Annotated in this window: 62 protein-coding genes (2 of these 62 running past the window's edge); 29 read left to right on the top strand and 33 right to left on the bottom strand. The window is 69.7% G+C overall.

Going from position 1 to position 55,768, the window contains the following annotated elements; all coding sequences use genetic code 11:
* From CQ034_RS14925 to CQ034_RS14885, 9 genes are all read left to right on the top strand, one after another.
* Positions 1-788, top strand: the final stretch of a protein-coding gene (locus CQ034_RS14925; RefSeq protein WP_105711652.1) for a fibronectin type III domain-containing protein. The gene continues 1,312 nt to the left of window position 1, outside the view; the window shows 788 of its 2,100 coding nt (coding positions 1,313-2,100); the start codon falls outside the window, past its left edge; it ends in the stop codon at positions 786-788.
* An 85-nt stretch (positions 789-873) separates the two neighbouring features.
* Positions 874-1,827, top strand: a complete 954-nt coding sequence (coaA, locus tag CQ034_RS14920; protein WP_091035079.1) for a type I pantothenate kinase — start codon at positions 874-876, stop codon at positions 1,825-1,827.
* 63 nt (positions 1,828-1,890) lie between these two features.
* A complete protein-coding gene (gene glmS, locus CQ034_RS14915) occupies positions 1,891-3,738 on the top strand; it encodes a glutamine--fructose-6-phosphate transaminase (isomerizing) (protein ID WP_029261111.1) in 1,848 nt (615 codons plus the stop codon).
* Positions 3,739-3,831: 93 nt separating this feature from the next.
* Entirely contained in the window at positions 3,832-4,191 is a 360-nt protein-coding gene (locus tag CQ034_RS14910; RefSeq protein WP_029261110.1) for a holo-ACP synthase, read from the top strand.
* Entirely contained in the window at positions 4,188-5,294 is a 1,107-nt protein-coding gene (gene alr, locus CQ034_RS14905) for an alanine racemase (protein WP_105711651.1), read from the top strand. Before CQ034_RS14910 ends, alr begins: the two co-directional genes overlap by 4 nt.
* Positions 5,291-5,788: a tRNA (adenosine(37)-N6)-threonylcarbamoyltransferase complex ATPase subunit type 1 TsaE gene (tsaE, locus tag CQ034_RS14900; protein ID WP_029261108.1), complete on the top strand. Its 498-nt coding sequence runs from the start codon at positions 5,291-5,293 to the stop codon at positions 5,786-5,788. The genes alr and tsaE overlap by 4 nt, the downstream gene beginning before the upstream one ends.
* Entirely contained in the window at positions 5,785-6,588 is an 804-nt protein-coding gene (locus CQ034_RS14895) for a response regulator transcription factor (RefSeq protein ID WP_105711650.1), read from the top strand. The genes tsaE and CQ034_RS14895 overlap by 4 nt, the downstream gene beginning before the upstream one ends.
* 206 nt (positions 6,589-6,794) lie before the next feature.
* Positions 6,795-8,390 carry a cell wall metabolism sensor histidine kinase WalK gene (locus CQ034_RS14890; protein ID WP_105711649.1) on the top strand — a complete coding sequence of 532 codons (1,596 nt, stop codon included), beginning with the start codon at positions 6,795-6,797 and terminating at the stop codon, positions 8,388-8,390.
* Entirely contained in the window at positions 8,387-9,526 is a 1,140-nt protein-coding gene (locus CQ034_RS14885; RefSeq protein WP_105711648.1) for a hypothetical protein, read from the top strand. Before CQ034_RS14890 ends, CQ034_RS14885 begins: the two co-directional genes overlap by 4 nt.
* Positions 9,527-9,575: 49 nt before the next feature.
* On the opposite strand, the gene csrA is transcribed toward CQ034_RS14885, so the two are convergent.
* Genes csrA through CQ034_RS14825 form a run of 12 tightly spaced genes read right to left on the bottom strand, consistent with a single transcriptional unit; the run spans position 9,576 to position 18,822 of the window.
* The gene (gene csrA, locus CQ034_RS14880) at positions 9,576-9,827 is read right to left on the bottom strand and encodes a carbon storage regulator CsrA (protein ID WP_105711647.1); all 252 of its coding nucleotides are present in this window, start codon (positions 9,825-9,827) and stop codon (positions 9,576-9,578) included.
* 4 nt (positions 9,828-9,831) lie between these two features.
* Positions 9,832-11,892, bottom strand: a complete 2,061-nt coding sequence (locus CQ034_RS14875; protein WP_105711646.1) for a flagellar biosynthesis protein FlhA — start codon at positions 11,890-11,892, stop codon at positions 9,832-9,834.
* The gene (locus tag CQ034_RS14870; RefSeq protein WP_105711645.1) at positions 11,889-12,980 is read right to left on the bottom strand and encodes a flagellar biosynthesis protein FlhB; all 1,092 of its coding nucleotides are present in this window, start codon (positions 12,978-12,980) and stop codon (positions 11,889-11,891) included. Before CQ034_RS14870 ends, CQ034_RS14875 begins: the two co-directional genes overlap by 4 nt.
* Positions 12,977-13,738: a flagellar biosynthetic protein FliR gene (locus CQ034_RS14865; RefSeq protein ID WP_105711644.1), complete on the bottom strand. Its 762-nt coding sequence runs from the start codon at positions 13,736-13,738 to the stop codon at positions 12,977-12,979. The genes CQ034_RS14870 and CQ034_RS14865 overlap by 4 nt, the downstream gene beginning before the upstream one ends.
* A 4-nt stretch (positions 13,739-13,742) precedes the next feature.
* Positions 13,743-14,015, bottom strand: coding sequence for a flagellar biosynthesis protein FliQ (fliQ, locus tag CQ034_RS14860; protein WP_029261100.1), 273 nt, complete (start codon positions 14,013-14,015; stop codon positions 13,743-13,745).
* Positions 14,012-14,827: a flagellar type III secretion system pore protein FliP gene (fliP, locus tag CQ034_RS14855; RefSeq protein ID WP_105711643.1), complete on the bottom strand. Its 816-nt coding sequence runs from the start codon at positions 14,825-14,827 to the stop codon at positions 14,012-14,014. Before fliP ends, fliQ begins: the two co-directional genes overlap by 4 nt.
* Positions 14,824-15,282 carry a flagellar biosynthetic protein FliO gene (locus tag CQ034_RS14850; RefSeq protein WP_105711642.1) on the bottom strand — a complete coding sequence of 153 codons (459 nt, stop codon included), beginning with the start codon at positions 15,280-15,282 and terminating at the stop codon, positions 14,824-14,826. Before CQ034_RS14850 ends, fliP begins: the two co-directional genes overlap by 4 nt.
* A 32-nt stretch (positions 15,283-15,314) precedes the next feature.
* Positions 15,315-15,974: a flagellar motor switch protein FliN gene (fliN, locus tag CQ034_RS14845; RefSeq protein WP_105711641.1), complete on the bottom strand. Its 660-nt coding sequence runs from the start codon at positions 15,972-15,974 to the stop codon at positions 15,315-15,317.
* Entirely contained in the window at positions 15,971-16,897 is a 927-nt protein-coding gene (locus tag CQ034_RS14840; protein WP_258134228.1) for a flagellar motor switch protein FliM, read from the bottom strand. Before CQ034_RS14840 ends, fliN begins: the two co-directional genes overlap by 4 nt.
* A 52-nt stretch (positions 16,898-16,949) precedes the next feature.
* Positions 16,950-17,759, bottom strand: coding sequence for a flagellar motor protein MotB (locus CQ034_RS14835; protein WP_105711639.1), 810 nt, complete (start codon positions 17,757-17,759; stop codon positions 16,950-16,952).
* Complete coding sequence (locus tag CQ034_RS14830; protein WP_105711638.1) at positions 17,756-18,571, bottom strand: motility protein A; 816 nt, start codon at positions 18,569-18,571, stop codon at positions 17,756-17,758. The genes CQ034_RS14835 and CQ034_RS14830 overlap by 4 nt, the downstream gene beginning before the upstream one ends.
* Positions 18,571-18,822, bottom strand: a complete 252-nt coding sequence (locus CQ034_RS14825; RefSeq protein WP_105711637.1) for a flagellar FlbD family protein — start codon at positions 18,820-18,822, stop codon at positions 18,571-18,573. The genes CQ034_RS14830 and CQ034_RS14825 overlap by 1 nt, the downstream gene beginning before the upstream one ends.
* 356 nt (positions 18,823-19,178) lie before the next feature.
* Here CQ034_RS14825 and CQ034_RS14820 point away from each other — a divergent pair, with 356 nt between their 5' ends.
* Positions 19,179-20,258, top strand: a complete 1,080-nt coding sequence (locus CQ034_RS14820; protein WP_258134225.1) for a Fic family protein — start codon at positions 19,179-19,181, stop codon at positions 20,256-20,258.
* A 68-nt stretch (positions 20,259-20,326) separates the two neighbouring features.
* On the opposite strand, the gene CQ034_RS14815 is transcribed toward CQ034_RS14820, so the two are convergent.
* The 16 genes from CQ034_RS14815 to CQ034_RS14740 form a co-directional block, all read right to left on the bottom strand.
* Positions 20,327-21,487 carry a flagellar hook protein FlgE gene (locus CQ034_RS14815; protein ID WP_029261090.1) on the bottom strand — a complete coding sequence of 387 codons (1,161 nt, stop codon included), beginning with the start codon at positions 21,485-21,487 and terminating at the stop codon, positions 20,327-20,329.
* Positions 21,488-21,515: 28 nt separating this feature from the next.
* Positions 21,516-21,953: a flagellar hook assembly protein FlgD gene (locus tag CQ034_RS14810; RefSeq protein ID WP_105711635.1), complete on the bottom strand. Its 438-nt coding sequence runs from the start codon at positions 21,951-21,953 to the stop codon at positions 21,516-21,518.
* Between the two features lie 15 nt (positions 21,954-21,968).
* Positions 21,969-23,423: a flagellar hook-length control protein FliK gene (locus CQ034_RS14805; protein ID WP_105711634.1), complete on the bottom strand. Its 1,455-nt coding sequence runs from the start codon at positions 23,421-23,423 to the stop codon at positions 21,969-21,971.
* Entirely contained in the window at positions 23,420-23,842 is a 423-nt protein-coding gene (locus tag CQ034_RS14800; protein ID WP_105711633.1) for a hypothetical protein, read from the bottom strand. The genes CQ034_RS14805 and CQ034_RS14800 overlap by 4 nt, the downstream gene beginning before the upstream one ends.
* Complete coding sequence (locus tag CQ034_RS14795) at positions 23,839-25,134, bottom strand: FliI/YscN family ATPase (protein ID WP_105711632.1); 1,296 nt, start codon at positions 25,132-25,134, stop codon at positions 23,839-23,841. Before CQ034_RS14795 ends, CQ034_RS14800 begins: the two co-directional genes overlap by 4 nt.
* Positions 25,131-25,736: a FliH/SctL family protein gene (locus tag CQ034_RS14790; protein WP_105711631.1), complete on the bottom strand. Its 606-nt coding sequence runs from the start codon at positions 25,734-25,736 to the stop codon at positions 25,131-25,133. Before CQ034_RS14790 ends, CQ034_RS14795 begins: the two co-directional genes overlap by 4 nt.
* On the bottom strand, positions 25,726-26,730 hold the full coding sequence (gene fliG / locus CQ034_RS14785; RefSeq protein WP_029262220.1) for a flagellar motor switch protein FliG: 1,005 nt from the start codon (positions 26,728-26,730) through the stop codon (positions 25,726-25,728). The genes CQ034_RS14790 and fliG overlap by 11 nt, the downstream gene beginning before the upstream one ends.
* Positions 26,727-28,355, bottom strand: coding sequence for a flagellar basal-body MS-ring/collar protein FliF (fliF, locus tag CQ034_RS14780; protein ID WP_105711630.1), 1,629 nt, complete (start codon positions 28,353-28,355; stop codon positions 26,727-26,729). Before fliF ends, fliG begins: the two co-directional genes overlap by 4 nt.
* Positions 28,355-28,657, bottom strand: coding sequence for a flagellar hook-basal body complex protein FliE (gene fliE / locus CQ034_RS14775; RefSeq protein ID WP_029262222.1), 303 nt, complete (start codon positions 28,655-28,657; stop codon positions 28,355-28,357). The genes fliF and fliE overlap by 1 nt, the downstream gene beginning before the upstream one ends.
* Positions 28,657-29,049, bottom strand: coding sequence for a flagellar basal body rod protein FlgC (locus tag CQ034_RS14770; protein WP_105711629.1), 393 nt, complete (start codon positions 29,047-29,049; stop codon positions 28,657-28,659). Before CQ034_RS14770 ends, fliE begins: the two co-directional genes overlap by 1 nt.
* Positions 29,046-29,387 (bottom strand): flagellar basal body protein, encoded by a 342-nt coding sequence (locus tag CQ034_RS14765; RefSeq protein ID WP_029262224.1) that lies wholly within the window; start codon positions 29,385-29,387, stop codon positions 29,046-29,048. The genes CQ034_RS14770 and CQ034_RS14765 overlap by 4 nt, the downstream gene beginning before the upstream one ends.
* Positions 29,388-29,496: 109 nt before the next feature.
* Entirely contained in the window at positions 29,497-29,805 is a 309-nt protein-coding gene (locus CQ034_RS14760; RefSeq protein ID WP_258134224.1) for a hypothetical protein, read from the bottom strand.
* Positions 29,802-30,188, bottom strand: a complete 387-nt coding sequence (gene fliS, locus CQ034_RS14755) for a flagellar export chaperone FliS (protein ID WP_029262226.1) — start codon at positions 30,186-30,188, stop codon at positions 29,802-29,804. The genes CQ034_RS14760 and fliS overlap by 4 nt, the downstream gene beginning before the upstream one ends.
* 2 nt (positions 30,189-30,190) lie before the next feature.
* Positions 30,191-31,573: a flagellar filament capping protein FliD gene (gene fliD / locus CQ034_RS14750; protein WP_105711628.1), complete on the bottom strand. Its 1,383-nt coding sequence runs from the start codon at positions 31,571-31,573 to the stop codon at positions 30,191-30,193.
* A gap of 75 nt (positions 31,574-31,648) precedes the next feature.
* On the bottom strand, positions 31,649-32,479 hold the full coding sequence (locus tag CQ034_RS14745) for a flagellin (RefSeq protein ID WP_105711627.1): 831 nt from the start codon (positions 32,477-32,479) through the stop codon (positions 31,649-31,651).
* Positions 32,480-32,590: 111 nt separating this feature from the next.
* On the bottom strand, positions 32,591-33,391 hold the full coding sequence (locus tag CQ034_RS14740; protein WP_105711626.1) for a sigma-70 family RNA polymerase sigma factor: 801 nt from the start codon (positions 33,389-33,391) through the stop codon (positions 32,591-32,593).
* 196 nt (positions 33,392-33,587) lie between these two features.
* Here CQ034_RS14740 and flgN point away from each other — a divergent pair, with 196 nt between their 5' ends.
* Genes flgN through CQ034_RS14690 form a run of 10 tightly spaced genes read left to right on the top strand, consistent with a single transcriptional unit; the run spans position 33,588 to position 41,800 of the window.
* Complete coding sequence (gene flgN, locus CQ034_RS14735; RefSeq protein ID WP_029262230.1) at positions 33,588-34,070, top strand: flagellar export chaperone FlgN; 483 nt, start codon at positions 33,588-33,590, stop codon at positions 34,068-34,070.
* A gap of 13 nt (positions 34,071-34,083) precedes the next feature.
* Positions 34,084-35,493, top strand: coding sequence for a flagellar hook-associated protein FlgK (flgK, locus tag CQ034_RS14730; protein WP_105711625.1), 1,410 nt, complete (start codon positions 34,084-34,086; stop codon positions 35,491-35,493).
* A gap of 12 nt (positions 35,494-35,505) precedes the next feature.
* Positions 35,506-36,387, top strand: coding sequence for a flagellar hook-associated protein FlgL (gene flgL / locus CQ034_RS14725; protein WP_029262232.1), 882 nt, complete (start codon positions 35,506-35,508; stop codon positions 36,385-36,387).
* On the top strand, positions 36,384-36,755 hold the full coding sequence (locus CQ034_RS14720; protein WP_029262233.1) for a flagellar assembly protein FliW: 372 nt from the start codon (positions 36,384-36,386) through the stop codon (positions 36,753-36,755). Before flgL ends, CQ034_RS14720 begins: the two co-directional genes overlap by 4 nt.
* Before the next feature lie 60 nt (positions 36,756-36,815).
* Positions 36,816-37,433, top strand: a complete 618-nt coding sequence (gene tsaB, locus CQ034_RS14715; RefSeq protein ID WP_105711624.1) for a tRNA (adenosine(37)-N6)-threonylcarbamoyltransferase complex dimerization subunit type 1 TsaB — start codon at positions 36,816-36,818, stop codon at positions 37,431-37,433.
* A complete protein-coding gene (gene rimI / locus CQ034_RS14710; protein WP_105711623.1) occupies positions 37,430-37,918 on the top strand; it encodes a ribosomal protein S18-alanine N-acetyltransferase in 489 nt (162 codons plus the stop codon). Before tsaB ends, rimI begins: the two co-directional genes overlap by 4 nt.
* Complete coding sequence (tsaD, locus tag CQ034_RS14705; RefSeq protein ID WP_105711622.1) at positions 37,915-38,982, top strand: tRNA (adenosine(37)-N6)-threonylcarbamoyltransferase complex transferase subunit TsaD; 1,068 nt, start codon at positions 37,915-37,917, stop codon at positions 38,980-38,982. The genes rimI and tsaD overlap by 4 nt, the downstream gene beginning before the upstream one ends.
* Positions 38,979-39,467 carry a hypothetical protein gene (locus CQ034_RS14700; protein ID WP_105711621.1) on the top strand — a complete coding sequence of 163 codons (489 nt, stop codon included), beginning with the start codon at positions 38,979-38,981 and terminating at the stop codon, positions 39,465-39,467. Before tsaD ends, CQ034_RS14700 begins: the two co-directional genes overlap by 4 nt.
* A 4-nt stretch (positions 39,468-39,471) precedes the next feature.
* The gene (locus tag CQ034_RS14695; protein ID WP_105711620.1) at positions 39,472-40,587 is read left to right on the top strand and encodes a hypothetical protein; all 1,116 of its coding nucleotides are present in this window, start codon (positions 39,472-39,474) and stop codon (positions 40,585-40,587) included.
* Positions 40,571-41,800 (top strand): hypothetical protein, encoded by a 1,230-nt coding sequence (locus CQ034_RS14690; protein WP_105711619.1) that lies wholly within the window; start codon positions 40,571-40,573, stop codon positions 41,798-41,800. The genes CQ034_RS14695 and CQ034_RS14690 overlap by 17 nt, the downstream gene beginning before the upstream one ends.
* A gap of 21 nt (positions 41,801-41,821) precedes the next feature.
* Here the strand turns inward: CQ034_RS14690 and CQ034_RS14685 are convergent, their stop codons facing one another.
* Positions 41,822-43,027, bottom strand: a complete 1,206-nt coding sequence (locus CQ034_RS14685; protein WP_374956819.1) for an SAM-dependent methyltransferase — start codon at positions 43,025-43,027, stop codon at positions 41,822-41,824.
* A 163-nt stretch (positions 43,028-43,190) separates the two neighbouring features.
* On the opposite strand from CQ034_RS14685, the gene groES reads away from it, so the two are divergent.
* From groES to CQ034_RS14670, 3 genes are all read left to right on the top strand, one after another.
* A complete protein-coding gene (gene groES / locus CQ034_RS14680) occupies positions 43,191-43,487 on the top strand; it encodes a co-chaperone GroES (RefSeq protein WP_028502311.1) in 297 nt (98 codons plus the stop codon).
* Between the two features lie 182 nt (positions 43,488-43,669).
* Positions 43,670-44,602 (top strand): EamA family transporter RarD, encoded by a 933-nt coding sequence (gene rarD, locus CQ034_RS14675; protein ID WP_105711617.1) that lies wholly within the window; start codon positions 43,670-43,672, stop codon positions 44,600-44,602.
* Between the two features lie 144 nt (positions 44,603-44,746).
* Complete coding sequence (locus CQ034_RS14670) at positions 44,747-46,000, top strand: ABC transporter substrate-binding protein (protein WP_029262242.1); 1,254 nt, start codon at positions 44,747-44,749, stop codon at positions 45,998-46,000.
* Between the two features lie 228 nt (positions 46,001-46,228).
* Here the strand turns inward: CQ034_RS14670 and CQ034_RS14665 are convergent, their stop codons facing one another.
* Genes CQ034_RS14665 through CQ034_RS14650 form a run of 4 tightly spaced genes read right to left on the bottom strand, consistent with a single transcriptional unit; the run spans position 46,229 to position 50,335 of the window.
* Positions 46,229-47,020, bottom strand: coding sequence for an ABC transporter ATP-binding protein (locus tag CQ034_RS14665; RefSeq protein ID WP_258134223.1), 792 nt, complete (start codon positions 47,018-47,020; stop codon positions 46,229-46,231).
* A complete protein-coding gene (locus tag CQ034_RS14660) occupies positions 47,017-48,012 on the bottom strand; it encodes an ABC transporter ATP-binding protein (protein ID WP_181156332.1) in 996 nt (331 codons plus the stop codon). Before CQ034_RS14660 ends, CQ034_RS14665 begins: the two co-directional genes overlap by 4 nt.
* Positions 48,002-48,979 carry a branched-chain amino acid ABC transporter permease gene (locus tag CQ034_RS14655; protein WP_029262245.1) on the bottom strand — a complete coding sequence of 326 codons (978 nt, stop codon included), beginning with the start codon at positions 48,977-48,979 and terminating at the stop codon, positions 48,002-48,004. The genes CQ034_RS14660 and CQ034_RS14655 overlap by 11 nt, the downstream gene beginning before the upstream one ends.
* A gap of 3 nt (positions 48,980-48,982) precedes the next feature.
* Positions 48,983-50,335, bottom strand: coding sequence for a branched-chain amino acid ABC transporter permease (locus CQ034_RS14650; protein ID WP_029262246.1), 1,353 nt, complete (start codon positions 50,333-50,335; stop codon positions 48,983-48,985).
* 250 nt (positions 50,336-50,585) lie between these two features.
* Between CQ034_RS14650 and guaB the strand changes: the two genes are divergently transcribed.
* The 6 genes from guaB to CQ034_RS14620 form a co-directional block, all read left to right on the top strand.
* Positions 50,586-52,088, top strand: coding sequence for an IMP dehydrogenase (gene guaB, locus CQ034_RS14645; RefSeq protein WP_029262247.1), 1,503 nt, complete (start codon positions 50,586-50,588; stop codon positions 52,086-52,088).
* A 92-nt stretch (positions 52,089-52,180) separates the two neighbouring features.
* Positions 52,181-52,495: a DUF2277 domain-containing protein gene (locus CQ034_RS14640; RefSeq protein WP_105711662.1), complete on the top strand. Its 315-nt coding sequence runs from the start codon at positions 52,181-52,183 to the stop codon at positions 52,493-52,495.
* A gap of 144 nt (positions 52,496-52,639) precedes the next feature.
* Positions 52,640-53,683, top strand: coding sequence for a response regulator (locus CQ034_RS14635; RefSeq protein ID WP_105711615.1), 1,044 nt, complete (start codon positions 52,640-52,642; stop codon positions 53,681-53,683).
* Positions 53,683-54,672 carry an ATP-grasp domain-containing protein gene (locus CQ034_RS14630; RefSeq protein ID WP_105711614.1) on the top strand — a complete coding sequence of 330 codons (990 nt, stop codon included), beginning with the start codon at positions 53,683-53,685 and terminating at the stop codon, positions 54,670-54,672. Before CQ034_RS14635 ends, CQ034_RS14630 begins: the two co-directional genes overlap by 1 nt.
* On the top strand, positions 54,669-55,382 hold the full coding sequence (locus tag CQ034_RS14625; protein ID WP_105711613.1) for a PHP domain-containing protein: 714 nt from the start codon (positions 54,669-54,671) through the stop codon (positions 55,380-55,382). The genes CQ034_RS14630 and CQ034_RS14625 overlap by 4 nt, the downstream gene beginning before the upstream one ends.
* Positions 55,382-55,768 carry the 5' end (the start) of a glycosyltransferase gene (locus tag CQ034_RS14620; RefSeq protein WP_105711612.1) on the top strand. It continues 1,101 nt past the right edge of the window, so 387 of the gene's 1,488 nt are visible here — the first part of the coding sequence; the start codon lies at positions 55,382-55,384; its stop codon lies off the right edge, out of view. The genes CQ034_RS14625 and CQ034_RS14620 overlap by 1 nt, the downstream gene beginning before the upstream one ends.

Genomic DNA, 55,768 nt, shown 5'->3' with positions numbered 1-55,768 from the left:
GCCTCGCGAACCTCGCGTTCGCCGATGAGGCGCTCGCGAAGCTCGATCAGTTCTTCGGACTCGGGGTCGAGCCCGTGGTGACCGCTCCCGCGGCGCCGTCGGCTCCGACGGTGACCGCTGTGGGCGATGCCGTCACGGTCAGCTGGGCCGCCCCGGCATCCGACGGCGGATCGCCGCTCACCGGATACTCCGTCACGCTCGGTGCCACCACCGTCGAGATCGCGGCGGGCGTCGCCAGCCACACCTTCACCGGGGTCCCGGTCGGCACCCACACGGCGTCGGTGACGGCGCGGAACGAGATCGGGAGCTCGCTGGCTTCCGCCACCGCCTCCGTCACCGTGGGCGGCGACCAGCCCGGCGGCGGTGAGCCGGGCAGCGGCGAGGGGGAGCTTCCCGCAACGGGTGACGCCTCGGTCACCGTGACGGGCGATCTGCGCCCCGGCGGCGAGATCAGGGTGCAAGGAGAAGGGGTCGACCCCGACTCCGACGCCGTGCGCATCGAGCTGCACTCCACGCCCACGGTGCTCGGCAGCACGACCGCCGCGGCCGACGGCACGTTCGCGCTGAACGCCACGATCCCGGCATCCGTCCCGGCTGGTGGCCACGCGGTCGTCGTGTTCGTCGACGGCGTCGAGGTGGCTCGCACCTCCGTGACGCTGGGCGCATCGGGGCTGGCCAACACGGGAGCTGATGCCGGGCTGCTGATCGCCGGCGGCGTGACCGCCCTGGTCCTGCTCGGTGCCGGCGGTCTGCTGGTGGCTCGCCGTCGAGCGGCGTCGGCATCCTGACGCACGCACGACGCATCCGGACGCCCCTTCCCTCCCGCGGGGGAAGGGGCGTCCGGCGCATCCCGCGGTCGAGCGCGCGGATACGATGTACTCCGTGACCACCGTCGACCCCACGCTGCCGCTGTCGCCCTATCGGGAGATCGGCCGCGCGGAATGGGCCCGGCTCGCAGCCGGACTCGAGCAGCCCCTCACCGAGACCGAGGTCGTGGAGCTGCGCGGCATCGGTGACCGGCTCTCCCTCACCGAGGTGCGCGAGGTCTACCTGCCGCTGAGCCGCCTGCTCAGCCTCTACGCGACCGCCACCAAGCGTCTGGGGGCGGCCACGTCGTCGTTCCTCCAGGAGGACGACACGACCACCCCGTTCGTCGTCGGCGTCGCCGGATCGGTCGCGGTCGGCAAGTCGACCATCGCGCGCCTGCTGCGCGAGCTCATGAGCCGTTGGCCCGGCACTCCGCGCGTCGAGCTGGTGACCACCGACGGCTTCCTTTACCCGAACGCCGAACTCGAGCGCCGCGGGATCATGGACCGCAAGGGCTTCCCGGAGTCGTACGACCGCCGCGCGCTGATCGAGTTCCTCACGAACGTGAAGAGCGGCGCGACCGAGGTGCGCGCTCCCTTCTATTCGCACATGCGCTACGACATCGTGCCCGACGCCAACGTCGTCGTCCGTCGTCCCGATGTGGTCATCGTCGAGGGCCTCAATGTCCTGCAGCCGCCGCCCGCGCCGAACGACGTCGCCGTGAGTGACCTCTTCGACTTCTCGATCTTCGTCGACGCGGACACCTCGCACATCGAGAAGTGGTACGTCGACCGCTTCCTCGCCCTCCGCCAGGCCGCGTTCGCCAACCCGTCGTCCTACTTCAACGTGTTCGCGCACCTCACGGACGAGGAGGCGATCACCACGGCACTCGGATATTGGAATGAGATCAACATGCCCAACCTCGTCGAGAACGTGATGCCGACGCGGCACCGTGCGCGACTGGTGCTGCGCAAGGGCGCGGATCACGACGTGGAGACCGTGCTGCTGCGCAAACTCTGAGCGCCGTTCGGGGCGGGAGAATGTACGGACGACTCGCAAAAAACCCGCCTTACTCTTGATCCCATGTGTGGAATCGTCGGATACGTGGGCCCGCGCCCCAGCCAGGACATCCTTCTCGCCGGTCTTGCCCGCCTCGAGTACCGCGGCTATGACTCCGCGGGCGTCGCCGTGATCGACGGGGACGGTTCGCTCGGCATGCGCAAGAAGGCGGGCAAGCTCGCCATGCTGCGCGACTCGCTCGCCGACGCGCCGCTGCCCGACGGGTCGACCGGCATCGGTCACACCCGCTGGGCGACGCACGGTGGACCGACCGACGTCAACGCGCACCCGCACCTGGCCGACGACGACAAGCTCGCCGTGATCCACAACGGCATCATCGAGAACTTCTCGGCCCTGCGGGAGGAGCTGCTCGCCGATGGCGTGGTGTTCCGCAGCGAGACCGACACCGAGGTCGCGGCGGCCCTGCTCGGGCGTGAGTACGCGGGCAACGGCGGCAACCTGCAGCTGGCCTTCCGCAGCGTCGTGAACCGTCTCGAGGGCGCGTTCACCCTGCTGGCGATGCACCAGGACCACCCCGGTCTCGTGGTCGGCGCCCGCCGCAACTCCCCGCTCGTGATCGGACTCGGCGAGGGTGAGAACTTCCTCGGCTCCGATGTCGCCGCCTTCATCGAATACACCCGCAAGGCGCTGTCGATCGGACAGGACCAGATCGTCTCGATCACGCCGGAGGCCGTCACGGTCACCGACTTCGCCGGCACGCCCGTCGAGGCCGAGCCGTTCGACGTATCGTGGGATGCCGCCGCCGCCGAGAAGGGCGGATGGTCGAGCTTCATGGCCAAGGAGGTCTCGGAGCAGCCCGAGGCCGTCGCGAACACGATCCGCGGACGCATCCAGGACGGCCAGGTCGTCATCCCCGAGCTCGACGGACTCGACGAGCTGTTCGTCGGCATCAACCGTGTCATCATCACCGCCTGCGGCACGGCGTCGTATGCGGCGCTCGTCGGCAAGTACGCGATCGAGCAGTGGGCACGCGTCGCGGTCGACGTGGAGCTCGCGCACGAGTTCCGCTACCGCGACCCGGTGATCGGCGCCGACACTCTCGTCGTCTCGATCAGCCAGTCCGGCGAGACCATGGACACGCTGATGGCCGTGAAGTACGCCCGCGAGCGCGGCGCACGCACGCTGTCGGTCTGCAACACGCAGGGCGCCACGATTCCCCGCGAGTCGGATGCCGTCGTCTACACCCACGCCGGCCCCGAGGTCGCCGTCGCGTCGACCAAGGCGTTCTCGGCGCAGATCACCGCGCTGCTGCTGCTCGGCCTGCACATGGGCCGTGTGCGCGGAGCGATCGCCGACGCGTCGACCGACGTCGCCGAGCTCGCAGCTCTCCCGGAGAAGATCGCGAAGGTCCTCGAGAGCGAGCAGGAGCACGTGACGCAGCTCGCCGGCTGGATGGCCGACACCCGCTCGGTGCTGTTCCTCGGTCGCCACGTGGGCTACCCGATCGCGCTCGAGGGCGCGCTCAAGCTCAAGGAGATCTCGTACATCCACGCCGAGGGCTTCGCCGCCGGCGAGCTCAAGCACGGGCCGATCGCGCTCATCGAGCCGGGACAGCCGGTGTTCGTGCTGGTGCCGTCGCCGCGTCACTCCGCGCTCGTGCACTCGAAGGTCGTCTCGAACATCCAGGAGATCCGCGCCCGCGGTGCCCGGGTGATCGTGATCGCCGAAGAGGGCGACGCGGCCGTGCTGCCGTTCGCCGACGAGGTCATCCACATCCCGCTGGCCGGTGCGATGTTCGAGCCGCTGCTCGCCGTCGTCCCGCTGCAGATCTTCGCGATGGCACTCGCCACCGCCAAGGGACTCGACGTCGACCAGCCCCGCAACCTCGCGAAGTCGGTCACGGTCGAGTAGTCCCGTCTTCACGTCGCACGAATGGCCTTGTTTCCACGGAGACGAGGCCATTCGCACGATTCCGATGCGACGCATGCTCGCTAGGCTGAACGGGTGATCATCGGCACCGGCATCGACCTCGTGGACATCCCGCGATTCGAACGGACGATGACCCGAACGCCCCGCCTCAGGGAGCGGCTCTTCGCCCCCTCCGAGCGCACGCTGCGCCTTCCCTCGCTCGCCGCGAGATACGCCGCCAAAGAGGCGCTCATCAAGGCGCTGGGCGGTTCAGACGGCGTGCACTGGACCGAGATCGAGATCGCCTCCGAGCCGTCGGGACGCCCGCACTTCGTCCTCACCGGTTCGACCGCCGCGGTCGTCGAGGAGCGCGGCATCCGTACTCTGCATCTGACCCTCACCCATGACGCCGGCCTGGCCGCGGCGTTCGTCGTCGCCGAAGGAGCCCCGCTGTGACCGTCCCCTTCCGCGAGGCGTCCATCGATCTCGACGCGATCGCCGACAACGTGCGGCACCTCCGCCGACTCACCGGCGTCGAGGTCATCGCCGTCGTCAAGGCCAACGCCTACGGGCACGGCGCCGCAGCCACCGCTGTAGCCGCGCTCTCGGCTGGCGCCACGCGCCTCGGCGTCGCCGAGATCCCCGAGGCGCTCGAACTGCGCAGGCAGGGCGTGCACGCGCCCCTCATGGCGTGGCTGCACGCGCCGGGGGAGAGGTTCGAGCACGCGGCCGCGCAGGACATCGAGCTCGGCATCTCCTCGTTCGACCAGCTCGAAGCGGCTGCCGCGGCGGCCACGGTCGACCGCCCGGTGGGCGTGCACCTGAAGTTCGAGACCGGGCTGTCACGCAACGGCATCGCCCCGGCCGACTGGGGGCGTGTGCTCGCCGAGGCCGCGCGCCTCGAACGCATCGGACGGCTGCGCATCGTCGGGCTGTTCAGCCACCTCTCGAACACCTCGGCAGACGACGACAGGGCCGCGCTCGCGAAGTTCGAGGAAGGTGTCGCCGCGGCCGCATCCTTCGGCATCCACCCGGAGATCCGCCACATCGCCGCCACGGCCGCCGCCATCGACCTGCCCGAGATGCGACTCGACGCCGTGCGCATCGGGGTCGGCCTGTTCGGCCTGTCCCCCTTCGACGACCGCAGTTCCGCCGAACTCGGGCTGCGACCCGCCATGACCCTCCGCGGAGCGATCGCCGCCGTGCGCAGAGTGCCGGCGGGCACGGGCGTCTCGTACGGCTACGACCACCGCACCGACCGGGACACGACGCTGGTCCTCGTGCCGCTCGGATACGCCGACGGTGTGCCGCGGAATGCCTCGGGGCGACTCCCCGTCTCGATCGCCGGACGCCGCTTCGTGAACGTCGGGCGGATCGCGATGGATCAGTTCGTCGTCGACGTCGGCGACACCCCGGTCTCGATCGGCGACGAGGTCGTGCTCTTCGGCGACCCCACGCTCGGGGTACCCTCCGCCGCCGATTGGGCTGCGGCGGCCGACACCATCAACTACGAGATCGTCACGCGCATCGGTCCCCGCGTCCCCCGGCGGGCATCATGAGCGTCGACCCGGCCTTCCTCGGCCGGCGGGAGATCGCGACGACCGAGGCGATGGAGCAGCTGGGCCTCCGCATCGGCGAGCAGCTGGAGGCGGGCGACCTGCTCATCCTCACCGGCCCTCTCGGCGCCGGGAAGACCACCTTCACCCGCGGCCTCGCCGAGGGGCTCGGGGTGCGCGGACCCGTGCAGAGTCCGACCTTCGTGATCGCGCGCACGCATCCGTCGCTCACCGGCCGGGCTCCGCTCGTGCACGTCGACGCCTACCGCCTGGGCTCCGCTGCGGAGCTCGACGACCTCGACCTGGACCTGGAGCATTCGGTGGTCGTGATCGAGTGGGGACGCGGCATGGCCGAAGAGCTCGCCGATTCGTGGTGGGACATCGAGCTCGAGCGGCCGGTCGGCGCCTCCGACCTCGACCCCGCAGAGCTCGACCCCGCAGAGCTCGACGCCGACGCTCCGCGGATCGTCACGATCGTGCGCGAGGGCATCACGTGACGGCGGCTGTGCGCCCGCCGCTCGTCGCCGTCATCATCGAAGACGACCCGGGTGTGCGCTCGCTCCTGGACGAGGTGTTCCTCGCCGCCGGTTTCGAGACCCACCTCGCCGGTTCCGGGCCGGAGGGCATCGCCGCGATCGAGGAACACCAGCCGGTGATCACGACCCTCGACATCAACCTCCCCGGCATCGACGGGTTCGAGGTCGCTCGACGCATCCGTCGGGTGAGCGACACGTTCATCATCATGCTGTCCGCGCTCTCCGACGAGTCGGACGTGGTCCTCGGGCTCACCTCCGGTGCGGACGAGTACCTCGTGAAGCCGTTCCGGCCCCGAGAGCTGCGCGCGCGGATCGAGGCGCTCCTCCGACGCCCCCGGATCGTCGACACGCGCCCGGACCCGACGCCGGCCCCGGCCGTCGTGCACGAGCCGGGGACGGAAGGCGCCACCGTCTTGACCTGGCGGGGCCTGGTGCACCGCGACCTCAGCGTCGACCTGGACACGCGGCTCGTGCTGATCGGGCAGAAGCGGATCGACCTCACACCCACGGAGTTCGACCTGCTCGCCGCCATCCTCGAAGCGAAGCTCCGGGTGCGCAGCAAAGCGGACCTCGCGCGCGGGCTGCGCGGCGCTCCCGACGGCTCCACCGACTACGTGAGCGAGCCGGACAAGCGCGCGATCGAGACGCACATCGCGAATCTGCGGCGCAAGCTCGGCGACAGCTCTGCGCGACCGCGCTACATCGAGACAGTCCGCGGCGTGGGCTATCGCCTCGCTCCCGCCGATGACACGGCGACCTGACTGGGGCGGGGCCGCGGCTCCCCAGCCGCGGCCCCGGTGCCTGCGAATCCCCATTCGCGTGGCCCCAGCGTCTGCGTTGTTCCCCAGTCGCAGTGTCGGCCCCCACTCAGAATGCTAGGGCTGCGGGGACGCCTGAAGAGCTGGCACCCGCGATCTTTGAGTAATCTTGCGGTAAAGCTGAGGTTCTTGGGGGAGGGCGAGCGTCGATGATCCGTACTGTGTCGATCTGGCGCTGGCAATTGGTCTTCACCGGCAGCATGGTGGCGATCGTCGTGATGGTCGCAGCCTTCAAGCCGCAGACTCTCGGCATACCCTTCTTCCTCGCGGGGATCACGCTGATCGTCGTCACGACCATCGCGACGCTGCTCGTCCCGTGGCACCGCCTCCCACCGAACGCGGTGACCGTCGTGCCGTTCCTCGACGCGCTCGCGGTGGGCTTGACCACCAACGCTCCCGACCTGCGGCTCGGGTTCCTGTGGGTCTTCCCGGTCGTGTGGCTGGCGTCGTACTTCACGATGCCGTGGGTGGTGGGAGGCATCGCCTTCATCGGCCTCTGTCTGGTGGTGTTCTCCGATCGCACCGGCACGCCGGCCGACGTTCTGCTGCGCGTGCTCACCGCCATCATCACGCTCGGCTTCCTCGGGGTGACGGTCCGCATCGGGGCGCAGCGGGCGCGTGCCTCCCGGCGGCTCCTCCAGCGTCGCTCCGAGCAGATCAACCGCGCAGCGGAGCGTGCCGAGACCAACCAGCAGCGGGTGACGCAGATCATCGATGCGCTCGGGGTGGCCCTCGTCGTGGTCACGGCGGAGGGACGCATCCTGCAGATGAACGATGCCTACCGGGTGCTGTACGGGCGGGATCGCTTCGGAGCCGCATTGCCCACGGCGGCCGTGGAGTACGACGGAAGGCGCGGCGCGACCGTGCCCCCTGAGCGCACGACCCTCGCCAGGGCGGCCGCCGGCGAGCAGCTGCAGAACGAGCGCGTCTGGCTCTTCGACGGCACCGGCAAGTGGCGTGCGCTGGAGGTGACGACGCAGACGGTGGCCAGCGCGAAGGCGCGCGACCAGATCACGCTCGTCGTCATCGACGACGTCACGATGCTCCTCGAAGCAGCAGAGGAGCGCCGCGCACTCACCGCGATCGTCTCCCACGAGCTGCGCAATCCCCTCACCGCGATCGTCGGCCACGTCGACCTGCTGCGCGAGCGCGAGGATCTGCCGGGCCGGGTCCCCGCGCAGCTCGAGGTCATCGCCAATGCCGGAGAGCGGATGCAGGAGCTCGTGACGACAATGCTGGACCAGACCGTGCCGCCGACCGAGGACCCGTTCGAGCCTGTGGACCTTCGTCAGATCTTCGATGCCGCCGCCGCATCCGCTGCGCCGCTGATCGCGGTGAATCGCCAGGTGCTGGAAATCGTCGGCGTGGATGCCCTCATCATCCACGGGGATGCCTTCCGGCTGCGTCAGGTGCTCGACAATCTGCTCAGCAACGCCGTCAAGTACACGCCCTCCGGTGGGCGCATCACGGCCCGGCTGCGGGCGATGGGTGCGCAGGCCGAGCTCGTCCTCTCCGACACGGGCATGGGCATCGCGCCGGATGAGCTGCCCCGGCTGTTCGAACCGTACTTCCGTTCCGACGCCGCCATCCGCGGCGGCATCGCCGGCACCGGTCTCGGCATGGGCATCGCCCGCGAGATCGTGGTCGCCCACGAGGGCACCATCGAGGTCACGAGCGAGGTGGGGCAGGGCACCACCGTCACACTCCGTTTTCCCCGCCGTCGTAAGAAAGAGGTGCAGGCATGACGCCTCTCGTGCCCGTGAATGTCGACATCACCACGAGCATGGTCGCGGTCGTCACTGTCCTGACGGTGCTGGTGCTCGGCCTCGCCACACTCGCCCGCCCTTCGCGGGCGACGGTGATCTGGGGAGCCGCGTTCGGGCTCGGCATGCTCGGCGCATACCTCTGGCTCGCGGGGCACCAGAACGACTTCCAGCCGCTTCGCAGTGCGGCATCGGCGCTGCTGCTCTGCTTCGAACCGCTGATCTGGATCGGTCTGCGGGTGCACCTCGGACGACGCGCTCCCTGGTGGATCGTGGTGGTGTTCGTGGCCGTCGCTCCCGTGTTGCTCGTCGCGACATCGGACTCGCCCTGGTATCTGTCCGCTTTCAACCTCGTCTTCGTCGGCAGCGGCGTCTTCGCCGGTCTCGTCGCCTACGAGCTGCTGCGCAGGCAGCCGGTCTCGCGGGACATCATTCTCCCGCTCGCCCTGGCGTCCTGCGGCTTCGTGATCGTGTCGGTCGCCAGCGCGGTCAGTGCGCTCACGATCGGCACGGCGAGCTCCTCGGAGCAGCTGGACGCCCTGCGCGGCATGAACGCCGTCGGCACCATCGTGGTGTCGACCTGCGCGGCCTTCACGCTCGTGCTGCTGGTGCGGGCGGGGGAGTCCCGACCCACCGAGACGGATGGGGTCGCGCAGCGCGCCCGTCGGCGGCTCCGGAAGGCGGAGGCGCAGAACGACCACGGCTGGTCGATTCTCGAGGTGCGTCTGGACGACCCCGCCGACCTCCGCGAGGCGATGTCGGGCTCGGAGTTCGCACGCATCGTCGATCGCTTCCACGACGACATCCAGGAGGCGCTCCCGCCGCTGGCCGATGCCGAGCGGATCGCCGACGACCGTGCCGTCGTGGTGATCCGTGCGAGCGATGAAGCGGTCAGGTTCCATGTCAGGGCGGTGCTGAGCCGGATCTCCGACATCGACCACGACCGGGCCGTCGGTGGCGTCCGCGCCTCCGCCAGTATCGGGTGGGCCACGGCCGACACCTGCGGCTACGACTACGACGTGCTGGTGGCCGCTGCAGGACGGGCGGCGGCGCGGGCACGAGAGGCCGGTGGCGATCAGTGGAAGCGAGCGGCCGAGGCCGACTCGACGGTCGCCTGAGAGGTTGAGGTCGTCGACGGCGGACGACGATCCTCCGTCCGTATGCGAGTCAGGACGGGCGCGACTCGCGGCCACGGGCGAGGGCGGCGACGATCGCATCCTCGGCATCGGCGCCGGTCTCGGCAGCGGCAGACACGTTCTCCGCGACCACGGCCTCGATGATCTCGGTCCGCTGGATGCGCGTCTCTCGCGGCGCCTTCACGCCGATCCGCACGCTGTCGCCCTTGATCTCGAGCAGCGTGATCTCGATGTCGCCGTCGATGCGCACGCTCTCACCGATCCGCCTCGTCAAAACCAGCATTCGTTCAGCCTACTGCCGCGGAGACGGCGCCGATCGACGGGGCCGGGGCGTCACGGACGACACCGACCGTCTCGATGGTGAGCGCGGCGGACGTCGCCTCCGTGTAGGAGAGCACGGGGAGGCCGTCGGTCTGCGCCGACACGAGTCGTCGCACGGCGGGACGCAGTGACGGAGCGCACACCAGCACCGGCTCTCCGCCCTCGCGCACCGAGGAGACGGCCTGCTTCACCGACTCCACGACGGACTCCATGCGCTGCGGGTCGAAGACGATCTGAGTACCCTCGTCGCCGGGACGCAGGTTCTCGAGCATGGCCTGCTCGAGGAGCGGGTTGATCATCACCACGCGCAGGATGCCCGCGTCGGCGAAGCGCGCGGCGATCGCGGGGCCGAGTGCGGCGCGTGCTGCCTCGATCAGACCCTCGGGGTCGGTCGATGTCCTGGCCCGCAGCGCGAGCGCCTCGTAGATCCGGCTCAGGTCGTTGATCGGCACGCGCTCGGCGAGGAGACCCTGGAGCACGCGCTGGATCTCGGCCAGCGACAGCAGGGCGGGCGTGAGCTCCTCGACGGCGGCCGGGGAGGCCTGCTTGAGGGCGTCGGTGAGCTGACGGACGTCCTCGCGGCTCAGCAGACGCGCGGCGTGGGCGTGGATCACGCTGGAGAGGTGCGTGATGATGACGCTGGCCCGGTCGATCACGGTGGCCCCGGCGAACTCGGCGCTGTGCCGCATCTCCAGGGGGATCCACTTGCCCTCCAGCCCGAACACCGGGTCGAGCGTGGCCGTCCCCGGAAGGGACTCCAGGCCCTGTCCGAGGGCCAGCACCGAGCCGATCGGTGCCGTGCCGCGCCCGGTTTCGACCCCGGCGATGCGGATCACATAGGTCGCCTGTGCGAGTTCGATGCTGTCGCGGGTGCGCACGGGCGGGGTGATCAGGCCCAGGTCGAGGGCGATCCGGCGGCGGAGTGCTTTCACGCGCGCCAGGAGGTCGTCCGGGCCGCCCGTGACCAGATCGACGATGTCGGGGGAGAGGAGGATCTCGAGCGGGTGCACCCGCATCTTCTCGATCAGCTCCTCCGGCTGGTCGGTCGGGGCGGCCGTCGGGGTCTGGGCGGCGACCGCCTCCTCGCGCTTTTGGTTCGCCTTGATGCGCTGCGCGACGAGCAGCAGGAGGGCTCCGATCGCGACGAACGGCAGCATCGGCATGTGCGGGATGAGCGACATGATGATCGCGGCGCATCCCGCGATGATGAGCGCGTTGCGGGACTGCCCGAGCTGCGCCGATGCCGCCGTCCCCATCTCGGCCTCGGCCGTGGAGCGGGTGACGATCATGCCGGTCGAGACGGCCATCAGCAGGGCCGGGATCTGCGTGACGAGCCCGTCACCGATCGTGAGCAGGCTGTACGTGCTCACGGCCTCGTCGATCGCCATGCCGTGCTGCACGATGCCGATCGCGATGCCGCCGATGAGGTTGATGATGATGATGACGAGGCCGGCGATCGCATCGCCCTTCACGAACTTCGACGCACCGTCCATGGCGCCGTAGAAGTCGGCCTCCGCGGCGACCTCCGCACGGCGTTCGCGGGCCTCGGCATCCGTGATGAGTCCGGCGTTGAGGTCGGCGTCGATCGCCATCTGCTTGCCGGGCATGGCGTCGAGCGTGAACCGGGCGCCGACCTCGGCCACGCGCTCGGCACCCTTGGTGACGACCACGAACTGGATGACGACGAGGATGAGGAACACCACGGCGCCGATGATGAGCGAGCCGCCGACGGCGATCGCCCCGAACGCCTCGATCACCTGACCTGCGTACGCCTCCCCGAGCACCAGCCGGGTCGACGCGACGTTCAGCCCGAGCCGGAACAGCGTCGCCACCAGCAGCAGCGAGGGGAACACCGAGAAGTCCAGCGGCTTCTTCACGAACATCGACGTGAGCAGGATCACGAGTGCGAACATGATGTTCAGGATGATGAGGATGTCGAGCAGGAACGGCGGCACCGGGACGACGAGCAGCATGATGATGCCGACGACCCCGATGGGCACCATGAGCTTGACGAACAGCTGTCTCATGCGGTCCTCCGGTAGGGAAGGGTGTGGATGCCGCGGGCGGCGCCGCGCCGACGCAGCGCGTCGACGAACACCAGCACGCGCGCGACGGCGTTGTACAGGTCTTCGGGGATCTCCTGGCCGAGCTCGCACGCGGCGTGCAGGGCGCGGGCGAGCGTGATCTCGCGCACGAGCGGCACACCGGCGCGCACGGCCTCGTCACGGATGCGCTCCGCGATCACACCGCTGCCCTTCGCGACGACCTTGGGGGCCGCGCGACCGGGCTCGTACCGGAGGGCGATCGCGATGTGCGTCGGGTTGACGACCACGACATCCGATCCGGCGACCGCGGCGATCATGCGGTTGCGGCTGGCGGCGAGCTGCCGGGACCGCCGCTGCTGACGGATCAGCGGATCGCCCTCGGAGTTCTTGCTCTCGTCGCGGATCTCGCGCTTGGTCATGCGGGTGTGCTTGCGGTTGCGGCGCATCACGACGAACATGTCGATCGCGGCGAGGACCAGACCGACGGCGATCGCGGTCTGCAGCAGGGCGGCCGTGCCCTCGGATGCCGTGCCGAGCAGGCGCGAGATCGAATGGGCGCCGCTGGCGGTGAGCACCGGCATCAGACCGGCGATGACCACCCAGAGCGCGATGCCGATCGCCGCGGTCTTCAGCAGGGCTTTGGCGCCCTCCCACAGCGCCTGCAGGCCGAACACGCGACGGATGCCGCTGACGATGTTGAACTGCTCGAAGCGCCCGGTGAGCGGTTTCAGATGCACGCCGCCCTGGACCACGGCGCCGATCAGCGTGACGATGGCGACGGCGGCGAGCATCACCGCGATGGTCGGGAGCACCGAGCCGAGGCCGCGCTCCAGTGCACCGAGCGCCGCCTCCGGAGTGGGGCTGAACACCAGGGAGGTGACGGTGAGGAGCTGCTCGGTCCCGGCGCCTGCGCCGAGGGCGATCGCCGCGGGCATGGCGATCGCCGCGGCGCCGATGCCGAGCCACGCCGTGAGGTCCTGGCTGCGCGAGAGACGCCCCTTCTTGCGGGCCTCATTGAGGTGCTTGTCGGTGGCCTTCTCGCTGCGTTCGCCGGTGTCGGTGCCGCTCACTCGTGCACCCCCTGCATCATCTTCAGCGCCTGCCCGGAGAGGGCGTCGACGATGCCGGGGAGCACCGCGTACACGGCACCGGCCAGCAGCAGGGTGAGCAGGATCTTCACCGGGAAGCCCATCGCGAAGGCGTTGAGCGCCGGCGCGACCCGGGTGATCAGTCCGAGCCCGACGTCGGCGAGGAACAGCACCAGCACCAGGGGACCTGCGATCTGCACGGCGGCGAGGACCATCTGCGACACCCCGTCGATGAGGAGTTCGGCGGGCCCGGCCACCTCGAAGATGCCGTCGACGGGCACCGCCTCGAAGCTCCGGGCGAGACCGGCGAGGATCAGCTGATACCCGCCCGAGGCGAACAGCAGCGTGAGCGCGGTGATGTGGAAGAGCCGGGTGAATTGGGCGCCGTTCACGAGCGAGTGCGGGTCGAACGCCTGCGCGAGCTGGAACCCGCCGAAGACGTCGATCAGGCTGCCGGCCGCCTGCAGCGCCGAGAAGCACAGCAGCACGAGGAAGCCGAGCAGGGCTCCCGTGAGCAGCTGCAGCACGAGGGCTCCGAGGAACGGGCCGGTGTCGAGGTTCTCGTAGCCGGGAGCGACGGCCGTGCCCACGGCGAGGGAGAGGCCGATGGCGAGCATCGCCTTCACCCGCACCGGGATGGCGCCGTAGGAGAACGGCGGGGCGATCATGATGAAGGCGGTGATGCGCACGGCGGCGAGCATGGTCGCCTCGAGCCACGCGAAGTCGATGGGGATGAACACGCGGTCACCCGCTCAGCAGGGTGGGGATGCGGGCGAACATCTCGTTCGTGAAGGCGATCATCTCGGCGATCATCCAGTTGCCGGCGATGAGCAGCGCGATGCCGACGGCGACGATCTTCGGCACGAACGACAGCGTCACCTCCTGCACCTGCGTGATGGACTGCAGCAGCGAGATCGCGAAGCCGACCACGAGGGCCGTGACGAGCACCGGGGCGGCCAGCTTCGCGGCGATGATCAGGCCCTGGGTGCCGATGTCGATGACCGCTTCCGGGCTCATCCGACACCCCCGTAACTCTCCAGCAGGGCGCGGATGATGAGGCCCCAGCCGTCGACGAGGATGAACAGCAGGATCTTGAAGGGCAGCGAGATCATGACCGGCGGCAGCATCATCATGCCCATCGACATCAGCGCCGCGGCGACGACGAGGTCGATCACGAGGAACGGCACGAAGATGACGAAGCCGATGATGAAGGCGGCGCGCAGCTCGGAGATCATGAACGCCGGGATGAGTGTGTACATCGGCACGCTCGAGGGATCCTCGGGGTTCGGCTGCCCCGCCATCCGCGTCATCAGGGCCAGATCCTCTTCGCGAGTGAAGCGCAGCATCCACTCCTGCAGCGGCAGCTGGCCCACGTCGATCGCCTGCGTGAAGGTGAGCGTGCCGTCGATGTACGGCTGCACGGCGACCGTGTTGATCTCGGTCAGCACGGGCCACATGATGAACAGCGAGAGGAAGAGTGAGAGCCCGGCCAGCACCTGGTTCGGGGGGATCGTGGGCAGCGACAGGGCATTCCTGGTCATCGCCAGCACGACGAAGATCTTCGTGAACGACGACATCATCAGCAGAAGTGCCGGGGCGACCGAGAGCAGCGTGATGCCCAGCAGGGTCAGGATCGAACCCGAGGGGCCGCCGTCGACGCCGTTGATGTCGATCGTGACTCCCTCGCCCGGGTCGTCGGGGGTGACCTCGGCGTGGGCGGCGGTGCCGGTGAGCAATGTGAGCACCGCGACCAGGGCGAAGGCAGCGAGGAGGATCAGCGCGACCCGTCGCAGCGCGCGGCCGTCGACGACCCCACGGGACGCGCTCATCGCGTGCGCCGGATGGCCTCGGCGGTCTGCCGCCAGGTTTCGGGGGAGAGGATGGAGCCGCGCAAGGGATCGTTCCGATGACGCACCCGGCGCTGCGGAGCCGGCCGGGTCGGCGATGCCGCGGGCGTCTCGGTCAGGGCGGTGGCGGCGAGGATGCGGTCGAACTCCGCGGCATCGGATGCGGCGTCCGCGGTGGCCGCCGACCAGTGGGTGTCTGCATCGGGTTGCGCCGCGGCCTTGACCGGCAGCTTGTCGACGACGCTCACGCCGTGCTCGGTGACACCGAGGACGTACCGGGCGTCCTCGGTCTGGACCACGACGACCTGTGCCTTCGGACCCACGCCCTGCCGCCCGAGCACCGTGATGACCTCGCCGTCGCGCCGACGCGCCTGCGTGCGTGCGACGCGGCGCTGCAGGAACCACAGCACCCCGAGCACGGCGGCGAGCGAGAGCACGACCCGCAGGCCGAGCAGGAGGTCGTCCAGGGTCAGGCCTCGACGTTCTCGAGGATGCGGGTGATCCGCACCGCGTAGTCCTGGTCGACCACGACCACCTCGCCGTGCGCGATGATGCGGCCGTTGAGCTTGATGTCGGCCGGGGCGCCGGCGGAACGGTCGAGCTCGACGATGCGGCCGGGTTCGAGGTCGAGCACATCGCGCACCGACATGCGGGTGCGGCCGATCTCGACCGTGAGCTCCATCTCGACGCCGGCGATGCGGTGCAGACGCCGGGTCGAGCTCGATGCCGCCGCCGGAGCGCGGGTGACGACGACGGCGAGGCGGCCGATCGTGCGATCCGCGTCGTCCTGCAGGTCGAAGAGCTGCGCGGTCGGGTTCGAGAAGAGCGGAGAGGCATCGCCGATCACGGCATCGCCGAGCGCGCCGGCTCCGAGCGCGGTCGTCGAGGCTTCCAGCGCGTCGCGCAGCCGATCGGCGAGGGGCGCTCCGGAGAGCCCGTCGACCAGGGTATCGGCGTCGAAGAGCTGCACGGCGAGCTGCGCGCTGGCCTCGCCGACGAAGTGCACGATCACGGCATCGCCGGTGTCTCCGGAGACCTGCGAGGCGCGGGCGGTGACGGGAGCGGCGGTCGGCAACGACGCGGCGAAGGCGGCGGCGACGGCCGACTCGTAGGTGGTGGTGCTGGTCACGCGGGCTCCTCGGCGAAGACGGGATCGGGGACGGTGGTGGCGACGACGCACGCGAGACGGGCGCCGGCGCTGCCCACGGCGGCGGTGGCGACCGTCTGATCGCCCACGGCGAGCAGCATCGGGCGGTCGGCGGAATGCGGGAAGGAGACGATGTCGCCGACGGCGAGGTCGAGCACCTCGCGGGGGAGCACGGCGCGCGGGGCCAGCCGCAAAGAGAGCTCGATGGGGGAGACCTCGACCTGGCGTCGGACCAGGCCGGGCGCTGCGGCGCGGTCGGCATCCGAGGTGCGCACCGTGAAGCCGGCGAGGACCGACGCCGGCAGCATGATGCTCACCGGCACCGCACGACCCGCGAGGCGCATCGAGAAGCGGGCGACGATGACCGGTTCTCCCGATGCCGCGACCTGGGCGAACTGCGAGCTGTACTGGATGCCGCTCACGGTGACACCGGCGGGGAGCAGTCCGTCCAGGGAGCCGGTCAGGTGCTCGAGCGCGTCGACGATGAGAGAGCGGATCAGTGCCTGCTCGATCGGGGTGAACGTGCGGTCCTCCGACGTCGCGGACGCTCGTCCACCGACCATCTGCACGATCCAGGTCGTGGCGGCGGAGGTCGGCAGCTGCACGATGAGCCGCTCGTCGGAGTCGGGCAGCGCGCACACGATCAGGGTCGTCGTGGTCGGCAGCGAGGCGGCGTACTCGCCGTACGTCAGCATCCCGACATGCTCGACGGCGATGGTGGCGCGCACGTGGATCTTCGCCGAGAGCTGCGCCGACCACTGCCGGGAGAACGTCTCGAAGGCCAGCTCCAGGGCGCGGGTGTGCTCGCGCGACAGGGTCGCCGAACGGCCGAAGTCGTACACCTCGACTTCGGCGGTCTTCGACGCCGTCGCTGTGCGCACGTCGGAGCGCACGCTGTCCTCCATCACCACGAACCCGACTATCGGGTGGTGATCGACGTGCGTTAGAAGGGAACGGTCAGGAGGCCGGCTGCGCGGCCTGCGCTTCCGGGATGAGTGCTCGCACCTCCTCCGTCGCATCGGAGAGGACGACGATGTCGACGCGCCGGTTCTGGGCCAGCGCCGCGGGCGAAGAACCCGCCGCGACGGGCCGCGTGTCGCCGAACCCGACCGACTTCAGGTGCGCCGGCGGGAGCCCGGACGATTCGACGAGGTGCCGCAGCACCTGGGTGGATCGACCGGCCGAGAGCTCCCAGTTCGTGGGGAACGGGGCGACCGATCCGCGGACGTCGGCGTGGCCTTCGACCGAGATCTCGTTCGGGGCGGTCACGAGGACGGAGCCGAGCGCATCGAGCACCAGCACGGCCTTCGAGCTGAGGGTGGTGCTGTTCGTGGTGAAGAACGTCTCGGCACTGACGAGTCCGATCGTGAGGCCGCGCTCGTCGATGGTGAAGGTGACGTCGGCCTCGAGGCCGTTGTCGGCGAGCACCGTGCGCAGCCGCTCGCGGAGCGCGGAGAGCTCGTCGAACTCGGTCTGCGCCGCGGCCAGCTCGATGTCGGCGAAGTCCTCGCCCTTCTCGTCGACCAGCTCCGGCGGCACCACGACGCCCGTGACGGCATCCACGTCTTCCGAGGGCTCCTGGCCGAAGCCGGTCGCGAGTGACGCGCTGAGAGCCTCGAACTTCTCCTGGTCGACGGTCGACATCGCGAACAGCACGATGAACATGCACATCAGCACGGTCACCATGTCCATGTAGGACGCCATCCACCGCTCGTCCGGACCGCTGTGCTCCTCCTGCGGTACTCGGCGTCGGGCGCGCACGCTCACGACGCGGGCTCCGTCTCCGTCTCCTCCGCGGCGCGAGTGCGGGTGCGACGGCCCGAGCGGGCGGAGGGGCGCTCGGACACGAGGGCGCGCAGGCGCTCTCCGACGAACTGCGGCGGGGCGCCGGCCTGGATCGCGAGCATGCCCTCCATGAGCACGGTCATGCGTTCGAGCTCGAGCTCGCCGAGACGCTGGAGGCGTCCGCCGATGGGCAGCCAGATGAAGTTGGCCGACAGCAGACCCCACAGCGTCGCCACGAATGCTGTCGCGATCATGGGACCGAGGGTGTCCGGCTTGTCGAGCTTCTCCAGCACATGCGTGAGGGAGACGACCGTGCCGATGATGCCGACGGTCGGGGCGAAGCCGCCGAGGGTCATGTAGAAGCGTGAGGCGGTGCGGTTACGGGCAGCGGTCGAGGTGAGCTCATCCTCCAGCAGGGTTCGCAGGTCTTCGGCGTCCGTGCCGTCGGCGATGCTCTGCAGTGCCTGGCGCAGGAACGGGTCCTTCTCGTCCTCCAGCCCCTGCTCGAGGGCGAGGAGCCCTTCGGCGCGCGCCTTCTCGGCGTAGCCGACCACCGTGTCGATCATGCTCGACGCGGTGCGGCGCTCGCCGCGGAAGGCGCGGGGGAGCGACTTGACCGCATGCAGCGCATCGCGCACGGTGCCGCTCGCGATGCCGACGGCGATCGTGGCTCCGAAGACCAGCACCATCGGGGCGGGGATCAGCAGCGATCCGATGGTCGCGCCTTCGAGGTTGATCATGGCGATCAGGGCGCCGAACGCGAGGACCAGCCCGAGGAGGAGGGACGGATCCATCAGCGGTCCGTCTCGGGGTCGGTGGGAGCTGCGGGGGCGTCGTCGGCTGCCGTGATCATCGCGGCGGCCGCGGCGAGCACGCCGGCCCGGAACCGGGTGATCTGCGCGATCACGTCGTCCATCGTCTCGGTGACGACGAACGTCGCACCGTCGACCATGATGAGCGTCGTGTCGGGCGTTGCCTGGACACGTTCGATCAGGTCGGGATTCACCGCGAACCGGGAACGGTTCAGGCGCGTGAGGACGATCATGGGCTCCATCCTGGAAAGATCCGTCCGCGTTCCGGGGAGCGCGGACCCGACGGCCCGTCCTGGGCTGTCGGAGGTGACTGTCGGCCGGTGAGCGTCCGGCGTTAGTGACGGGGCCGGTGGGCGCGGGGAACCGGCGCACTGGTGCTGTAAACACGAGTAGTCGCTCCGTTACTCGTGGTTAAGGATGGTAAACCTTAGTTTCGGGTGCGATAATCGGCTTTATGAACCCCCAGGCAGATGCGCAGGGAACCGGGTGGCCAGAACATGCCACGGAGACGCTTCCTTGGCGCCAGCAGGTTCGCGGCGGTACGCGAGCAGATCGGATGCTGGCGTCGGTGGAGGCGTCCATTCCCCCGATGATCGCGGATCTCGACTTTCTCGCACCCGCGGCGACTATCGTCGCCGCGGAGCGCGCGCTGCTCGCCGTCGCACAGGCGGATACCGACGCCGAGGGGCATTCGGCGGCGTTGAGCCGGTTCATGATTCGCACGGAATCCGTCGCATCGTCGAAGATCGAGCGGATCACGGCCACAGCGACGGACTACGCCAGGGCGCTGGCGGGCAACCGTTCGAACTCCTCGGCGACGAGCATGGTGGCGGCGAGCACCGCGCTGCACGCGCTCGTCACCGGCGTCGGCGATCGAGGCCGGTTCGCGGTCGATGATCTGCTGGCGGCTCACCATGAACTGATGAAGGACGACCCCGTGGAGGCGAGTTATGCGGGCCGTCTGCGTGACATGCAGAACTGGATCGGGGGGAGTGACCACTCGCCGCGCGGTGCGCTGCATGTGCCGCCAGCGTCGCAACGAGTCGCTCCGCTGATGGACGACCTGATCACCTTCCTCAACCGGGATGACGTCCCGGTGATGGTGCAGGCCGCGATCGGGCACGCGCAGTTCGAGTCCATACACGCGTTCACGGATGGCAACGGCCGCCTCGGTCGAGCTCTCGTATCGGCGGTGCTCCGTCGCCGAGGCGCGACGGTGAACGCGGTCGTCCCGCTGGCGAGCGGTCTGCTCGCCAAGAGGGACGATTATTTCGCCGCGCTGGGCGACTATCGGCGGGGCGACCCTACGCCACTCATCGACCTGTTCGCCCGATCGGCACGTGCGGCGGCTGTGTGCTCGCGTGCGTCGATCGCCCGCATCAAAGCCCTGCCGGAGGAATGGGCGAACGAGCTGCGCCCGCGTGCCGGGTCAGCAGCGGCCGCGCTTATCTCTGCGTTCTACGACCACCCCGTCATGGCGGCTGCCGAGATCGAGCAGCGCTCGGGAGCGTCCGAGCAGCAGGCCTACAAGGCCATCATCCGGCTCGAAGAAGCGGGATTCGTCCAGGAGATCACCGGGCGCAAGCGGAACAGGGTCTGGGTCGCCGCTGAACTGCTCGCAGAACTCGACGACCTCGACCGCCGTATCCAGGCGGAGATGAGCATCTGAACGCAGACCGGGAGGGCTCCCCGCGATCACGCGGAGAACCCTCCCGGGAAGCAGCGAGCGGCCGCGGCTCAGCGCTTGAGGTTCGTGAGCTCCTGCAGCACTTCGTCGCTCGTGGTGATGATGCGGGCGTTCGCCTGGAAGCCGCGCTGCGCGACGATCAGGTTGGTGAACTCCTGCGAGAGGTCGACGTTCGACATCTCGAGGGCGCCGCTGATGATGCCGCCCAGGCCGTCGGTCCCGGCCTCGCCGAGCGTCGGCTGGCCAGAGTTGCCGCTGGGGCGGAACTGCGAGGATCCGGTCTTCTCGAGGCCGCCCGGGTTCACGAAGCCGGCCAGTGCGATGCGTGCGAGCACCTCGGTGTCGCCGTTGCTGAACGTGCCCACGAGGCTGCCGTCGTTGGTCAGGGCGTAGGAGCTCAGGGTGCCGGCCGGCTTGCCGTTCTGCTCCTTGATGGCGATGTCGCTGACGTCGGCGAAGCCGGTGACCGCCGAGAGATCGACCGTGATGCCGCCGGACACGATCGATGAAGCGCCGGCCTGCTTGCCGTCGGTGAAGGCCAGCGGGGTGCGCGCGCCGGCAGCGTCGGTGACGTCCCAGCCGGCGGTCGTGCGGGTGAAGGTGAGACGCATCGAGGTCTCCGTGCCCTGCGCGTCGTAGGTCTTGATGTCGCGCACGAGCGTGTCGCCGACGGCCGCGCCCGAAGGCAGGTTGCCGGTCACCCGGGCGGTGGTCGTCGCGGCGGCCGGGCTCAGAGCGCCCACGGGGAGCGTGATGTCGCCGATGCCCTGACCCGGGACGATGGCTCCGCCGCGCGCGGTCCAACCCTGCACGAGCGCGCCGTCGGCCGAGACCAGCTTGCCGCTCGCATCGAACGAGAAGCCGCCGTTGCGGGTGTACAGCGTCTCGCCGCCGGAGCGCACCACGAAGAAGCCGTCGCCGGCGATCATGAGGTCGGTGGGGACGCCGGTGGGCTGCGGTGCCCCCGACGCGAAGTTGGTGCTGATGCCGGCGACCTGCACACCGAGACCGACCTGGGCGGGGTTCTGACCGCCGAGGTTCGTCTGCGGCATCATCGAGTTGCGCAGCAGCTGCGACAGCGAATCCTGGAACTGCACGGCCGAGGCCTTGAAGCCGGTCGTGTTGACGTTGGCGATGTTGTTGCCCGTGACGTCGAGCATGGTCTGGTGCGAGCGCAGGCCCGAGATTCCGGCGAAGAGGGAGCGGAGCATGGTGGTGCCTTTCTGGGTGCGGGGCTGATCAGGATTTGGGGACGAGGGAGACGCCGGAGACGGCGTCGAGGGGGATGGATGCTTCGCCGATGGTCACGAGCGGCACGGCGCCCGCGTACGAGACCGAGGTGACGATGCCCTTCTGGGTGACACCGTCTTCATCGACGTACTGTGCTTCATGGCCGATGAGCGCGGCGGCGGTCTGCCGCATGCTGAGCGCGAAGCTCTCGGTCGAGGTGGCCGACAGCGCGGTCAGCTGCTCCATGGACGCGAGCTGCGTGGTCTGCGAGATCATCTCGTTCGTGTTCATGGGAGAGCTCGGGTCCTGGTTGGTCAGCTGCGTCACCAGCAGCTTCAGGAACACCTCCGAGTCGAGCGTCTTCTTGCGTTCGACCGGAGGCGTGGTGCTTCCGGTCTGCACGCCGGCGGGCGGGATGGTGCCGGTGATGGGGTCGACCGTGGTCATGGGGTTCCTCTCGGATCAGGCGAAGACATCGATGCCGCCGAGCGGCGAGTCGAGGGGGCCGGATGGTGCGCCGTCCGGTGCGGTGGGGACGACGACCGGGTTCGGCCGCGCGCCGGTATTCCGGTCGGCGGGGGCGTCGCCGCGGGCCTGGCCGCCGCCCGCGCTCGCCGCATTGCCGTTCGTCGCGTTGCCGTTCGCGGAGGCGCCGCCGTTCGGCGAGCTCTGTGGATTCGACGAGCCCGGGCCGTCGTCCGAGGTCGACAGCATCAGGGAGGCGTGTGGAGCCGCTGCGGCGAGATCCCGCCGCAGGTCGGCGAGCACGGCCCGCAGCGCCTCGCGCCCGAGGTCGTTCGGGGCGTGCAGCTCGATGTGGATGGCCCCGCCGGAGATGTGCGCGCGCACGGTCACCGGGCCGAGGTTCTCCGGTGACACGGTCAGCGTGAGGCTGTGATCGCCGTCAGCGGCCTGGGCGAGGGAGACGACGGGGGCTGTGATCTGGGGAAGCAGTACCGGCCGGGCGATCGCTGCTGCCGCGGCAGGCGTGGCCGGGGCGACCGGGGGCGGAGAGGCGGGAGCCGGTGCGGTGACGGCGGCCGTCGGGCCGGCGGCATCCGCGGTCGCGGGTACCGATGCGGCGGGGGCGGCGACGACGGGAGTCGAGCCTGCAGAGGACGGCGCGGCGTCGGGTGCCGTGTCAGCGGCGGTGGCTGCCCCGGCCAGGAGTGCCGGGTCGGCGTTCGTCCCCGGTGCCGTCTCCGACGAGGCAGCCGCGGCGACGGCACCGTGCGGACCAGCGGCGACGGGGACGAGGCGGAGAGCGGCGTCGGCCGGAGCATCCGCCGTCGTGCTGTTCGCACCGGATGCGCCGGCGATACCGTCGCTGCCGACAGGAGCCGATGCCGCACCGACGGCGGCGGGCCCGGTCGAGGCACGCGGCGACGATGCGCCGGTCGCGGCGGGTGGCACGGATGAGGCGGCTAGGGGGGTCGCCGATGCGGTGGTGCGTGCCGGATCGACCGATGCGGCGACAGCGCCGGACGCCGCGATCGGGGTGGGGTCGGCGGCTTCCGCAGGGGCATCCTCCGCTCCGGTGTCTTCCGCGGCATCCACCGGTGGCGGGGTCCCGTCGAGGTCGGGGTCCGCTCCCGTGGTGCTTCCGTCGACGGGAGCCGCCGTCCCCGACCCGCTCGGGATCGTGAGGGGTGGGAGAGGCGATGCGGTCACCGGAACAACCGGATCAGCGGATTCGGCGGTCGCATCCGTCGTCTCGGTTCCCGTCGACGCACCCGACGACACTCCCTCAGCGAGGACGCCTTCGGTGGGCGCGTCGTCGGCGAGCTGAGCCCGCGCCGCAACCTGGATCACGTCGGCGAAGGCCGCGGCACCCGGGGTCGCGCCGCGCGAAGGCGCCGCGCCGCTCGGCCGCGACCCGCGAGGGTCGAGCATGTCGATGATGCCGAGCGCGGTCACGACTGCCCCTCCGTGTCGGTGCGCGATCCGATCTCGTCGAGCTCCGCCTGTTCGGCGTGCAGCTCGGCCGTCCGCACCCGCACGGCGTGGGCCTGGGCCAGACGGTCGAGTCCGCGCATCGCTCGTCGTGCCTCCGAGTGCTCTGTGCGGGCCTGGTCGACGGTCTGCTCCTGCAGTTCCGCGAGCACCGTCAGGTCGGAGAGCAGCGTCCGGCCGGCCACACGGGCGGCCGCGAGTGCCGCGAGCGAGCGGACGTCCACGGCTTCGCTCCCGGCACCCGCCAGATGCGCGCGGAGGGAGCGATCGCGGGCCTCGGTGTGCCTGGCGTCGAGCACCGCGCGGGAGAGTCGTTGGGCCGCTGCGCGCTCCTGGATCTCGCGCACACGCAGCAGGCCCGCCAGGGAGAACGACCGTGTCATGAGACTCCTCCGAAACCGGAGACGAGCTCGTCGAGTCGACGCCACGATTCGTCGATCGCGCTCGTCTCGTCGAGCGACTGGGTGAGGAAAGCGGAGATCGCCCGTTCGTGGGCGATCGCGGCGTCGATGCGGGCGTCGGCACCCGGCTGGTACGCGCCGATGTCGATCAGGTCGTTGGCCCGGCGACGCGCGGCGAGCACCGCACGTAGCGTCGCCGCGTGTGCCCGCTGCCCGGGGGCGGTGATCTTCCCCACCACGCGGGAGACGGAGCCGAGCACGTCGATCGCCGGATGGTGTCCGGAGAGCGCGAGCGCGCGGTCGAGCACGACGTGGCCGTCGAGGATCGAGCGCACGGTGTCGGCGATCGGCTCGTTGTGGTCGTCACCGTCCACGAGCACCGTGTAGATGCCGGTGATCGAGCCACCCCGGTCGGTGCCGGCGCGCTCGAGCAGACCGGCGAGGAGCGAGAACGTCGACGGCGGGTACCCACGGGTTGCGGGGGGTTCTCCGGCCGACAGGCCGATCTCGCGCTGCGCCATCGCGACGCGGGTCAGCGAGTCCATCATGAGGATGGCGTGCGCGCCGTCGTCGCGGAAGGCCTCGGCGATCCGGGTGGCGGTGTACGCGGCCCGGATGCGCGCCATGGCCGGCTGGTCGGAGGTCGAGACGACGACCACCGAACGAGCGAGTCCCTCCGGCCCCAGGTCGTCTTCGATGAACTCGCGCACCTCACGGCCGCGCTCGCCGACGAGGGCGATCACCGTCACCTCGGCCTCGGTGCCGCGCGCGATCATCGACAGCAGCGACGACTTGCCCACTCCCGAGCCGGCGAAGAGCCCGACGCGCTGCCCGCGACCCACGCTGACGAGCGTGTCGAGCGCGCGCACCCCGAGCGGAAGAGGGGAGTCGATCCGGTCGCGCCCCATGATCGAGGGCGGAGCGTGGTCGAGGCTCACCGGGATCGCACCCGTCAACGGGCCCTTGCCGTCGATCGGCCGACCGAGTCCGTCCAGGACGCGGCCGAGCAGAGCGGTCCCGGTCGGCACGCGCAGGGCGCCACCGCGGCCCCGCACGGGCGCCCCGACGGTGAGCCCGGCGACGGCCCCGAGGGGCATGCATCGTAGCCCGCCCTCGCCGATCGCGACGACCTCGGCATCGACCCCGTCGAGGGTCACGACGTCGCCGACAGCCCCTTCGAGACCGCGCACCTGCACGCTCAGGCCGCGCACCTGGGAGACGACGCCGATGCGTTCCGGTCGAACCGCCTCGCGGACGGCGGTCCAGGCCGTCACGACCCGGCCTCCGCGAGGGCGCGACGGGCACGTTCGAGGGCGCTGCCGATCCGGGCGTCGATGTGGCCGTGCGCCAGGATCGCAACGGCATCGCCGCGCTCGAGCGTGTCATCGGCGACGAGCGCGAAGGTGGTCAGGTCCGACTCCGCGGTCTGGATCGTGCGCAGGTCGTCGGGGTGCAGGCGCACCTCGCGGATGTCGGCGGGGTCGGCGACCGCGAGTGCGCGCCGCGCGGCGGCCGCGGCAGACGAGCCGGCGTACGAGAGCTCCGCGACGAGGATGAGCTCGGCGAGTTCGATCGCGCCGCGCAGCACCTCATCGCGCGCAGCAGCGGTGAGCTCGCGCTCCCGCTCGCCCAGTGAGAGGGCGGCGGCCTGCAGCGCAGACACCGCGGTCGCCACCTCGCGCGCGGCTGCCGCGTCGCGGGCCGCCTGCTCCGCCGCGGCGACGAGCTGCGCCGACTCGGCCTCGGCGAGTCCGGCGCGGAAGCCCTCCGCGTGTCCTTCGGCGTAGCCGCGCATCCGGGCGCGCGCATGCTCCGCGCCGTCCGCGCGTCCGTCGAGACGAGGGAACAGCACCGGAGAGAACGCGTCAGTAGACATACTCGTCCTCGTCGGTGCGCTGCACCGTGATGTCGCCCGCCGCCTCCAGGGCGCGGATGGTGCGGACGATCTCGGCTCTGGCCTCCTCGACCTGTGAGACGCGCACCGGACCGAGGGTCCGTGCCTCCTCATCGAGGTTCTCCCGGTTGCGCTCGGAGACGTTGCGGCGGATGAGATCGGCGATCGCCTGGTTGGCGCCCTTCAGCGCCAGAGCCAGCGAGCGGATGTCCATGCCGCGCAGCACCCGCTGCGTGTCGCGGTCGTCGAGCTTGACGATGTCGGCGAAGGTGAACATGCGCGACCGGATGTCTTCCGCGAGGGCACTGTCGCGGTCCTCGATGCTCGCGAGCAGCGCCTTCTCGACAGTCGCTCCGGAGCGGGCGATGATCTCGACGAGCGGTTCGACGCCGCCGAGGGTCTCCGGTGCGTCGCGGCTCGCGAAGCTCCCGGTGCGGGTCTTCAACGCGTCGGCCACGATCGCGATCGCCTCCTGCGACGCGGTGCCCATGGTGGCGATCGCGTGGGCGACATCGGTGCGGGTCGGGTCGGGGAGCGCTGCCAGCACGGCCGCCGCCCGGTCGGTGGGCAGGTGCGCGAGCACGAGGGCGACGGTCTGCGGAAGCTCGCCGTCCAGCAGGGTCGCCAGCTGTGCCGGGTCGGCGGAGCCGAGGAATTCGAACGACGAGTTCATCGACGTCGAACCCACCCGGCCGAGCACGGCCGCGGCACGTTCCGCGCCGAACGACGCCTCCAGCAGACCGGCCGCGAGGTCACGACCACCGCGGGCGGGCGGCAGGTGTCCGGTCGCGATCCGGTGGAACTGCCCGAGCGCCTGGGCGGTGGTGGCGGCGTCCAGGTCCTGCAGCTCGATGATCTCGGCGGCGACGGCCTCGGCCTCCGACTCCGAGAGGTGCTTCATCACCTCGATCGCCTGTGCGCGGTCGAGGTTCATCAGCACGACGGCCGCCGTCTGCCGGTCGGTCAACCCGCTCATACGTGCTGCCTGTCGTCGATGAGGGTCCGCAGCAGCTCGGCCGTGCGCTTCGGGTCCTGTCGCGTGAGGGAGTCGATCTCCGCGCGGCGGCGCTCGAGGCTCACCTGCGCGGGCTCGGGGTCGGGCTCCGGCTCCGGATCGGGAGTCGTTTCGAGGAAGGCCAGCGGGGTCGTGGCGGCCTGGTCGATGGCGACGGTGGCCGCACCGGGGCCGAGGGCCGCCGACAACGGAGCCGGCCGGTCCCCGAACAACTGGTCGAACTCGGTCGCCGAGTTGGCGCGACGCCGCATCCGCACGAGGGCGGCGATGACCGCGAGCAGCAGGGGCAGTGCGATCGCTGCGGCGATGATCGCGGTGTTCAGCAGGACCGACTGACGTTCCGCGGCCTCGGCGTCCTTGGCAGCCTGGAGGGCGGCCTGCGCGGCTTCGGCATCCGTCTGGCTGAACGACACGAGTTCGACCGCGATGGAGTCGCCGCGTGCGGTGTCGATCCCCGCGGCGGTCTCGACCAGCTCGGTCAGCTGCGCGGTGCTCAGGTCGCCGCCGGCACCCGCGTCGACCGCGACCGAGACCGACTGCCGCAGCACGTTGCCGGCGGGGGTCGAGGTGCTCTGGGTGCTCTTGTTGACGGCGTTGGTCTTCGACGTCTCCGTGGATTCGGACGTGCCGTCCGCGCCGGCCGACGGCACCGCGATGTTGTCGGGTCCGAGCACGCCGGCGTTCGAGCTCGAACCGTTCTGCGTGTCCGTTCGAGACTGCTCGGTCAGCGGAGGTGCGCCCTCCGCCGGGGTGTAGGTCTCTTCGACGCGCTCGTTGACCGAGCGGTCGATCTCGGCGACCACCGTCACGGTCGCGTTGCCGGGGCCGACGACGGTGTCGAGCATCTGCTGCACGCTCGCGGTCACCCGGGCCTCGTAGTCGCCGGCCTGCTGGTCGACGCCGCCGACCGCGCCGACGCCGGCGGCCGAGAGGGTCTGGCCGCTCTGGTCCACGACGGCGACGTTCTCGGGCTTCATGCCGCTGACCGCTGCGGAGGTCAGGTGCACGATCGCCTCGACCTGCTTCGAGGTGAGCGACGCACTGCCCGACGTCTCCACGAACACCGATGCGGTGGCGTCGACGGTCTCCGAGACGAAGACGCTCTCCTCCGGGATCGCGAGCTGCACCGAGGCCGCTGTCACGCCCTCGATCGACGAGATGGTCGCGGCGAGCTCGCCCTCGATGGCGCGCTTGTAGGTCACGGACTGCTGGAACTCCGAGGTGGTCACGCCCATGTCGTCGAGCAGCGAGTATCCGCCGGAGCTCGCCCCGGGCAGCCCGGCGGAGGCGGCGGCGAGCCGCTGGTCGTAGACGTCCTTCTCCGGCACGAGCACGGTGGCACCGCCGTCGGCGAGCTCGTAGGGGACGGAAGACGATCGCAGCTGCTCGACGACGGCGTTCGCATCGGAGGCGCTCATCCCCGAGAACAGCGGGGTGTAGGTCGGGCGGGTCAGCCAGCTGGAGAGCGCGACGATCCCGAGCGCGAGCACGGCCACGCCGATGATCGCGATGGTGCGCTGCGCGAGCGTGAAGCCCGCGATCACGCGTCCGATCCGCTGGAAGACGTTGGTGACGGCCTGGGGCATCAGGCTTGCATCCGCATGATCTCGTTGAACGCGTCGACGCCCTTGTTGCGCACGGCGGCGACGAGTTCGAGGGTGACCGACGCGCGCGAGGAGGCGATCATGGCTGAGTGGATGTCGTCGAGGTCGCCCGTGACGGCGGCGACCTTGAGCGCGTCGGATTCGGACTGCAGGGAGCGCAGCTCGTCGATCGCACCGGTGACACTGTTCGCGAAGGCGGTGTCGTCCGCCGCCTTCGCCGGAGCGGTGGGCGGGGCGAGGGTGAACGCCGAGGAGATGCCCTCGACGCCGGAGAGGGGATCCATCAGCTGCGTCCGATCTGGAGGGCGGATTCGTAGGCGTTGCGGGCACGGTCGACGATCGCGGCGCTGGCCTGGTAGCCGCGCTGCGCGAGGATGAGCTGGCTCATCTGGTCGCCGAGGTCGATGTCGGGGTAGCGGACGTAGCCGTCGGCGTCGGCGAGCGGGTGGTCGGGCTGGTGCACGAGCCGCCCCTCCGCACTGCCCTGCACGGAGCCGGCGACATACACACCCGGCGACTGGTCGCTGGTCTGGGCGGTGATGTACCGCGCGCGGAAGGCGGCGCCGTCGGTCGCCGTCACGGTGTTGATGTTCGCGATGTTGTCGCTGATGGCGTCGAGCCACTTGCGGTGCACGGTCAGGCCGGTGCTCGCGATGCCGATCGCGTCGAAGGTCATGAGGTCCTCATCGCCGCGCGCATCGACGCGAACGAGCCGTTCACGGCCTGCGTGGCGAACTGGTAGCGCAGCATCGTGTCGACGCTGGACAGGGTCTCGGTGTCGAGGTTGACGTTGTTGCCGTTCAAGCGCGTCGGCTCGAGCGAGGTGCCGACCGTCGAGCCGACCCGTCCGTCACCCGCCTGCACCGAGTCCGCGAGCGCCTCTTCGAAGCGCACCCGCTTGGCGTGATAGTCGGGGGTGTTGATGTTGGCGATGTTGTCGGCGATCGCCCGCTGGCGCAGCGCGAGGCCGTCGAGCGCGCTCGTCAGCGCGTTGATGGTCACAGAATCGAACACGACCGCTCCCCGTGTGTGGTGGTGTGGCCGATCCATGGCCGAGACTTGCGAGCCATCCGTGCTCTCCCTGTTCTATCGGCAGGGTCGCGCACGACGTTAGGGAGCGGTCTCAGCCGTCGACGTCGAGGAATGCGGGCGCATCGGGACGCCGCGTTCCGGGGATCCGGTCCACGGCGCCGAGGTGCTGTCGGAGGTCGTCGAGATCGGTGCGGGCGCGCTCCATCGCGAGGCGCTGACGCTCGACCACCCGGCGGGCGCGATCGGCGAGATGCACGGGCAGGGGAGTGGAGGGCGGCGTCCACGGTTCGATGACGACCGTGTCGGCGGTTCCGGGGGTAGCCGTGAGGATCCGGTCGGCGTCGAGCTCGAGGCGATCCAGGAGCGCGGTCCACTCCGCCGTCACGTCGTCGGCGCTCACGACCGGGTCTCCGCGACGGTCCTGGCGGCTTCGTGCCAGGCATCCCGCAGCGGGGCGACGATCCCGTGGCACGCACGGGTGCGCTCGGGATCGCGGCCGATGTTGGCGCCGATCAGGGTCTGCGACAGGAAGACGTACACCGAGCGGAGGCCCGCGCTGCCGTTCCAGTCGTCGGTCAACGACGAGGTCAGCTCCGACACGATGGCCTGCGCGTGCTGCAGCTGGGCATTCGCCTCGGTCCAGTCCTCGGCTCGCTGGGCGGCCTCGCCGCGCTCGATGTCGAGCAGCAGCCGGTCGTACAGCAGCGTCACGAGACGCTCGGGCGGTGCCGACAGCACGGCATCGTCACGGTAGCGCTGCTGCGCACGCAGGGCGGCGTTCATGCTCACTTCCCCGAGCTCGAGGTCGGAAGGGCGGCGATCTGCGACGACAGGTAGGTCGACTGCGACTGCAGTTGCGACAGCATCACCTCGAGGCGGGCGTAGGTGCGCTCGAGCGTCGCCTTCCGCTGGGCGAGGCGCACGTCCCAGCGCTCCATCTGCTCGCCGAGGCTCTTGACCTCGCTCTCCTGGCCGGTGATGCGGGAGGTGAGCAGGCCGTCGTACTTGTCGGAGTACACCTTCGCGGTGTCCTGCACGCGCGAGGCGACGTCGGAGAACAGTCCGGCGACCGCATCCGGGTCCTTCGCGAGGGCTTCGGCGAACTTCTCCTCGTCGAAGCTCAGCACGCCGTACATGTCGGTCTCGATGCCGATGGAGGAGGGAGACACCCCATCGACCGGATGCTGGATGGCATCGGCGATCGCCGTCCGCAGCGAGCGGACGGTGCTGTCGCCCGTGAAGACGCCCAGGGTGGTCTTGTCGCCCTGGTTCGCGGCGACGGTGGCCTTCGACCCGTTGTCGATACGCGTCAGGATGTCTTTGACTGCGGCGATGAACTCCGCGGAGGCCTTGGTGCGGGCCTCGGTGTCGATGGTGACGCCGATCGTGATCGGGGCGGCGGATACCGCGGAGACCGTGACATCGACGCCGTCGAACAGATCGGTGAAGGTGTTGCTCGACGAGGTCAGCACCTGTTCGGCGCTGGTGCCCGCCCACAGCCGCAACTGTGCGTCGGCGCCCATCGCGATCACGGCCGCCCCCGCTTCGGTGGCGATGTCGGATGCGGTGCCGGCCTCGACCGCGGCGACGTCACCGCGATAGGCGCGGAACTGGCCGCCCTCGCCCGAGTCGGCCGCGCGCAGCTGCAGGCGGTGCAGGGGGTTGCCGTCGGCGTCGCGGCCCGCGGGCACTGCTGACGCGACGACTCCGAAGCCCGCTTCGTTGATGGCCTGGGCGACCTCCTGCATCGAGGCGCCGTCGGCCTCGATCTGCAGACGCTCGCCCTGGGCGTTCTCGAGGGTGATCACCGGCGGGTCGACGGGCCATCCATTCGACGCGGCCGAGACGATGGTGTGATTCTTCGCGACCTTGTCGACGACGATCTCCGCCGCGACCGGGGCGGCGCCGGTGCGGGTGGCGACCGTGACGGTGTTCGACGACGACGATGTCGTGAAGCGTGCCAGTCCGTCGCGCGATGCGGCCTTCTCGGCGGCCGTGGCGAGGTTCTGGATCGCGGTGTTCAGCGTCTGCAGTTGGGTGACGATGCCGTTCTTGTCATCCATCTTCGCTTTGAGCAGCGAACGCGGGATGGCGTGCACGTCCATCAGGGCCTTGATGACCTCTGTGGTCTTCAGGCCGGAGACGAGGCCGTCGAGCGAGAGAGACATGTTCGCCTTTGCAGGTCGGGAGCGGACGGGGTCCGGGCGACGGTCGCGACCGCCGCCCGGACCCTATGGCGTGGTTCAGCGCAGGAGCTGGAGAACGCCCTGGTTGGACTGGTTCGCCTGGGCCAGCATGGCCGTGCCCGCCTGCGACAGGATGTTCGCCGAGGTGAACTTGACCATCTCGGACGCCATGTCGGTGTCGCGGATACGGCTCTCGGCGGCGGACAGGTTCTCCGCCGACACGTTGAGGCTGTTGATGGTCGACTCGAAGCGGTTCTGCAGCGCACCGTAACCGGCACGTGCGGTCGAGACCGCCTGGATCTCCGTGTCGATGTCAGCCAGCGCGGCACCGTAGGTGGCCGCATCCGTCATCGTCGCCGCGTAGCCCTTGATGTCTGCTCCGAGGGTGGCGAAGTTGGTCAGGGCGACCGAGATCTGGTCCTCGGCGGCGACCGCGCCCGCACCGACCTGGAACGTCAGCGTCGTGCCACCCGAGAGCAGCTTGATGCCGTTGAAGTTCGTGCTCTCGGCGATCCGGGTGAGCTCATCACCCAGGGTGTTGATCTCCTTCTGGATCGCTTCGCGCGACTTCGCGTTGTTCGAGTCGTTCGCACCCTGAGCGGTCAGGTCGCGAACGCGCTGCAGGATCGAGTGGACCTCGGTCAGGGCGCCTTCCGCGGTCTGGATGACCGAGATGCCGTCCTGGGCGTTGCGCGCCGCGACGTTCAGGCCGTTGACCTGCGAGCGCAGGCCCTCGGAGATCGCGAGACCGGCGGCGTCGTCCGCTGCACGGTTGATCCGCAGACCGCTCGAGAGCTTCTCGAGCGACTTCGACAGGTCGTTCTGCGTGCTGGACAGGTTGCGGTAGGCGTTGAGCGCCGACACGTTGGTGTTGATCTGCATACCCATAAGGGTTCTCCTCCGTGAATTTCATTGTGCGAGAGACCATCCGTGGTCTCCCGCACACACCTATCGGCGGAGGCGGCGCGGGCGTTAGCCGGGCGCGTCGGGGAAAGCAGGCTAGGCGGGGGCCGATTCGCGGAAGACGCCGGCGATCCGCGCGCTGGCCGCGTCGGCGATCCGTGTGAAGTAGGCGTCCCGCGCTCCGGCCGACACCCGGGTCGTCGTGGCGGGGGCGGCGCCTTCGGCGAAGTACCGGTCCAGGGCGTCGCGCAGCAGGCGGATGGCCTCCGACCTCTGCTGCGACACGGCGGAATGGGTCACGCCGAGCTCTTCGGCGATCTCCTTGACGGGGCGTTCTTCGAAGTAGACGCTCTGCACGATCCGGCGCATGCGCTCCGGCAGCGCGGCGACCGCCTGTTCGAGCACCTCGCGGCGCTCTCCGACGAGCGCCGACTCCTCGGGAAGCGGGATGTCGGCTGCCACGTCGCGGGCGGCGGGGTCTTCCAGAGTGGTGACGGTGCGGGCGGCATCGCCGAGGGCTTCGAGGACGACATCCTTCGCGACGCCCATAGTGGTGGCGACCTCGGCCGCCGTCGCCGTTCTGCCGAGTCCTGCGGTGAGGGTCTCGCGCACGGCGACCGTCTCTTTGATGCGCTTGCGGATGCCGCGGGAGGCCCAGTCCATGGAACGCATCTCATCCGCGAACGCGCCGAGGATGCGGCGGCGCGCGTAGGCGCCGAAGGGGACGCCCAGAGCAGGGTCGAACGCGTCGGCGGCGGTCACGAGCGCGAGCGCGCCGACGGACGCGAGCTCGTCACGGGGGATATGGGTTGCTCGGGCGTGCGTTTCAGAGGCGAGGTAGCCGACCAGGGGGAGGTTGCTCTCGATGAGGAGATTGCGCTCAGCGCGCGACGACATGGGGGATGATCCACCTCTCTGGATTCACTCCGGAAGCTCCAAGGAGACGAGTAGATGCACATATCACACTTCTTGTGATCTGTACATGGGGAGAACTACCCATCGCCGTTCCACATAGTAACCTTAGGGGCGCGGCAGCCGATAGTGACCTTTGGCCGCGTTAACAGGCGTGGCGATCACTGGGGAAAAGGGGATCATGGGAGCCAACGAACTATCGATACAGCTGTGGCGCGAGCGTGAACTGCTCGAGATGCTGCTCTTCAAACTAGACGAACAGCAGCTGCTGCTCGCGGCCGGACGATCCCAGTGGATCCAGTTCGCCGCGCGTGAGATCGATCAGGTCCTCGATCGCCTGCGCGGCGCGGGACTCGCGCGCACGGTCGAGGTCGCCGCGGTCGCCGAGGAGTGGGGGGCTCCGGAGGGTGCGACGATCCGAGAACTGGTCGCACACGCGCCGGAGGGCGCGTGGCAAGAGGTCTTCGCCGACCACATGCGCGCGCTGACGAAACTCGCCGCCGAAGTCGAGCAGCTGCGCGACGCGAACACGGAGCAGCTCAGCGGCGTGCTCCGTGCCACTCAGGAAACGCTCGCCGCGCTGGGGCACGAGACGGGCGAATACACGACGAACGGTGACCGCGCGCGCGACGACGCAGCGCGCATCATCGATACCGAGATGTGACCGGAAGGGGATCATGTCGACCTTCAGCGGATTGAACACCGCGGCCAGCGGACTCGCGGCCGCCCGACGCGGCATGGACGTGGTCGGGCAGAACATCGCCAACCAGAAGACCGAGGGGTACACGCGCCAGCGGGTCCAGACCTCGGCCATCGCCGCGATCGCCCAGACCAGCCGATTCAGCGTCGGCGCTCTGCCGGGACACGGCGTCTCGATCGACGGCGTCGCCCGTCTCGGCGATGCCCTGCTCGACGCCCGCGTCCGCGATTCGCTCGCCGCATCGGGCTTCTGGTCCACGCGCGCGGTCGCCGCGACCACGATCGAGGCCTCGCTCGCCGAGCCCACCGAGAACGGACTGGCGGCTCGGCTGTCGAAGTTCTGGTCCGGGTGGCAAGATCTTGCCAACACACCGGACTCCGGTGCAGCGGCATCCACCATCCTCGAATCCGCCAAGGAGCTCGCCTCCCACATCGCCGGCGGCTACCGCACCGTGGCCACCCAGTGGAGCGACGCACGGGCGACGGCCGAACGCACCGTGACCCAGGTGAACGCGGCTGCCGACCAGATCGCGGTGCTCAACGGCGAGATCCGCGACGCTCTCGCCTCCGGGCGCTCGGCGAACGAGCTCATGGACCAGCGGAGCGTGCTCGCACAGAACGTCGCCCGCATGTCGGGGGCGGCGGCCACGATCGAGAGCGACGGGTCGATGACCCTCCGCGTCGGCGGAAACGCGCTGGTCTCGGGTTCCGATGCGCGCCACCTCGTCCTCAACGGCCCGGCCACGATCGACGCGGGGCAGCGCTTCACCGTCTCGTGGGCATCCGCCCCCGATCTCCCGGCCTCGATCGACGGCGGTGAGCTCGGTGGCTCGCTCGCCGTGCTCGCACCGGCAGCCGACGGCGGCATGCTCGCGCAGCTCGCCTCGACCTACGACGCGGTGGCGACGGCCCTCGCCGGGGCACTGAACGCGCAGCACCGTGCGGGCGTCACCTCGTCCGGGCAGCCGGGTGGAGACTTCTTCACCCTTCCGACCACCGGGTCGGCCGCGCTCGGACTGCGGGTCGCCGTGACGACTCCATCCGAGCTGGCGCTCGCCGCACCGGGTGCCGGTGCGCTGGACGCGACCAACGCCGACCTGATCTCGCAGATCGGCCGCGGCGCCACCTCGCCCGACGCGCTCTGGTCCGACCACGTCACGCGCTTCGGCGTCGCGACGGCAGCCGACGTGCAGCGCGCGAAGGTCTCCGATTCGGCGGCTGTCGCCGCGGTCGGGGCGCAGCAGTCCGTGGCCGCCGTCGACGGCGACGAGGAGACGATCAGCCTGCTCACCTACCAGACCGCCTACCAGGCCGCAGCCCGCGTGATGACGGCGGTGGACGAGGCGCTCGACGTCCTCATCAACCGCACCGGCCTCGTCGGACGCTGATAAAGGAGCATCGTGATCTCTCGAGTGACATCGTCATCCATGACGCAGACGGCGATGCGCCAGCTGCAGTCCAACCTCACCGAGCTGGCGCGTCTGCAGGAGCAGGCGACGTCGCAGCGGGCTTTCGCCACTCCGTCCGAAGACCCGGCGGCCGCGGCCGCGGCCCTCGCCCTGCATGCGGAGCAGCGCCGCAACGACCAGTACGCACGCAACATCGACGACGGGCTCGCGTGGGTCACGGCGGCGGATGTCGCGATCACCGCGAGCACCTCGCTGCTGGGCCGGGTCCGCGACCTCACCGCCCAGGGGGCGAACGACGGTGCGCTGGATGCCACCGCCAAGGAGGCCCTGGCCGTCGAGCTCGAGGGCATCCGCAAGGAGCTCCTGTCCCAGGCCAACACCCGACTCCTCGGTCGCTCGGTGTTCGCCGGCACCTCGGACACGGCGGCCTTCGCCGCGGACTACTCGTACAGCGGCGTGGCGGGCTCCGAGGTCAGCCGTCGCGTCTCGGATGCGGCATCCGTCCGCGTCGACACCGACGGTGCCGCGGTCTTCGGCACCGGCGACGACTCGGTGTTCGCTCTCGTCGACAAGATCGTCGCCGACCTCCGTTCCGGTACGAACGTCGGCCCCCGTCTCGCAGAGATCGACGATCGACGCACCGCCATGCTCGGGGTGCAGGGTTCCGTCGGAACCCGCCAGTCTCAGATCGAACGCGCCAAGGAGGCGGCAGTGCAGAATTCCGTGTCCCTCGAGTCCCGCCGCACGGCGGTCGAGGACGTCGATTCGATCGAGGTGCTCGTGCGGTTGCAGGCGCAGGAGCTCGTGTACCGCTCCGCGCTCGCGGTGAACGCGCGCGTTCTCCAGCCCTCGCTGATGGACTTCCTGCGATGACCGCGGCACTCAGCTTCCTGACGCCCCCTCCGGGACTCGCGCCGCACGTCGACTTCGCTCTCGCACCGGTCGACGGTGCGGACGGTCTGTTCTCGATGCGAGCCGTGGACGACGCGGATCTGCGCCTGTACCTCGTCGACCCGAGCACCGTGCTCGGCGAGTATGCGCCGATCCTCACCGACGACCAGGCCGAGAGCCTCGCGCTCGCCTCGGCCGACGACGCACTGGTCCTCGTGGTCGCCCACCCCTCCACGGAAGGCGTGAGCGTGAACCTGATGGCGCCGGTGATCGTCAATCGCACCACGGGAGCCGCGTCGCAGGTGATCCTCGAGGATCAGGACTACCCGCTCCGCGCTCCGCTGGGCTGAGGCGCGAGCCGCGGGCACTCCGGGCCGCTCTCACAGCGCGACCACGGCTACCCTGGAGACGTGATCCTTGCCGTCGACACCTCCCTGGGCACCGCTGTCGCCCTCATCGATGCCGACGGGGCGCGACGCGCCGAAGCCGCCGCCACCGACCCGCTGGGCCACGCCGAGGTGATCGGCGACCTGCTCGTCGCGGCGCTCAGCGATGCGGGTGACGGCGAGGTGACGCATGTCATCGCCGGCATGGGCCCCGGACCCTTCACCGGGCTCCGCATCGGCATCGCCGCGGCCCGCACCTTCGCCCTCGGGCGCGGCATCCCGGTCGTCCCGGTCCCCAGCCATCTCGCCGCCGCTCTCACCGCGCTCGAGACCGAGTCGCAGCCGTTCGCGATCGTCACCGATGCCCGCCGACGCGAGGTCGCGATCACCGTCTTCGACGGGCTCGATGCCGACGGGATCCCGCACATCGTCGCCGACACCGTCCTCGTGCGTGCGGCCGACGCCGACGCGCACCTCGACGGCATCCGCCGCATCGATGTCGCCACCCTGTCGGCGGCGGACCTGGCGCGCGTCGGAGCACGCGCCCTGGCAGCCGGTCGCACGCTCACGGGTGACGAGCCGCTCTACATGCGCCACCCCGACGTGACGGTGCCCGGTGCACCGAAGAAGGTCGGCTCATGACCCTCCGCGACGCCACCGCGGACGACCTCGACGCGATCATGGCGATCGAGGAGCGGTCCTTCCCGACCGACGCGTGGAGCCGCGAGACGATGGCCGCCGAGCTCGCGAGCATCCACGGCCGCTACCTCGTCGACGACCACGACGGCGCGGTCATCGGCTACGGCGGCGTGCGCGCGCTGCGTGGCAGTGCCGACGCCGACATCCAGACCATCGCGCTCCTCGCCGAGCACCGCGGGCAGGGTCGGGGCCGCGCGCTCCTGCGTGCTCTCCTGGCCGCCGCGGCCGAGCGCGGTGCCCGTGAGGTGTTCCTCGAGGTCAGGGCCGACAACCCCGCGGCGGAAGGCCTGTACCTCGCGGAGGGGTTCGAGGAGATCGGCCGTCGCCCCCGCTACTATCAGCCGGACGACGTGGACGCGATCGTGATGCGTCTGGAACTGCGCCGCCACCCGGCATCGCACGACACGACCGAGGAGGCGAAGGCATGAGCGGACCTCTGGTCCTCGGCATCGAGACGAGCTGCGACGAGACCGGGATCGGCATCGTCCGCGGGCGCACCCTGCTCTCCAACACCATCGCGTCGAGCATGGACGAGCACGCCCGATACGGCGGCGTCGTGCCCGAGGTCGCCGCGCGGGCGCACCTCGAGGCGCTTCAGCCCGCCATCGATGCGGCACTCGCCGAAGCAGGGGTGCGTCTCGACGACCTCGATGCGGTCGCCGTCACGAGCGGCCCCGGCCTCGCGGGCGCGCTCATGGTCGGAGTGGGCGCCGCCAAGGGCCTGGCCGTCTCGATCGACAAGCCGCTGTACGCCGTCAACCACCTCGTCGGCCACATCGCCGCCGACATCCTCACGGCCGATTCCGCGCCGCTCGAGTACCCGACCATCGCGCTGCTCGTCTCCGGTGGTCACACCTCGCTGCTGCACGTCCGCGACCTCACCACCGACGTCGAGCTGCTCGGCGAGACGATGGACGACGCGGCTGGCGAAGCCTTCGACAAGGTCGCCCGGCTCCTTTCGCTGCCGTACCCCGGCGGTCCCGAGATCGACCGGGCGGCGGCCGACGGCGACCCGGACGCGATCCGGTTCCCGCGCGGTCTCTCCCGCGCATCGGATCTGGCGAAGCATCGGTACGACTTCTCGTTCTCGGGGCTGAAGACCGCGGTGGCCCGGTGGGTCGAGCGCTGCGAGGCCGACGGGGTCGAGGTGCCCGTGGCCGATGTCGCCGCGAGCTTCCGCGAGGCGGTCGTCGACGTGCTGGTGACCAAGGCACTCGCGGCCTGCGCCGACCTCGGGGTGCCGCGCCTGCTGCTGGGCGGCGGCGTGATCGCGAACCGTCGGCTGCGCGAGGTCGCCCTCCGGCGTGCCGATGAGGCGGGAGTCACGGTGCGCATCCCGCCCCTCTCGCTGTGCACCGACAACGGCGCGATGATCGCCGCGCTGGCCGCCGAGCTGATCTCCTCGGGGCGGCGCCCCTCGACTCTGGCGTTCGGGGCGGACTCCACCCTTCCGGTCACCGAGATCCAGATCGCCGAGGCGGTGCCCGCATGAGCGACGTCTCCGGCTCGTCCGACGCGAAGACCCCCCGGACTCCGCCGGCGCGCGTCGAACGCGCCAGTGACGAGGTCGAGCAGCATCCCGGGGCGGCGCCGCGGCTTCCCGGCGCCCGTCGCGAGGGCTACACGAAACTGCCCACCGGCCCCGTCGGCATCGAGCCCGTGGTGGTGAGCGGGCCCGACATCGATGCCCCAGGCGAGGCGGAGTGGGAGCCGACGACCGGGGCCATCCCGATCGACGACACCCGCCTCGCGCCGTGGGCCCTGCTCGCCGCGATCGTCGCCCTCGGAGCATCGTTCTTCGTCGGCTGGGGGATCCCCGTCGCGGTCGTCGCGGTGATCGCCGCGATCATGTCGCTGCGTCGTCCGCTCGAGAGCCGTTCCATCGCGCTGTGGGCGCTCGTGCTGGGCCTCTGCGCGACCGCGTACAGCCTGGGCTGGTTGGTCTGGGCAGGCATGCAGTTCGAAAAGCTCGGCTGACCGGATGCTCGAGCCGGAGGAGTCGGAGGAGCTGCGTTCCCTGCAGGCGCGGGCGTATGGTCGCGATTCCTCGCTGACATCGGCCGAAGCCGAACGCCTCCGCGAGCTGGAGGACCTCAGGCTCGCACCGGTCGCCGAGGCTGCCCCCGCCGCACACCCGGGCGAAGTGGAGCGGAGCGCCGCCGCCGAGCCCGATACCGCGGTCGCCGTCTCCGAAGCCGCGCCCGCCGACGAGGGCCGAGTGTCCGCGGGGGAAGACGCGGCAGACGACGCGGTCGACGCCCTCTCGCCCGCATCGTCGTCCTGGCGCTCCCTGTTCTCGCTGCTCCGCACGCGCTGGCGGCCGGTCGCTCTGGTGGCCGTCGCGGTGCTCGCGATCGGGGTGGGGGTCGGCTGGCTCGCGTTCGGCCGATCCGCAGCCGCGGCGGTGGAGCTGACCGCCGACCAGGAGGGATGGCAGAACGATCTCGTCGCGGCCGGCGTGTACGATCCCGGTTCGATCCGCGCGCTCAGCGTCGAGGAGGACGTGGTCATCTGGACGGCGACGAAGGACACGAAGGAGCGCACCTGCCTGATCCTCGGCACGGGTGAGGCGACGGTTCCGTCCTGTGACCGTACGGAGATGATCGCCGAAACCGGGATCTACGGCTCGATCTCGGTCAAGGGTCACAAGGGCCTGCAGCGCGAGGTCAGCGCGCAGATGCTGTTCACCGCATCGGGCGAACCCGCTGTCGCGGTGAGCGTCTACGACTACGACCCGACGGAGAGCGGCATCACCTACGCGAACGAGGCCGAATCGGAGACGGCGGCCCGGTTGGCGGAGAACGGCTTCGACGCCGGCTCGCTCTGGGTCGTCGGCTACGACGGCGACGTGCCGATCTGGACGGCCGCGCAGACCGAGTCGCAGAACCAGTGCCTCATCTACGACGGATCGACCGATGAGGCTCCGGTCACCTGCGCCGACCCGCAGACCATGCAGGAGCAGGCCTCAAGCCTCGTGCTCAACGTCGTCGACACGGAGACGGGCGGCGTGACGCACCTGGAGATGATGTCGAATCGGGGGCCCGGGTATCTCACCATCACCCGGGAGGGAGATGCCTCGGGTGCCGTCGGAGACTGAGGCCGAAGAGCTACGGGCACTGCAGCGGAAGGCCTACGGCCGAGGAGGGCTGCTGACCGCAACGGAATCGCAGCGGCTGCGCGCGCTCGAGGATTCGCGTCGCTCGCACGCCGCGGCCGCGTCCCCGGAGCGGTCGGAGGCCGGCCACGGTACCGACGGCGGCGGCGGATCCATGAGGCGGGACCAGACAGAGGTGGCGATCGGGCCCGTCGACGAAGCGTTCGCGGCGAACACGGCCTCTGACGCGGCCGAGGTTCCCTCCGCAGCGCTCACGCAGCGTGCTCCGGATGCGCAGGCATCGCCGACGCCGCAGCCGACGCCCCCGACCCCGGCTCGAGGCTCGATGCGCCGGCAGGTGGTGGCGACGCTGGTCGCCGTGTCCGCCGTCCTGCTCGCGCTCGGCGTCGGCATCGGCTGGGGGCTGTTCGCGCCGCGAGCCGGCGGCATCCCGCTGACGGCGGAGCAGCAGCAGCGCCTCGGAGAGCTGGTCACCGAGGCGTTCGATCCCGGTTCGGTCCGCGCGGTCGCGCAGGATGGTGATGCCCTCGTCTGGTACGCGACGAAGGACGAGGGATCGGCCGCCTGCCTGGTCCTCGACGTCGGCGTGCAGTCGCAGACGAACTGTCTCGCCGCGGAGGAGTCGGAGCGCGGACTGTCGGCGTCATTGTCGCTCCCGGGGGAGACGGGCTCCGACATCATCCAGGCCACGATGCTCCTCTCGACAGCGGGGGAGCCGCTGGTCGCGATCCAACGGTGGGGCGGGGTCGATTCGCTCCTGGCCCAGTTCCCCGAAGACGTGCGCGACCGGGCGGAATCGCTGACGACGGAGGGGTTCGAGCTCGGTCTCTCGCTCGTCGGTGTCTTCCGGGACGCGCCGGTGTGGCTGGGGGATCGGCTGTCGGAACAGGGCGCCACCGAGCGGTGCCTGATCGTGGATGCCGCCGGGCCGGTCGTCTGCAAGGGCTTCGAGACCGCGTTCGCGGAGGGCCTCACTGTGAAACTCGAGACCGTCGACCCCTCGGGTGCGCGGGTCGCGACCGCGGCGTTGGACCTGCAGTTCACGAACCAGCAGACGCCGTACCTGACTGTCTCCGTCGACTCCGCAGCGCCCGATGGCGTGGACGAGGTGTCCGATGCGGTGGATGACCCCTTGATGATCCAGCTGTCGCCGGGCGGGCGGATCGAGCTCCAGGACCCGGGCGACGACGGCTGACCCCGGCGGGGCGGGTCGCGATCAGCTCGCGGCCGGAACCCGATCGGCGAGGATCGCCCGCCGCTGATCGCCGATACGCGCGAGGATCAGCGTGGCCTCCTGATCACCGCGCAGCGTGAGCTTCTTCCGGAACGCCGCAGGGTCGATGTCGACACCGCGCTTCTTGATCTCGATGCGACCGACGCCGTGCGCCTTGAGAGCGGCGTTGATCGCCTTGGGGTTGGCGGGCAGGGTCTCGCGCACGCGGAACGACTGCACGAACGGGCTCGTCAGCGCGGCATCCGAGGTGAGATAGGCGATGTGCTCGTCGAGCATCCCGGCATCGAGGCTCCGGGCCACATCGCCGATCAGGCGGGCGCGGATCACGGCGCCGTCCGGCTCGTGCACGAAGGCGCCGAGCTCGCGCACGGGCTCATCGGCCACGTCGGCCGGTGCGGTCATCTCGTGCGATCGGTCGCCGCGGATCACGAGCGCCGAACGTCGCACGCCTTCTCGGGCGAGGGCGCCGCTCCAAACGACGAGCTCGACGACGCTGCCGTCGGCGCTCACCCACTGCGCCTCGGCGTCGGCGGGAAGGGCGTCGCGGTCGTGTGCGGGGCCGAGCTTGATGCCCGTCGGCACGCGCGCGGCGACGTCGAACGCCCAGTCCAGCGAGGGGGAGTAGTCGTCTGCAGAGACGCGGCGGGTCTCACTGTGCCCGGAGGTGCGCCGGGCGGGATCCATCCAGATCGCGCGTGCGTTCGAAGCCTCCGCGCCCTCGAAGGCGTCTTCCGCCGTGCTGTGCCGAACCACCGCGCCCTCTCCGAAGGGCGCGAGGTTGTAGGCCGCGATGGCGGCGGTGACCTCGTCGGCATCGACGGCGAGCACATCGAGTCCGGCTCCGGCGAACGCGAGGGCGTCGCCGCCGATCCCGCAGCCGAGGTCGGCAACGGTGGTGAACCCCGCGCTGCGCATCCGCTGGGCGTGTCGTGCGGCCACACCGAGCCGCGTCGCCTGCTCGAGCCCGGCTCGGGTGAACAGCATCCGCGCGGCGAAGGGGCCGAACTTCGCCGACGCCTTGGACCGCAGGTGCGCCTGGCCGACCACCGCCGAGACCAGCTCGGGGGAGTGCCCGGCGGCACGCAGCCGTGACACGGCGCGGGCGACGTCGGCGGTCGACCCGATCGTCCCGACCGTGTCGAGCAGTTCGAGACCGGCGGGGGTCAGCAGGGCACGCAGCTCGGACATCTCCACGTCCTCAGCCTAATTCCCGCTCGCATCACTGAATCACGGCGTGCGTTGGCACTCGCATTGCATGAGTGCCAGCCCAGCGCATAGACTGGATTAGCACTCTCGGGTTGAGAGTGCGAACAAGTCTTTCGTGTCAGTGTCAAGAAAGAAGAGGTAGACCGTGTCGGTTTCCATCAAGCCGCTCGAAGACCGCATCGTCATCCAGCAGGTCGAGGCCGAGCAGACCACCGCGAGTGGCCTGGTCATCCCCGACACCGCCAAGGAGAAGCCCCAGGAGGGCGAGGTCGTGGCCGTCGGCCCCGGCCGCATCGACGACAACGGCAACCGCGTTCCGATCGACGTCGCTGTCGGCGACCGTGTCCTGTACAGCAAGTACGGCGGCACCGAGGTCAAGTTCGGCGCAGACGAGTACCTCGTCCTGTCCGCTCGCGACGTCCTGGCGGTCGTCGTCCGCTGATCTGCGGAACCGGGTTCCGCCCCTCTCGAAGAGGTGGTGCCCAGGTCCTCGAAGGGGGCTCGGATGCTTCGGCATCCGAGCCCCCTTCTGCATCCCGCCATCAGGCATCCGATTCCTGCCGATCTCCGCGCGGCGACGGGCCGCCGCTCTCCGGGCCTCCGACGCGGGCATAGTGTTGTGCGGTGACCCCCGAGACGACCCGCGCAACGCAGACCGCCGGAGTCGCCTACGCCGGAGCCGCTTACCTCCTCTGGGGCGTGCTCCCGCTCTACTTCCTCCTCCTGGTGCCGACCGGTCCATGGGAGGTCGTCGCGTGGCGGGTGCTGCTGTCGTTCGTCTTCTGCATCCTGCTGCTCACGGTCACGCGCGGCTGGGCGCCGTTCGGTGTGATCCTGCGGCAGCCGAAACTGCTGGGCTGGACCGCGCTCGCCGGCCTCCTGATCTACATCAACTGGCAGGTGTTCCTCATCGGAACCCTCAGCGACAACGTGGTCGAGACGAGTCTGGGCTACTTCATCAACCCCATCACCACCGTGCTGCTGGGCGTCTTCGTCTTGAAAGAGCGCATCCGCAGGCTGCAGTGGGCCGCGATCGCCATCGCCGCGATCGCGGTCGTCGTGATCATCGTGGCCTACCGCGCCTTCCCGTGGATCGCGCTCTCGTTGACCGCGTCGTTCGGTGTCTACGGGCTCATCAAGAAGAAGATCGGTCCGGCGGTGGACGCCGTCAGCGGTCTCACCCTCGAATCGTTCTGGCTGATCCCGATCGCCGTCGTGCAGCTGATCGTGGTCGCGACGACTCCCGCCGGCATCACGATGGGCGGCAACGGCTGGGTGCACGCGGTGCTGCTGGCCTTCGCCGGTGTGGCGACGGCCGTGCCCCTGCTGCTGTTCGCGGCGGGAACCCGTCGGATCAACCTCACGGTGATCGGGATGATCCAGTTCATCACCCCGGTGATGCAGTTCCTCATCGGCGTCGCGATCCTGCACGAGCCCATGCCGCCGGAGCGCTTGGCGGGGTTCGTCATCGTGTGGATCGCGATCGGCGTCTTCGTCGTCGACCTGCTGATCGCCGCCCGCCGAGGGCGCCGGGTCGCCCCGCCCGAACTCGTCTGAACCCGCGGTTCTCCGGCCCGGAATCCCGGTGTCGGATCGTTAACGCACCGAGATACTTGCACCCCCTGTGGACGGGTATCACGCCCTAGTGTTAGAGCACCCGCCCGTGGTCACAATCCACGTTCAGTTACGCAAGGGAGCACCATGAACGCAATGAAGGGTTCGCGCACCGCGAAGGTCTTCGCAGGGATCGCTTTGATCAGCGCATCCGCCATCGTCATCGCCGGCTGCAGCAGCACGCCGAACGCTGAGCCCAGCGAGGGTGGTGAGAAGCCGGCCGTCGATCTGACGCTCAAGCTCGGCTCGCTGCTTCCCGCGACCGGCTCGCTCGCCTTCCTCGGCGCTCCGATGGAAGCCGGCGTCCAGCTGGCTGTCAACGAGATCAACGAGGCCGACGCCGGCGTGACCATCGACCTCACCACCGCCGACGAGGGTGACCTCGACAACAAGGCGTACGAGACCTCGATCACCAACCTCCAGAACGAGGGCATCACCGCGATGGTCGGCGCCGCGTCGTCGAGCGTCACCAAGCTCATCCTCGACGGCAACGCCGGCGCGGGTATCCTCACCGTCTCGCCGTCGAACACGTCGCCGGACTTCTCGGGCATCAACCCGCTGTACTTCCGCACGGCACCGAGCGACAACCTGCAGGGCGAGGTCCTCGGCAACCAGATCGCTGAAGACGGTCACAAGACCCTCGGCATCATCTACCAGAACGACCCCTACGGCACGGGCCTGTTCGAAGCCATCAAGTCGACGTTCGAGGGCACCGGCGGCGAGGTCGTCGCGGATGCATCGTTCAACCAGGGCGACGGCCAGTTCAACGCTCAGGTCTCCGAGATCGCGGCCGCCAAGCCCGACGCCGTCGCGGTCGTCTCGTACGACCAGTTCGCGACCATCGCGCCGCTGCTCGGCAACGCCGGCGTCGACACGGGTTCGCTGTACCTCGTCGACGGCAACCTGAAGGACTGGGGCACCGACGTCTCGGTCAACCTCGAGGGCTCGAAGGGCACCCGCGCCGGCGCTGAGCTGCCGCAGGACTTCCTCGACCAGCTCAACGAGGTCTGGACCGCCGACGGCAACGACCCGATCGACGCCGTGACCTACTCGGCTGAGGCCTACGACGCCGTCATCCTCATGGCGCTGTCGGCTCTGGCTGCCGGCTCCGTCGAGGGCGCCGACATGGCCGAGCAGATGGGCACCGTGTCCGGCGGTGGCGACGAGGGCGAGAAGTGCACCACGTACGCCGAGTGCGCCGACATCATCAACGGCGGCGGCACGGCGGACTACGACGGCCTCTCCGGCGAGATCACGTTCGACGAGAACAACGACCCGAAGGGCGCCGCGATCGGCGTCTACGAGTTCGGCGCCGACAACACCACCACGCGCCTCAAGTAAGCGCACAGACGAGGCCCCGGATGCTCAGCATCCGGGGCCTTCGTCGTCCCCGCCCCGTCCCGTCCCGGTTCATCCGTCGGGAGCTCGCACGGATGTCGGGAGAAACGCCGGGCGAGGACCCGACGGATGCACGAACTCCCGACGGACGCTCGCGCCGAGAGGCGACGGATGCCCGCCATGCACGCAGGAGGGGGATGCCGCGTGGCATCCCCCTCCCGCGTGACGCGCTCAGGCGGCGTCGGTGCCGAGCGTGCCGAGGTAGAGGCCGATGACCTTGGGGTCGTTCAGCAGCTCGCGCCCGGTGCCCTCGTAGGCGTCCTTACCCTGATCGAGCACATAGCCGCGGTCGCAGATCTGCAGGCAGCGGCGCGCGTTCTGCTCGACCATGATCGTCGTCACGCCCGCCTTGTTGATGTCGGAGACGCGGATGAAGGCATCGTCCTGACGCACGGGGGAGAGGCCAGCCGACGGCTCGTCGAGCAGCAGCACCGACGGATCCATCATCAGCGCCCGCGACATGGCGACCATCTGTCGCTCGCCGCCCGAGAGCGACCCTGCGCGCTGCTTCAGGCGCTTGCCCAACTCGCCGAAGATGCTGCTGACGAACTCCAGGCGCTCGGCGAAGATCTTGGGGTTCTGGTACAGCCCCATCTCCAGGTTCTCCTGGATCGTGAGCGACGGGAACACGTTGTTCGTCTGCGGCACGAAGGCCACGCCACGGCGCACGAGCTTGTCGGCCTTGAGCCCGACGATGCTCTCGCCCTTCACCGTGACATCGCCCGAGCGGATCTCGACCATGCCGAAGATCGCCTTGAGCAGCGTCGACTTGCCGGCGCCGTTCGGGCCGATGATGCCGATCAGCTCACCTTTGTGGGCCACGAGGTTCGCGCCGTTGAGGATGTTCACCCCGGGCAGGTATCCGGCGTGCACATCGGTCAGCTCGACGATCACGTCGTCGTTCTTGATCTCGTTGCGCTCCGCGGGAGCTGGCGCGGGCGTGGGGGCGGGTGCGTCGGTCATGCCTTCTCCTCCTCGACGTCTTCGGCCTCGACTTCGGCCTCGACCTCGGTCTCGATCTGCTCCCGGATCCGGATCGCGTCCTCTTCCGAGATCACCGGAAGACGACCGGTGACGGCCCCGAGGTCGACGTCCTGGTGTGCGCCCAGGTAGGCGTCCACGACGGCCGGATCCTCCATGACCTGGTCGGGCGGGCCCTCGGCGACGACACGGCCCTCGGCCATCACGACCACCCAGTCGGCGATGTGGCGGACCATGTGCATGTCGTGCTCGACGAACAGCACCGTCATCCCCAGATCCTTGAGGTCGAGGATGTGCTCCAGCAGCGACTGTGTGAGCGCGGGGTTCACGCCGGCCATGGGCTCGTCGAGCATCACCAGGGTCGGATCGCTCATGAGCGCGCGGGCCATCTCGAGGAGCTTGCGCTGACCGCCCGAGAGTGATGCGGCGAAGTCCTGCTCCTTGGCGTCGAGCTTGAAGCGGGTGAGCAGCTCGTGCGCCCGTGCCTCGATCTCCTGATCCTGCTTGCGCCAGAGGAAGGGGAACAGCCCCGCCCAGAAGCCCTCGCCGCGCTGGTCCTTCGCGCCGAGCTTCATGTTCTCGAGCACGGTCAGCAGCGACAGCGACTTCGTGAGCTGGAAGGTGCGCACCTGTCCCATCCGCGCCACCTTGAACGAGGGGATGCCGGAGAGGTTCTTCCCGTCGAACGACCAGGTGCCGGCGTTCGGCTTGTCGAAGCCGCACAGCAGGTTGAACAGGGTCGTCTTGCCGGCGCCGTTCGGGCCGATCAGCGCCGTGATGGCTCCGCGCGGGATCTCCAGGTGGTCGACATCGACCGCGGTGAGACCGCCGAACCGGCGCTCCACCGCATCGACGATGAGGATCGGGTCGACCTTCTTGACGCCGGGCGCGGCGGGACCGGCGGCCAGGCCCCCGGTCTTGGCGCGGGGCGTGCTCTTCGCGGGCGTGACCACCGCGTCGTCATTACTTGACAAAGGTCATCTCCCTCTTGTTTCCGAGGATGCCCTGCGGGCGGAAAATGACGATCAGCATCAGCACGACGCCGATCACGATGTACCGCACGACGTCGGCCTGTGCGCCGGACATGGGCAGGTAGCCGGCGTTCGCCATGGCAGGGAGGAGCGCACCGAGGAAGGCGAATACCACCCAGAACAGCACCGCGCCGAGCGTCGGGCCGAGCACGGTGGCCGCGCCGCCGAGCAGGAGGATCGTCCACAGGAAGAACGTCAGCGACGTGGAGTAGCTGCCGGGGATCACCGCGGACGGCAGGATGAAGACGATGCCGCCGACGGCGCCGATCACACCACCGACCACGAGCGCCTGCATCTTGTAGGCGAAGACGTTCTTGCCGAGCGAGCGCACCGCATCCTCGTCCTCACGGATGCCCTTGAGCACCCGACCCCATGGGCTGCGCATGAGCGCCCAGACCACGAGCACGGCGATCACGAGGGCGATCAGTCCGACGACCCGCACCCACAGATCGGTCGCGTTGTAGGTCCACGGGCCGAAGCCGTAGGTGCCCGGTGGGAAGGGATTCGAGTCGCGGAAGCTCTGGTGGTACCCGGAGAGTCCGCCGGCGGAGTTCGTCCAGTCCTTGAAGAGCTCGGTGACGAACATGAGCCGCACCACCTCGGCGGCGGCGATGGTCGCGATGGCGAGGTAGTCAGCACGAAGACGCAGGGTCGGGATACCCAGGATCAGAGCGAATGCCGCGCCGCCCAGCATGCCGACGAGGACGCCCGCCCACCACGGGAACCCGAAGGTCAGGATGGAGATCGCGTAGCCGTAGCCGCCGATGGCCATGAACGCGGCCATGCCGAAGTTGAGCAGGCCGGTGTAGCCGAAGTGCACGGCGAGGCCGGTCGCCGCCAGGGCGTAGGCGATCGTCGTCGGGCTGAAGAGATAGGAGGCGGTGTTGCCGAAGATGCTTCCGAAGTCCATGCGTCAGCCCAACCTTTCCTTGCGTCCGAGGATGCCTTGCGGTCGCACCAGCAGAATGATGATCAGCGCGACGAGTGCCGTGGCGTACTTGAGGTCGGACGGCACACCCAGCAGGGTCGACACCTCGACGGCGAGACCGACGATGATCGAGCCGATCAGGGCGCCGATCGCGGAGCCGAGGCCGCCGAGGGTGATCGCGCAGAACATCAGCAGCAGCATCTGCATACCCATGTCCCACTTCACACCGGGGCGGAAGTACGCCCACAGGATGCCGGAGATCGCGGCGAGAGCGCCCGCGAGGATCCACACCGTGCGGATGACCTTGTCGACGTCGATGCCGGATGCCGCGGCCAGCTGCGGGTTGTCCGAGATGGCCCTGGTCGCCTTTCCGGTGCGGGTCCTGGTGAGGAAGAACGCGACACCGAGGATCACGACGATGCTCGTCCCCATCGCGATCATGTCGATGTACGACAGCGAGATGGGTCCGAGGCGGATGGGCTCGGGGCTCGCTCCCGGAAGCTGGTAAGTGTTGCCGCCGATGAAGTACTGCATGCCGTACCGGAGCGCGAGGGAGAGCCCGATGCTCACGATCATGAGCTGGACCACCCCGAGGCCTCTTCGCCGCAGGGGTTTCCAGATCCCGGCATCCAGAGCCCACCCGAGCGCGGCTCCGCCGATGACGGCGGCGATGATGCCGAGCCAGAGGGGCAGGTGCCAGAACGTCGTGCAGAGCAGCGCGACGACCGCGCCCCAGGTGACCATCTCGCCGTGGGCGAAGTTCGACAGGCGGGTGGTGCCGTAGATGAGCGCGGCGCCCATGGAGGCGAGTCCGAGGAGGAGCCCGAAGTTCAGGCCGCCGACGATGCGCGACAGGAGTTGATCGAGGAACGACACGGTGACCCGCTCGCCCGCTCCGAGGAAGAAGTTGACGATCTTGGTGCCGGTGAGGCCGAATTCGAGCTCGAACGACGCGGTGGTCCCCGAGACGGGCTGGATGCCCTCGGGGAGCTGGGTCGCGTCGACGATGACGCCCTTCGGCAGCGTGGACTCGTCCACCGTGAGGGTGTACGTCTCCATCTCCGGCACGTAGAGGCGCCACTTGCCTTCGGCGTCGGTCTCCGTCTCGGCTTCGAAGCCGTTGCCCTCGATGGACATGACGACGCCTTCGACCGGCTCATCCGCATTGGTGACGACACCGGCGAAGTAGAAGTCCGTGACCTCTTGCCCGTCGTCCGTCGTCTCAGCCGAGGCCGATGAGGGGGGCAGGAACAGGAACGCCATGAGCGCCATGAGGATACCGAGGCAGATGACGGCCCAGGGGCGCCTTCGCTGCACGGCGATTGTTGTGGGTCCCACGCAACCTCCACTGTGAGTGCTGTCACTGCGGCATCGGGTATGAACCGCAGGGATGGACGACGCATTTGAGCGTAGTGCGCGATCCCCGAATCACCTACCGTCGCGGTCAACGGTCCGATAACGGCGGGCTCCGGGAATGTTCTCGGGTGCGTCGCACTTAGAATCTTCATACGGGCCGTGGCCCCGCAAAGGCCGACGTCGACCACCCCCTCGCACTCGGACATGCGCGACTCGCGCAGAAGGAGAATCCATGGAACAGCACGATCCCTTCGGCTTCGTCGGACTGACGTACGACGATGTGCTGCTCCTGCCGGGGCACACCGACGTCATCCCCAGCGAAGCGGACACCTCGTCGCGGATCACCCGCCGCATCTCGGTCGCCACCCCGCTGCTGTCGAGCGCGATGGACACGGTCACCGAATCCCGCATGGCGATCGCCATGGCGCGCGAGGGCGGCATCGGCATCCTGCACCGCAACCTCTCCATCGCCGACCAGGCCGCGCACGTCGACCGCGTCAAGCGCAGCGAGTCCGGCATGATCACCGACCCGATCACCACGACCCAGGACGCGACCGTCGAAGAGGTCGACAACCTGTGCGCCAAGTACCGCATCTCGGGGCTGCCCGTGGTCGACGACGACGGCAAGCTGGTCGGCATCATCACCAACCGCGACATGCGCTTCGTGTCGGGCTTCGAGCGTCAGAGCACTTTCGTGAAAGACGTCATGACGAGCGAGAACCTCGTGACCGCGCCGGTCGGGGTGGCCGCCGGAGAGGTCATCGCGCTGTTCGCGAAGCACCGCGTCGAGAAGCTGCCGCTCATCGATGACAACGGCAAGCTCGCGGGCCTCATCACCATCAAGGACTTCGACAAGAGCGAGAAGTACCCCCTCGCCACCAAGGACGACCAGGGCCGCCTGCGCGTCGGTGCCGCGATCGGCTTCTTCGGAGACGCGTGGGAGCGTGCCGAGGCGCTGCGCGACGCCGGTGTCGACGTGCTCGTCGTCGACACCGCCAACGGGCAGTCCCAGGGTGTCATCGACCTCGTCCGCCGACTGAAGGCCGACGCGTCGTTCGAGCACATCGACATCGTCGGCGGCAACGTCGCGACCCGTGAGGGCGCCCAGGCTCTGGTCGATGCGGGCGTCGACGCGGTCAAGGTCGGCGTGGGTCCCGGGTCGATCTGCACCACGCGCGTCGTCGCAGGTGTGGGAGTGCCCCAGGTCACGGCCGTCTACGAGGCCTCGCTGGCGGCCCGACCGGCGGGCGTGCCCGTGATCGCCGACGGGGGACTGCAGTACTCCGGTGACATCGCCAAGGCTCTCGTCGCCGGTGCCGACGCCGTCATGCTCGGCTCGCTCCTGGCCGGAACCGACGAGTCCCCGGGCGAGATCGTCTTCCAGTCCGGTAAGCAGTTCAAGCAGTACCGCGGAATGGGTTCGCTCGGCGCGATGCAGACCCGCGGCAAGCAGACCTCGTATTCCAAGGACCGTTACTTCCAGGCCGACGTCCCCAGCGACGACAAGCTGATCCCCGAGGGCATCGAAGGGCAGGTGCCGTATCGCGGCCCGCTCGCCGCCGTCGCCTATCAGCTGGTCGGCGGTCTCCGTCAGTCGATGTTCTACGTCGGAGCGCGCACGATCGAAGAGCTCAAGACGCGCGGCAAGTTCGTGCGCATCACCTCGGCGGGGCTCAAGGAGTCGCACCCGCACGACGTGCAGATCGTCGTGGAAGCACCGAACTACAAGAAGTGACGTCGGATCCCGACGGGATCTTCGCAGAGGGGCCGGATGCCGCGCGCATCCGGCCCCTTCCGTCTGTCGACGGCCCGGCGTACCGTGCCGGTATGTGCCGAAACATCGTTCCGCTGAACAACCTCGAGCCCGCCGCGACCGACGAGGAGTGCCACGAGGCGGCCCTCCAGTTCGTCCGGAAGATCTCCGGGGCGAACGCGCCGTCGCGTGCCAATCGCGCCGCGTTCGACCGCGCGGTCGCCGAGATCGCGCAGGCGACCCGTGCCCTGTTGGACGAACTCGTCACGACCGCCCCGCCGAAGAATCGCGATGACGAGGCGGCCAAGCGTCGCGCCCGCTCGGCCGACCGCTACGAGGCGATCCGGGTCTACCAACAGGAGAAGAAGGCCGCTGCCGCCGGATCCTGAGGCGGCGAGCCCGAGTGGCGAACGGGCTATGCCAGAATCGACATACCCCGCTCGACTTTCCCTGCGGTCCCGGTGTTGAAGGCGCCGAGATCGCACTCGCCGATCCCCATCGGTCAGGGAACCTCCCCAAGGAGAGCTGTACACATGCCTGAGGATGCTCCCAGAGTCCTCGTCGTCGACGACGACGCCGACGTCGCCCTGCTCGTGAAGACCGTGCTCGAGAGGCGGGCCGGCTGCATCGTCGACGTCGCCGAAGACGGGCGGGCCGCTGTCGAACGCGTGGCGCAGGTGCGCCCGGACGTCGTCGTGACCGACATCGAGATGCCCGGACTCAACGGACTCGAACTGCTCGCCGAACTCCGGCGCACGGTCCCCACCGTTCCCGTCGTGGTGATGACCGCCCACGTGTCGGTCGAGTACGCCGTCTCGGCTCTGCGCGCACAGGCCGATGAGTTCCTCACCAAACCCCTCGACAACGCCAAGCTCGTCGAGTCGGTCATGCGACTGGTCGAGGAAGGACGCCGTCGCCGGGAAGAGGCGCGCCCGACGGAGCGCGTGCTCGCGATCGGCGCCCATCCCGACGACGTCGAGATCGGGGTCGGTGGACTCCTCGCTGCTCACTCGCGTGCGCAGGACGAGATCACGATCCTCACCCTGTCCCGCGGAGCCCGCGGCGGCGATGCCGCGAGCCGACAGGACGAGTCGCTGGCGGCGGCGGAGATGCTCGGCGCCCGGCTGTTCCTGAAGGATCTCGTGGACACGGAGATCTCCGGCGGCGGCTCGACCGTGCGCCTCATCGAGGAGGTCGTGCAGGAGATCCAGCCGACGATCGTCTACACGCACTCGAGCAACGACCGGCACCAGGATCACCGTGCGGTGAGCGAGGCCACGATCGTGGCGACCCGTCGCGTGGGCACGGTCGCCTGCTATCAGAGCCCGTCGTCGACGATCGATTTCCGTCCCACCCGGTTCGTGCGGATCGATCAGTACCTCGACGACAAGCTCCGGCTGCTGGAGCGTTTCAGCTCGCAGACGGCGAATCGCGACTACCTGGCACCCGAGTTCGTCACCGCGACGGCGCGGTACTGGTCGCGGTTCGGCGGCGGAACAGCCGTGGAACCCCTGGAAGTGGTGCGCGAGACGGCTGAGTTCATCGGCGCCCATGAACTCAGCCGACGGGAGAGCTGATGACGAAGCGTGTGCTGGTGACCGGAGCAGGCGGACCGGCCGGAGTCGCCGTGATCCGATCCCTCCTCCGCCGATCCGATCTGACCGTGTTCGCCGCCGACATGGACGGCTGGGCGAGCGGAATCTATCTGGTGCCCCCGGCCCAGCGTCGCCTGGTCCCACCGGGAAGGGACGACGACTTCGTGCCGGCGATCGCGCGCATGGTCGAGGCTGATCAACTCGATCTCGTGATTTCGACGGTCGACGTCGAGCTCATCGCCCTGGCCGAGCGGCGGGACGAACTGGCACCCGCCGTGCTCGCCGCGCCGTCGGCCGACACGCTGAACACGGCGCTGGACAAGCTCGCGCTCGCCGAACGGTGCGCGCCGACCGGTCTCACTCCTCGCACGGTCCTCGCCGGCCCTGACGCGCAGGCCGTCGACTGGGAGTTCCCGGTCTTCGCCAAGCCGCGCCAGGGCGCCGGCAGTCGCGGCGTGCGTCTCGTGCCCGATCGTGCGGCACTCGAGGCGCTCCCCACGGACGAGGGTCTGATCGTGCAGGACTTCCTTCCGGGGGAGGAATACTCGGTCGACGTCATCGCGGATGCGACGGGTCACGTGGTCGCCGCGGTGCCCCGCACCCGTGCGCGGGTCGATTCCGGCGTCGCCATCGCCGGACGCACCGTGCAGGACCCGGAGCTCGAAGAGGCGGCGGCATCGATCGCCCGCGCCATCGGACTCGTCGGCGTCGCGAACGTGCAACTGCGCCGGGACCGCGCCGGCCGGGCCGTGCTGCTCGAGGTCAATCCGCGCTTCCCCGGCGCGCTGCCGCTGACGATCGCGGCCGGTGTCGACATCCCGTCACTCGTGGCCGACCTGTTCCTCGGACGCGAGCTGCCGGTGCGCGTTCCGTTCCGCGAAGTCGCGTCGGTGCGCTTCCTCGAAGATGTGATCGTCGAGGTCGACGACCTGCTGGTCTCCGAGCACGCGGGTCATCAGGAGGAGCTGTGACCCACGCCGTACTGCGCGGCGACCATCACGTGCACTCGACCTTCTCGGACGATGCCGTCTCGACGCTCGCCCAGAACGTCGATGCCGCGGTCGCGGCCGGGTTGACCTCGCTGCGTCTCGTCGACCACGTGCGTCAGAGCACCACGTGGGTGCCCGAGTACCTGGCCGCCGTGCGCGCGCTGCGGGTGCCCGATGGACTCACCGTGCTCTCGGGCGTCGAGGCCAAGATCCTGGATGCTGCGGGGTCGCTCGACATCCCGGTGCTGCCGGAGGGCATCGACCGGATCCTGATCGCCGACCACCAGTTCCCCGGGACGGACGGCCCCCTCGGCCCCTCGACCGTGCGCGATCGGATCGCCGCGGGGTGGGCCCCGGACGACGTGCTGGATCAGTTCGTCGACGCGCTCATCGCGACGATGCGTCGGCATCCCGGGAATCAGCTCGCGCACTGCTTCTCGATCCTCCCCAAGATCGGTCTGTCCGAGTTCGATCTCGGCCCGGAGCGCACGCAGGCGTGGGCGCTCGCCGCGGCGCAGACCGACACCCTGGTCGAGGTCAATGAGAAGTGGGGGTGCCCCGGCGTCGAAGCGCTGTCGGCCCTCCGCCGCGCCGGGGGAGTGATCGTCGCCTCCACGGACAGCCACGACGCCGCCGAGGTCGGCCGCTACTCCCGTGTCATCCCGCTGCTCGATGCGGTGGAGGTGTCTTGATGGCCGATCTGACCTGGCTGCAGACCGTGTTCGTGGTCATCCTCCTGCTGTGCGTCCTGGTCGGCACGCTGCCGGTGATCAACACGGGGCTGCAGTTCCTCATGCTGCCGGTGCATGCGTTCCGCAACCACTACGGCAAGGCCGCGCCGTACCATCCGAACGTCGCCGTCATCATCCCGGCGTGGAACGAGGGGGCTGTCATCGGCCCGGCGATCGAGCGGCTGCTCCAGCTGGAGTACCCCGCCGATCGCCTGCGCGTGTTCGTCGTCGACGACGCGTCCACCGACGACACCCCCGCCATCGTCGGGGCCAAGGCCGATGCCCACCCCGGACGGGTCGTGCACCTGCGGCGCGAGAAGGGTGGCGAGGGCAAGGCTCATACGCTC

It is taken from the genome of Microbacterium sp. MYb45, assembly GCF_002979655.1.
Classification (GTDB): Bacteria; Actinomycetota; Actinomycetes; order Actinomycetales; family Microbacteriaceae; genus Microbacterium.
This window is presented reverse-complemented; position numbering and strand designations above follow the sequence as displayed.

Coding starts and splice junctions, on each gene's coding strand:
- coaA (WP_091035079.1), top strand. CDS start 874: ATGTACTCCGTGACCACCGTCGACCCCACGCTGCCGCTGTCGCCCTAT.
- glmS (WP_029261111.1), top strand. CDS start 1,891: ATGTGTGGAATCGTCGGATACGTGGGCCCGCGCCCCAGCCAGGACATC.
- tsaE (WP_029261108.1), top strand. CDS start 5,291: ATGAGCGTCGACCCGGCCTTCCTCGGCCGGCGGGAGATCGCGACGACC.
- CQ034_RS14890 (WP_105711649.1), top strand. CDS start 6,795: ATGATCCGTACTGTGTCGATCTGGCGCTGGCAATTGGTCTTCACCGGC.
- CQ034_RS14885 (WP_105711648.1), top strand. CDS start 8,387: ATGACGCCTCTCGTGCCCGTGAATGTCGACATCACCACGAGCATGGTC.
- csrA (WP_105711647.1), bottom strand. CDS start 9,827: ATGCTGGTTTTGACGAGGCGGATCGGTGAGAGCGTGCGCATCGACGGC.
- CQ034_RS14875 (WP_105711646.1), bottom strand. CDS start 11,892: ATGAGACAGCTGTTCGTCAAGCTCATGGTGCCCATCGGGGTCGTCGGC.
- fliQ (WP_029261100.1), bottom strand. CDS start 14,015: ATGAGCCCGGAAGCGGTCATCGACATCGGCACCCAGGGCCTGATCATC.
- fliP (WP_105711643.1), bottom strand. CDS start 14,827: ATGAGCGCGTCCCGTGGGGTCGTCGACGGCCGCGCGCTGCGACGGGTC.
- CQ034_RS14840 (WP_258134228.1), bottom strand. CDS start 16,897: ATGGAGGACAGCGTGCGCTCCGACGTGCGCACAGCGACGGCGTCGAAG.
- CQ034_RS14830 (WP_105711638.1), bottom strand. CDS start 18,571: ATGGATCCGTCCCTCCTCCTCGGGCTGGTCCTCGCGTTCGGCGCCCTG.
- CQ034_RS14825 (WP_105711637.1), bottom strand. CDS start 18,822: ATGATCGTCCTCACGCGCCTGAACCGTTCCCGGTTCGCGGTGAATCCC.
- CQ034_RS14820 (WP_258134225.1), top strand. CDS start 19,179: ATGATCGCGGATCTCGACTTTCTCGCACCCGCGGCGACTATCGTCGCC.
- CQ034_RS14815 (WP_029261090.1), bottom strand. CDS start 21,487: ATGCTCCGCTCCCTCTTCGCCGGAATCTCGGGCCTGCGCTCGCACCAG.
- CQ034_RS14810 (WP_105711635.1), bottom strand. CDS start 21,953: ATGACCACGGTCGACCCCATCACCGGCACCATCCCGCCCGCCGGCGTG.
- CQ034_RS14800 (WP_105711633.1), bottom strand. CDS start 23,842: ATGACACGGTCGTTCTCCCTGGCGGGCCTGCTGCGTGTGCGCGAGATC.
- CQ034_RS14790 (WP_105711631.1), bottom strand. CDS start 25,736: ATGTCTACTGACGCGTTCTCTCCGGTGCTGTTCCCTCGTCTCGACGGA.
- fliG (WP_029262220.1), bottom strand. CDS start 26,730: ATGAGCGGGTTGACCGACCGGCAGACGGCGGCCGTCGTGCTGATGAAC.
- fliF (WP_105711630.1), bottom strand. CDS start 28,355: ATGCCCCAGGCCGTCACCAACGTCTTCCAGCGGATCGGACGCGTGATC.
- fliE (WP_029262222.1), bottom strand. CDS start 28,657: ATGGATCCCCTCTCCGGCGTCGAGGGCATCTCCTCGGCGTTCACCCTC.
- CQ034_RS14770 (WP_105711629.1), bottom strand. CDS start 29,049: ATGACCTTCGACGCGATCGGCATCGCGAGCACCGGCCTGACCGTGCAC.
- fliS (WP_029262226.1), bottom strand. CDS start 30,188: ATGAACGCCGCCCTGCGTGCGCAGCAGCGCTACCGTGACGATGCCGTG.
- fliD (WP_105711628.1), bottom strand. CDS start 31,573: ATGTCTCTCTCGCTCGACGGCCTCGTCTCCGGCCTGAAGACCACAGAG.
- CQ034_RS14745 (WP_105711627.1), bottom strand. CDS start 32,479: ATGGGTATGCAGATCAACACCAACGTGTCGGCGCTCAACGCCTACCGC.
- CQ034_RS14740 (WP_105711626.1), bottom strand. CDS start 33,391: ATGTCGTCGCGCGCTGAGCGCAATCTCCTCATCGAGAGCAACCTCCCC.
- flgN (WP_029262230.1), top strand. CDS start 33,588: ATGGGAGCCAACGAACTATCGATACAGCTGTGGCGCGAGCGTGAACTG.
- flgK (WP_105711625.1), top strand. CDS start 34,084: ATGTCGACCTTCAGCGGATTGAACACCGCGGCCAGCGGACTCGCGGCC.
- CQ034_RS14720 (WP_029262233.1), top strand. CDS start 36,384: ATGACCGCGGCACTCAGCTTCCTGACGCCCCCTCCGGGACTCGCGCCG.
- rimI (WP_105711623.1), top strand. CDS start 37,430: ATGACCCTCCGCGACGCCACCGCGGACGACCTCGACGCGATCATGGCG.
- tsaD (WP_105711622.1), top strand. CDS start 37,915: ATGAGCGGACCTCTGGTCCTCGGCATCGAGACGAGCTGCGACGAGACC.
- CQ034_RS14700 (WP_105711621.1), top strand. CDS start 38,979: ATGAGCGACGTCTCCGGCTCGTCCGACGCGAAGACCCCCCGGACTCCG.
- CQ034_RS14695 (WP_105711620.1), top strand. CDS start 39,472: ATGCTCGAGCCGGAGGAGTCGGAGGAGCTGCGTTCCCTGCAGGCGCGG.
- CQ034_RS14685 (WP_374956819.1), bottom strand. CDS start 43,027: ATGTCCGAGCTGCGTGCCCTGCTGACCCCCGCCGGTCTCGAACTGCTC.
- CQ034_RS14670 (WP_029262242.1), top strand. CDS start 44,747: ATGAACGCAATGAAGGGTTCGCGCACCGCGAAGGTCTTCGCAGGGATC.
- CQ034_RS14665 (WP_258134223.1), bottom strand. CDS start 47,020: ATGACCGACGCACCCGCCCCCACGCCCGCGCCAGCTCCCGCGGAGCGC.
- CQ034_RS14655 (WP_029262245.1), bottom strand. CDS start 48,979: ATGGACTTCGGAAGCATCTTCGGCAACACCGCCTCCTATCTCTTCAGC.
- guaB (WP_029262247.1), top strand. CDS start 50,586: ATGGAACAGCACGATCCCTTCGGCTTCGTCGGACTGACGTACGACGAT.
- CQ034_RS14640 (WP_105711662.1), top strand. CDS start 52,181: ATGTGCCGAAACATCGTTCCGCTGAACAACCTCGAGCCCGCCGCGACC.
- CQ034_RS14635 (WP_105711615.1), top strand. CDS start 52,640: ATGCCTGAGGATGCTCCCAGAGTCCTCGTCGTCGACGACGACGCCGAC.
- CQ034_RS14630 (WP_105711614.1), top strand. CDS start 53,683: ATGACGAAGCGTGTGCTGGTGACCGGAGCAGGCGGACCGGCCGGAGTC.